At 61.8% G+C, this 57,151-nt stretch carries 51 protein-coding genes and 3 tRNA genes (1 of these 54 cut by a window edge); 21 read left to right on the forward strand and 33 right to left on the reverse strand.

The features are described from left to right. The 3 genes from M2360_RS19915 to M2360_RS19925 all read right to left on the reverse strand — a co-directional run. A partial coding sequence (locus tag M2360_RS19915) for a GTP-binding protein (RefSeq protein ID WP_131922527.1) occupies positions 1-95 on the reverse strand: 95 nt, incomplete at its 3' end. A 239-nt stretch (positions 96-334) separates the two neighbouring features. Continuing rightward, positions 335-408 (reverse strand) — tRNA-Gly (locus M2360_RS19920). Between the two features lie 19 nt (positions 409-427). Continuing rightward, positions 428-512: transfer RNA gene (locus M2360_RS19925), tRNA-Tyr, on the reverse strand. 176 nt (positions 513-688) lie between these two features. On the opposite strand from M2360_RS19925, the gene rlmB reads away from it, so the two are divergent. Continuing rightward, positions 689-1,552 (forward strand): 23S rRNA (guanosine(2251)-2'-O)-methyltransferase RlmB, encoded by an 864-nt coding sequence (gene rlmB / locus M2360_RS19930; RefSeq protein WP_280777064.1) that lies wholly within the window; start codon positions 689-691, stop codon positions 1,550-1,552. Between the two features lie 112 nt (positions 1,553-1,664). On the opposite strand, the gene M2360_RS19935 is transcribed toward rlmB, so the two are convergent. From M2360_RS19935 to M2360_RS19945, 3 genes are all read right to left on the reverse strand, one after another. Continuing rightward, positions 1,665-2,381: an N-acyl homoserine lactonase family protein gene (locus M2360_RS19935; RefSeq protein ID WP_280777065.1), complete on the reverse strand. Its 717-nt coding sequence runs from the start codon at positions 2,379-2,381 to the stop codon at positions 1,665-1,667. A 133-nt stretch (positions 2,382-2,514) separates the two neighbouring features. Continuing rightward, complete coding sequence (locus tag M2360_RS19940; protein WP_280777066.1) at positions 2,515-3,330, reverse strand: helix-turn-helix domain-containing protein; 816 nt, start codon at positions 3,328-3,330, stop codon at positions 2,515-2,517. Between the two features lie 107 nt (positions 3,331-3,437). After that, on the reverse strand, positions 3,438-4,490 hold the full coding sequence (locus tag M2360_RS19945; protein ID WP_280777067.1) for a hypothetical protein: 1,053 nt from the start codon (positions 4,488-4,490) through the stop codon (positions 3,438-3,440). Positions 4,491-4,584: 94 nt separating this feature from the next. On the opposite strand from M2360_RS19945, the gene M2360_RS19950 reads away from it, so the two are divergent. The 4 genes from M2360_RS19950 to M2360_RS19965 all read left to right on the forward strand — a co-directional run bounded on the left by M2360_RS19950 (position 4,585) and on the right by M2360_RS19965 (position 6,396). Beyond that, complete coding sequence (locus M2360_RS19950; protein ID WP_280777068.1) at positions 4,585-5,535, forward strand: alpha/beta hydrolase; 951 nt, start codon at positions 4,585-4,587, stop codon at positions 5,533-5,535. A 72-nt stretch (positions 5,536-5,607) separates the two neighbouring features. Next, a tRNA-Thr gene (locus tag M2360_RS19955) sits at positions 5,608-5,683 on the forward strand. A gap of 217 nt (positions 5,684-5,900) precedes the next feature. Further along, positions 5,901-6,236 carry a hypothetical protein gene (locus M2360_RS19960; RefSeq protein ID WP_280777069.1) on the forward strand — a complete coding sequence of 112 codons (336 nt, stop codon included), beginning with the start codon at positions 5,901-5,903 and terminating at the stop codon, positions 6,234-6,236. Positions 6,237-6,246: 10 nt separating this feature from the next. Further along, complete coding sequence (locus M2360_RS19965) at positions 6,247-6,396, forward strand: hypothetical protein (protein WP_182826356.1); 150 nt, start codon at positions 6,247-6,249, stop codon at positions 6,394-6,396. A gap of 46 nt (positions 6,397-6,442) precedes the next feature. On the opposite strand, the gene cobM is transcribed toward M2360_RS19965, so the two are convergent. After that, positions 6,443-7,207, reverse strand: a complete 765-nt coding sequence (gene cobM / locus M2360_RS19970) for a precorrin-4 C(11)-methyltransferase (RefSeq protein ID WP_280777071.1) — start codon at positions 7,205-7,207, stop codon at positions 6,443-6,445. Beyond that, complete coding sequence (gene cbiE / locus M2360_RS19975; protein ID WP_280777072.1) at positions 7,204-8,472, reverse strand: precorrin-6y C5,15-methyltransferase (decarboxylating) subunit CbiE; 1,269 nt, start codon at positions 8,470-8,472, stop codon at positions 7,204-7,206. The genes cobM and cbiE overlap by 4 nt, the downstream gene beginning before the upstream one ends. Between cbiE and M2360_RS19980 the strand changes: the two genes are divergently transcribed. Next, positions 8,450-9,208 carry a cobalt-precorrin-6A reductase gene (locus tag M2360_RS19980; RefSeq protein WP_280777074.1) on the forward strand — a complete coding sequence of 253 codons (759 nt, stop codon included), beginning with the start codon at positions 8,450-8,452 and terminating at the stop codon, positions 9,206-9,208. The two genes, cbiE and M2360_RS19980, sit on opposite strands and share 23 nt — an antisense overlap. On the opposite strand, the gene M2360_RS19985 is transcribed toward M2360_RS19980, so the two are convergent. The 5 genes from M2360_RS19985 to cobF are packed head-to-tail and all read right to left on the reverse strand — an operon-like array spanning position 9,184 to position 13,542. Next, the gene (locus M2360_RS19985; protein WP_280777075.1) at positions 9,184-9,957 is read right to left on the reverse strand and encodes a precorrin-3B C(17)-methyltransferase; all 774 of its coding nucleotides are present in this window, start codon (positions 9,955-9,957) and stop codon (positions 9,184-9,186) included. The genes M2360_RS19980 and M2360_RS19985 overlap by 25 nt on opposite strands. Further along, positions 9,954-10,685: a precorrin-2 C(20)-methyltransferase gene (locus M2360_RS19990; RefSeq protein WP_280777076.1), complete on the reverse strand. Its 732-nt coding sequence runs from the start codon at positions 10,683-10,685 to the stop codon at positions 9,954-9,956. Before M2360_RS19990 ends, M2360_RS19985 begins: the two co-directional genes overlap by 4 nt. Next, the gene (locus tag M2360_RS19995; RefSeq protein WP_263826021.1) at positions 10,682-11,317 is read right to left on the reverse strand and encodes a precorrin-8X methylmutase; all 636 of its coding nucleotides are present in this window, start codon (positions 11,315-11,317) and stop codon (positions 10,682-10,684) included. The genes M2360_RS19990 and M2360_RS19995 overlap by 4 nt, the downstream gene beginning before the upstream one ends. Next, a complete protein-coding gene (gene cobG / locus M2360_RS20000; RefSeq protein WP_280777088.1) occupies positions 11,314-12,714 on the reverse strand; it encodes a precorrin-3B synthase in 1,401 nt (466 codons plus the stop codon). The genes M2360_RS19995 and cobG overlap by 4 nt, the downstream gene beginning before the upstream one ends. 51 nt (positions 12,715-12,765) lie before the next feature. After that, positions 12,766-13,542 (reverse strand): precorrin-6A synthase (deacetylating), encoded by a 777-nt coding sequence (gene cobF / locus M2360_RS20005; RefSeq protein WP_280777089.1) that lies wholly within the window; start codon positions 13,540-13,542, stop codon positions 12,766-12,768. A 187-nt stretch (positions 13,543-13,729) separates the two neighbouring features. On the opposite strand from cobF, the gene M2360_RS20010 reads away from it, so the two are divergent. Both M2360_RS20010 and M2360_RS20015 read left to right on the forward strand, forming a co-directional pair. Continuing rightward, positions 13,730-14,503: an NAD kinase gene (locus M2360_RS20010; protein WP_280777090.1), complete on the forward strand. Its 774-nt coding sequence runs from the start codon at positions 13,730-13,732 to the stop codon at positions 14,501-14,503. A 150-nt stretch (positions 14,504-14,653) separates the two neighbouring features. Further along, positions 14,654-15,286: a GntR family transcriptional regulator gene (locus tag M2360_RS20015; RefSeq protein ID WP_280777091.1), complete on the forward strand. Its 633-nt coding sequence runs from the start codon at positions 14,654-14,656 to the stop codon at positions 15,284-15,286. A 273-nt stretch (positions 15,287-15,559) separates the two neighbouring features. On the opposite strand, the gene M2360_RS20020 is transcribed toward M2360_RS20015, so the two are convergent. From M2360_RS20020 to M2360_RS20035, 4 genes are read right to left on the reverse strand one after another with little or no spacing between them, the layout of a single operon-like run. Beyond that, positions 15,560-17,164: a hypothetical protein gene (locus M2360_RS20020; protein WP_280777092.1), complete on the reverse strand. Its 1,605-nt coding sequence runs from the start codon at positions 17,162-17,164 to the stop codon at positions 15,560-15,562. Between the two features lie 48 nt (positions 17,165-17,212). Continuing rightward, the gene (locus M2360_RS20025) at positions 17,213-17,563 is read right to left on the reverse strand and encodes a DUF1491 family protein (RefSeq protein ID WP_280777093.1); all 351 of its coding nucleotides are present in this window, start codon (positions 17,561-17,563) and stop codon (positions 17,213-17,215) included. Between the two features lie 58 nt (positions 17,564-17,621). Then, a complete protein-coding gene (locus M2360_RS20030) occupies positions 17,622-18,284 on the reverse strand; it encodes an FAD-dependent oxidoreductase (protein WP_280777213.1) in 663 nt (220 codons plus the stop codon). Beyond that, the gene (locus tag M2360_RS20035; RefSeq protein WP_280777094.1) at positions 18,284-19,096 is read right to left on the reverse strand and encodes a ferredoxin--NADP reductase; all 813 of its coding nucleotides are present in this window, start codon (positions 19,094-19,096) and stop codon (positions 18,284-18,286) included. The genes M2360_RS20030 and M2360_RS20035 overlap by 1 nt, the downstream gene beginning before the upstream one ends. A 289-nt stretch (positions 19,097-19,385) precedes the next feature. On the opposite strand from M2360_RS20035, the gene M2360_RS20040 reads away from it, so the two are divergent. Together M2360_RS20040 and M2360_RS20045 are read left to right on the forward strand one after the other, a co-directional pair. Beyond that, positions 19,386-21,368: a bifunctional 2',3'-cyclic-nucleotide 2'-phosphodiesterase/3'-nucleotidase gene (locus M2360_RS20040; protein WP_280777095.1), complete on the forward strand. Its 1,983-nt coding sequence runs from the start codon at positions 19,386-19,388 to the stop codon at positions 21,366-21,368. A 107-nt stretch (positions 21,369-21,475) separates the two neighbouring features. Beyond that, positions 21,476-22,243, forward strand: a complete 768-nt coding sequence (locus tag M2360_RS20045; protein WP_280777096.1) for a class II aldolase and adducin N-terminal domain-containing protein — start codon at positions 21,476-21,478, stop codon at positions 22,241-22,243. A gap of 101 nt (positions 22,244-22,344) precedes the next feature. On the opposite strand, the gene mfd is transcribed toward M2360_RS20045, so the two are convergent. Beyond that, entirely contained in the window at positions 22,345-25,848 is a 3,504-nt protein-coding gene (mfd, locus tag M2360_RS20050; protein ID WP_280777097.1) for a transcription-repair coupling factor, read from the reverse strand. Positions 25,849-25,947: 99 nt separating this feature from the next. Further along, positions 25,948-26,247 (reverse strand): succinate dehydrogenase assembly factor 2, encoded by a 300-nt coding sequence (locus M2360_RS20055; protein WP_280777098.1) that lies wholly within the window; start codon positions 26,245-26,247, stop codon positions 25,948-25,950. A gap of 97 nt (positions 26,248-26,344) precedes the next feature. Between M2360_RS20055 and recG the strand changes: the two genes are divergently transcribed. Then, on the forward strand, positions 26,345-28,450 hold the full coding sequence (gene recG, locus M2360_RS20060) for an ATP-dependent DNA helicase RecG (RefSeq protein ID WP_280777099.1): 2,106 nt from the start codon (positions 26,345-26,347) through the stop codon (positions 28,448-28,450). Here the strand turns inward: recG and M2360_RS20065 are convergent, their stop codons facing one another. The 4 genes from M2360_RS20065 to glmU form a co-directional block, all read right to left on the reverse strand. Further along, positions 28,451-29,143, reverse strand: a complete 693-nt coding sequence (locus M2360_RS20065) for a DUF502 domain-containing protein (RefSeq protein ID WP_280777100.1) — start codon at positions 29,141-29,143, stop codon at positions 28,451-28,453. Positions 29,144-29,193: 50 nt separating this feature from the next. After that, positions 29,194-31,020, reverse strand: coding sequence for a glutamine--fructose-6-phosphate transaminase (isomerizing) (gene glmS, locus M2360_RS20070; protein ID WP_280777101.1), 1,827 nt, complete (start codon positions 31,018-31,020; stop codon positions 29,194-29,196). Between the two features lie 286 nt (positions 31,021-31,306). Further along, entirely contained in the window at positions 31,307-31,714 is a 408-nt protein-coding gene (locus M2360_RS20075) for a GNAT family N-acetyltransferase (RefSeq protein ID WP_170976478.1), read from the reverse strand. A gap of 431 nt (positions 31,715-32,145) precedes the next feature. After that, on the reverse strand, positions 32,146-33,513 hold the full coding sequence (gene glmU / locus M2360_RS20080; protein WP_280777103.1) for a bifunctional UDP-N-acetylglucosamine diphosphorylase/glucosamine-1-phosphate N-acetyltransferase GlmU: 1,368 nt from the start codon (positions 33,511-33,513) through the stop codon (positions 32,146-32,148). A gap of 199 nt (positions 33,514-33,712) precedes the next feature. Between glmU and M2360_RS20085 the strand changes: the two genes are divergently transcribed. Next, positions 33,713-36,256 carry an autotransporter domain-containing protein gene (locus M2360_RS20085; RefSeq protein ID WP_280777104.1) on the forward strand — a complete coding sequence of 848 codons (2,544 nt, stop codon included), beginning with the start codon at positions 33,713-33,715 and terminating at the stop codon, positions 36,254-36,256. A 157-nt stretch (positions 36,257-36,413) separates the two neighbouring features. Here the strand turns inward: M2360_RS20085 and M2360_RS20090 are convergent, their stop codons facing one another. The 6 genes from M2360_RS20090 to ytfQ all read right to left on the reverse strand — a co-directional run bounded on the left by M2360_RS20090 (position 36,414) and on the right by ytfQ (position 43,093). Further along, positions 36,414-37,715 carry a hemolysin family protein gene (locus M2360_RS20090; RefSeq protein ID WP_280777105.1) on the reverse strand — a complete coding sequence of 434 codons (1,302 nt, stop codon included), beginning with the start codon at positions 37,713-37,715 and terminating at the stop codon, positions 36,414-36,416. Between the two features lie 57 nt (positions 37,716-37,772). Next, the gene (locus M2360_RS20095) at positions 37,773-38,543 is read right to left on the reverse strand and encodes a FadR/GntR family transcriptional regulator (protein WP_280777106.1); all 771 of its coding nucleotides are present in this window, start codon (positions 38,541-38,543) and stop codon (positions 37,773-37,775) included. A 10-nt stretch (positions 38,544-38,553) separates the two neighbouring features. Continuing rightward, entirely contained in the window at positions 38,554-39,519 is a 966-nt protein-coding gene (yjfF, locus tag M2360_RS20100; protein ID WP_280777107.1) for a galactofuranose ABC transporter, permease protein YjfF, read from the reverse strand. Continuing rightward, the gene (locus tag M2360_RS20105) at positions 39,516-40,502 is read right to left on the reverse strand and encodes an ABC transporter permease (protein WP_280777108.1); all 987 of its coding nucleotides are present in this window, start codon (positions 40,500-40,502) and stop codon (positions 39,516-39,518) included. Before M2360_RS20105 ends, yjfF begins: the two co-directional genes overlap by 4 nt. After that, the gene (gene ytfR, locus M2360_RS20110; protein WP_280777109.1) at positions 40,499-42,025 is read right to left on the reverse strand and encodes a galactofuranose ABC transporter, ATP-binding protein YtfR; all 1,527 of its coding nucleotides are present in this window, start codon (positions 42,023-42,025) and stop codon (positions 40,499-40,501) included. The genes M2360_RS20105 and ytfR overlap by 4 nt, the downstream gene beginning before the upstream one ends. Positions 42,026-42,130: 105 nt before the next feature. After that, positions 42,131-43,093: a galactofuranose ABC transporter, galactofuranose-binding protein YtfQ gene (gene ytfQ, locus M2360_RS20115; protein ID WP_280777110.1), complete on the reverse strand. Its 963-nt coding sequence runs from the start codon at positions 43,091-43,093 to the stop codon at positions 42,131-42,133. A gap of 282 nt (positions 43,094-43,375) precedes the next feature. Between ytfQ and M2360_RS20120 the strand changes: the two genes are divergently transcribed. From M2360_RS20120 to glp, 5 genes are read left to right on the forward strand one after another with little or no spacing between them, the layout of a single operon-like run. Further along, positions 43,376-45,262 carry a peptidylprolyl isomerase gene (locus M2360_RS20120; RefSeq protein WP_280777111.1) on the forward strand — a complete coding sequence of 629 codons (1,887 nt, stop codon included), beginning with the start codon at positions 43,376-43,378 and terminating at the stop codon, positions 45,260-45,262. Positions 45,263-45,277: 15 nt separating this feature from the next. After that, complete coding sequence (gene trpD / locus M2360_RS20125) at positions 45,278-46,288, forward strand: anthranilate phosphoribosyltransferase (RefSeq protein ID WP_280777112.1); 1,011 nt, start codon at positions 45,278-45,280, stop codon at positions 46,286-46,288. A gap of 7 nt (positions 46,289-46,295) precedes the next feature. Then, complete coding sequence (gene trpC, locus M2360_RS20130; protein WP_280777113.1) at positions 46,296-47,108, forward strand: indole-3-glycerol phosphate synthase TrpC; 813 nt, start codon at positions 46,296-46,298, stop codon at positions 47,106-47,108. A 1-nt stretch (position 47,109) separates the two neighbouring features. Next, entirely contained in the window at positions 47,110-47,595 is a 486-nt protein-coding gene (gene moaC, locus M2360_RS20135; RefSeq protein WP_280777114.1) for a cyclic pyranopterin monophosphate synthase MoaC, read from the forward strand. A 1-nt stretch (position 47,596) separates the two neighbouring features. Further along, the gene (gene glp / locus M2360_RS20140; protein ID WP_280777116.1) at positions 47,597-48,823 is read left to right on the forward strand and encodes a gephyrin-like molybdotransferase Glp; all 1,227 of its coding nucleotides are present in this window, start codon (positions 47,597-47,599) and stop codon (positions 48,821-48,823) included. Positions 48,824-48,838: 15 nt separating this feature from the next. Here the strand turns inward: glp and M2360_RS20145 are convergent, their stop codons facing one another. After that, positions 48,839-51,103 carry a ComEC/Rec2 family competence protein gene (locus M2360_RS20145; RefSeq protein WP_280777118.1) on the reverse strand — a complete coding sequence of 755 codons (2,265 nt, stop codon included), beginning with the start codon at positions 51,101-51,103 and terminating at the stop codon, positions 48,839-48,841. A gap of 407 nt (positions 51,104-51,510) precedes the next feature. Here M2360_RS20145 and gltA point away from each other — a divergent pair, with 407 nt between their 5' ends. Then, positions 51,511-52,800: a citrate synthase gene (gene gltA, locus M2360_RS20150; protein WP_280777119.1), complete on the forward strand. Its 1,290-nt coding sequence runs from the start codon at positions 51,511-51,513 to the stop codon at positions 52,798-52,800. A 137-nt stretch (positions 52,801-52,937) separates the two neighbouring features. On the opposite strand, the gene M2360_RS20155 is transcribed toward gltA, so the two are convergent. After that, positions 52,938-53,141 carry a DUF3126 family protein gene (locus M2360_RS20155; RefSeq protein ID WP_280777120.1) on the reverse strand — a complete coding sequence of 68 codons (204 nt, stop codon included), beginning with the start codon at positions 53,139-53,141 and terminating at the stop codon, positions 52,938-52,940. 90 nt (positions 53,142-53,231) lie between these two features. After that, the gene (gene cysE, locus M2360_RS20160; RefSeq protein WP_280777121.1) at positions 53,232-54,056 is read right to left on the reverse strand and encodes a serine O-acetyltransferase; all 825 of its coding nucleotides are present in this window, start codon (positions 54,054-54,056) and stop codon (positions 53,232-53,234) included. A 78-nt stretch (positions 54,057-54,134) separates the two neighbouring features. On the opposite strand from cysE, the gene M2360_RS20165 reads away from it, so the two are divergent. Then, positions 54,135-54,929, forward strand: a complete 795-nt coding sequence (locus M2360_RS20165) for an enoyl-CoA hydratase-related protein (protein WP_280777122.1) — start codon at positions 54,135-54,137, stop codon at positions 54,927-54,929. 12 nt (positions 54,930-54,941) lie between these two features. Here the strand turns inward: M2360_RS20165 and M2360_RS20170 are convergent, their stop codons facing one another. After that, positions 54,942-55,724 (reverse strand): alpha/beta fold hydrolase, encoded by a 783-nt coding sequence (locus M2360_RS20170; RefSeq protein ID WP_280777123.1) that lies wholly within the window; start codon positions 55,722-55,724, stop codon positions 54,942-54,944. Positions 55,725-55,848: 124 nt separating this feature from the next. Between M2360_RS20170 and M2360_RS20175 the strand changes: the two genes are divergently transcribed. Both M2360_RS20175 and M2360_RS20180 read left to right on the forward strand, forming a co-directional pair. Further along, entirely contained in the window at positions 55,849-56,094 is a 246-nt protein-coding gene (locus tag M2360_RS20175) for a zinc-finger domain-containing protein (RefSeq protein ID WP_280777124.1), read from the forward strand. 50 nt (positions 56,095-56,144) lie between these two features. Next, positions 56,145-57,151: the 5' portion of an FAD-dependent monooxygenase gene (locus M2360_RS20180; RefSeq protein ID WP_280777125.1), read on the forward strand. Its footprint extends 148 nt past the window's final position; the window shows 1,007 of its 1,155 coding nt (coding positions 1-1,007); the start codon lies at positions 56,145-56,147; the stop codon falls past the right edge of the window.

Below are 57,151 nucleotides of genomic sequence, written 5' to 3' on the forward strand. Positions count from 1 at the left end.
ATCGCAGCCGTCAGCGACGTCTTGCCGTGGTCGACGTGACCGATCGTGCCAATGTTCACGTGCGGCTTATTCCGCTCAAACTTACCTTTTGCCATTCTTGCTTCCTCGAGATCAAAGGACGGGCCTGCCAGCGCATGGGTCCACGCCGGATTGCGCAGCCGTGTAGAGGTTTCGACGCGCAAGCGCAAGCAAAATCGTTGAGAAAGGATGAAGGCCGGCAAACGGTGATTCGGGTCGTATCCACACGCAATCAAGATCGCGACCCGGACCAAAAAAATCCACACGCCGCCAATGCGTTAAATAACGAATTTAAACTTGTTCGTTAAACATGCTTTGGAGCGGGTAGCGGGAATCGAACCCGCGTATTCAGCTTGGAAGGCTGCTGCTCTACCATTGAGCTATACCCGCCTCGCGATCCGATGACGAATGGTGGAGAGAGTTGGATTTGAACCAACGTAGGCTGAGCCAACGGATTTACAGTCCGTCCCCTTTAACCACTCGGGCATCTCTCCAGTTTTTCGTCTTCCGGATCAAGCGACCAAGCATTCTCGAAAGCAGTTGTTCGCTGCGTTCGTGGGGGGTATATGACCGCCCAACCGAAAACTGTCAACATGGCTTTCCAAATTTTTTGTCGGCAATTCACAAAACCGACATCGAACACGGCGCCCTTCAAAAAGACTGTGATTTCATGAGCAAAGACACCAAAACCCCGAAAGACACGCATTACGCAAACCTCCGGCGGGCTGTCCGTGACCAGAAGCGGGAACGGGGCGAACTGCCGCCCGCCCCGGCTTTCAAGCGCAAGGGACCTGTGGATAAAAAGCCGGCGCTGCCCGGCGGCGACGTCGTCTGGCTCTATGGCATTCACACGGTGCGCGCAGCCCTCGACAATCCCGCCCGCAAGATCCTCTCGCTCAAAGCCACAAAGAATGCGCTGGCCAAGCTGGAGATTGCTGACGCCGAAGCGCAGCCCTTCCCCGTCGAAATCGTCAGCCCGCAGGATATCGACAAATTGCTCGGCGAAGACGCCATTCACCAAGGCGTCCTGCTGGAAACCCGGCCTCTGCCGGTGCGCAAGCTCGATTCGCTGAAGGACAAGCCGCTGATTCTGGTGCTGGATCAGGTGACGGATCCGCACAATGTCGGCGCGATTCTGCGTTCCGCCGTCGCCTTCGACGCGGCCGCTGTGGTCACCACCGAGAGACATTCGCCGGCGGAATCGGGCGTGATGGCGAAATCCGCCTCCGGCGCGCTGGAACTCATTCCCTATATCCAGATCACCAATCTCGCCGATGCGCTGGAAGAACTGCATCGCCTGGGTTTCGAGACTATCGGTCTCGATTCGGAAGGCCCGCAGCCGCTCGAACAGACCTTTTCGAAGGACAAAGTGGCGCTGGTGCTGGGTGCGGAAGGCAAGGGCCTGCGTCAGAAGACCCGCAGCACCTGCACGTCGCTTGCCCGCCTCGACATGCCCGGCGCGATCAAGTCGCTGAACGTCTCGAACGCTGCGGCGATTTCGCTCTATGCGGCGCGGACGCATTTGTTGAAATAACGATTTGATCGCGGATCGGAGGCGGCTTCGCGCTCGCCTCCGGCCCGACATTGCCATGCGCCGATGCAGAAGGTGCGATCATGCAGCGCAACTTGCCGGGCAGACTTATTGGCTAATCATAGAACTCTGGAGAGTGACGCAGAGTCGACCATTGCTGTGCGTCATGCCCATAGACCACAAAGGCGGCATTCTCGCTCAAAGCGATGTCGGAGATCTTCTGGGTGCTGCGCCTGATCGAAGCTTCGTCCTGCATATCCGTGACGAACAGGCGCCGCGTTTCAGCGTCGGCCATCGAACTGTGCATGACTGCGTCCGCAGCCAACAACACGGCGCCAGTTACGGGCAAACGAACCAAAACAGACTGATGGCCCGGAACATGTCCGCTGGTTTCCAGCAGCTTTACGCCGGGAGCGAGGTCGAAATCGCCGTCGATCGGACGATAACGAAGCGATGGATGACCCCAAAAGGCCCGATTCGCAGCAAATCGGGGATGGCCGCTTTTGGCTAAGTCGTAATGCCGTCTTTGGATAATGAGTTCGGCGCTTTCAAACATATCGTGATTGCCGGAATGATCGTCGTCAAGGTGGGTGCAAACAAGGTAGTCGATGTCCGATGGATGAAGCCCTATCTCTGCCAGCCGTGACGCAAGAGCGTCTTCCGGTCTCATCTCTATCGTCAGGCCGATTGGATTTATAGGGCAATCAACAAAAGAACGCGGCCAGCCCGTATCGATCAAAATGTTCGCGCCATCGTTTGTCTGAACAAGATAGCTAGGAACTGGTATCTCTCCAGGCTGCATCACGCCCAGATGGATCAGATAAAGACGCATCAACGACTCCCTGTTCTCTCGGGGCGCCGAAGATCCGATCCATATAGGCCATGGTCACCGCTGCCCGCGTTTCAACTCAGCGGACCATGCTTGAGCCGTCGCGCGCGGTATTGAACGATTGGGACAATCGGCTTCAAAGATAGAAAGGAATGTTGGCGACCGTGGCGTCGACGCAGAAATATTCGGCCATGGGCGTGTGAGGTTCGCGCGCATAAGCCCCGGGCGTAAATCCCAGCCGTCGCCGCCAGTTTCGTATCTGGTGAGCCTGGTCGGCAAACCCTCGCACGGGATCGCCGCGGCCCGTTTGAACTCCTTTGAGACTGAATTGCAGTCTTTCAAGATCGGCAATTTCTTTAGGTGAAACTCCAAGATGTCGGTGAAATAGACGGTTCAGTTGTCTTCGGCCAATCCCAGCAGAATTAGCTGCCGAATCCACACTGCCGCCATTGTGCAGTCGGTCATGGGCGAGCGCAATTGTCTCGCTCTCGCGAATGTGTGATCCATTGCCTAGCCTTGAGAAAAGCCATTGATCCAATTGAGAGGCAATCTCCTCAGGCTTCAGTTCAACATCAACGCCGCCGATGAGACATTGCGTGTCCTTTTCTCCAATCACGGCGGCTAGATCGAGCAATGCGCCGGCGCTGTGCGGACCCGTGTGCGGAAACAGGCGGACGAAGCCGGCTATCGTCAGCATCACCATCACAAAATAGGTGTCTGCACATGAGCGCCATGTGCGACACTTTGACTGCAAGCCGAGCAAGGACGTCTTGGGAACCAATTCGCCATTGTCGGCCGTGTTGGCGCGGCCAAGATTCACGGTCATCACAGCTGCAGGAACGGGGCTTGTGCGAATAAGTCGACCGACATGCTCTCCCGGCAGGTCTTCGACAAACCAGTAAGCCTGAACGAAGGGAGCAAGCCTGCTGGCGGCCGGAAGAGCAAGGAACATTTAAAATCTCCCCGGCAGGAATGCTGTGATTGTCCAATACCGCATTTCGCCCAAAATCGGCGATGCATTGACCCCAAATTGCCGAAGGGCTCCCCGTTGCGCCGCTCTCAACTCGCCAGATGGCAGACCGTCGGCCCTGCCTGCGGCGTGATCGTCGCCGCCGCGCCGTCCCAGACCAGTTGGGCCTTATAGGTCACGACGCTCGGAACTTTATCGATCTCGGCGGCGCTTTCTGGGTTGGCCTGTTTTTCCTGGTCATATTCCGCCTTGCAATCGGGAATCGGCGCGATGTCGCCCAGGCCCGTGGCGCGCTTGACCTCGCCCATGCAGGTGGCGTCGCCCGTATAGAGCGAGCAGGAGGCGGAAAAGACCCGATCGAAGATCAGGGTGATCTTGTCGCCGTCAACAGTCATTCCCTCGAAATCCTGGCCGGCGAAGGAATCCTCGAACAGCCGCTTCATCGTCGTCTGATCATAGACCACGAAAGGCAGGCCGCCATTGACGCCGTCCGGCGCCTGGAAAAAGACGAATTTGCCCTTGGAGCCGAGGAAATAGCCGGCGGTCTCGTCTTTCACCAGCTTTTCGTCCTTGCCGGCGGCCTTCTTGCAGGCGGCGGTCTGCGGGGCGATCGACAGGCTTTCGGCCCCCTTTTCGCCGAGATCGACTTCTTTCACCATATAGCCTTGGAATCGGTAGCAATTGACCTGCGGCTGGATGTCCGGATTGGCCGAATCGGCCGGCAGCGGCTCTGTGTCGATGAACAGCGGCGCGTCGAATTTCGACGGCGGACCGTCGTCCTTGATGTCGCAGGCCACCGGCGCCGCCTTGCCCGTCGTGAATGTCAGCGACTCCTCGTCGCCGGCCAGCGTATAGGCGCCATTGGTGAAGGAGAACCCTTCATCGGTTTCGGTTTCCGGCAGGCTGATTTTCTTGCCGTCCGGCAAGCTCAGGTCGACGCCGGCTTCGGTGAACACGCCATGCAACTCTGTTCCGTCCTGGCAGGCGATGGTGACGATGTCGGCGACATCCATCGGCTGCTGCAGGTCGTCACTGGCGGGTTGCTCCTGGGCGCCTGCCGGCGCCGCAGCCAATATCAGGCTGGCGGCCAGCATAGCGCCGCCCTTTCGTCCGATTGTCCCGAAACGATGCAGAAACCTCATGTCTCATCCTCTCCCGAAACCCGATCGCAACCAGTTTCATAGGTCGCGGTTGCGGCGGGCGCGCATCTTCCCTCTACTGCTGATGGGATAGCGCATGACGCGCAGGTTGAACACGGATTATTCGATGATGAACCCACTCCGCTCCGCACGCATTTTCGGCGCTGTGGCCTTTTTGTTGGCCGCGCCGTTCAACTCCTCGGCCCGCGCCGCGTCCACCAATCCGCTTCTCGATTTCCAGTCCGATTCGCTGACGCAGAGTTTCCGCGACAGCTATCAGGATGTTTCCGCCGCTACGGTGAATGTCGACGTGCCCTATGGCCTCGACGAAGACCAGAAATATGACGTCTATCTGCCCGACAGCAGGTCTTCGGCCCCGGTGATCGTCATGGTGCATGGCGGCGACTGGACGAGCGGCGACAAGCAGGACGCCGCCGTGGCCGTTTCCAAGGCCGGCTACTGGGTGGCCAAGGGCTATGTCTTCGTGTCGATCAATTATCGCCTGCTGCCGAAGAAGGATCCGCTGATCCAGGCCGCAGACGTGGCGCTCGCCATCGCCTCCGTGCAGAAAAACGCCGCCAATTGGTCGGCCGATTCTTCGAAAATCGTTCTGATGGGCGCAGGCGCCGGCGGCCATTTGACCGCTCTGCTGTCGTCCAACCCATCGCTCGCCGCCGATCAGGGCGCCAAGCCCTGGACTGCAGCCGTGGTGCTGGAAACGCCGGCGCTCGACATTCCCGAGATCATGCAATCCAGCCATGCGGCGATTTATGACACCGCCTTCGGCTCGAACCTCGAATACTGGGAGGATTCGTCGCCGACAGACCTTCTCGATTCGAGCGGCCTGCCGATGCTGGTTGTCTGCTCCACCGAAAGCGCCAGTGATTCCTGCGGCAAAGCGAACGCCTTCGCCGCGACCGCAGACAATAAGGGTATTTCGGTAACAGTATCGCCGCAGGCCCTGTCGTCTGGCGACGTCAACGCCCAACTCGGCGTCGCGAACACTTATAGCGACAAGGTCGACGACTTCATAAATTCGGTGCTGTGATGGCTCAAGCGTGGATCGCACAGCGATTTTCCGCTTTACACAAAGCCTGAATCTGTTATTTCGAGCACAGATGCCCTTATAGCTCAGTTGGTAGAGCACCTGATTTGTAATCAGGGGGTCGCGAGTTCGAGTCTTGCTGGGGGCACCATAAATTTCAACAGCTTAGGGCGGGTTTCCGGAGAATCGGAGCCCGCCCGTTGTTGTTTTTGGGCGCTGCAGCAGCCCAGATCGCACCGCTCCCATGCTTTGGCGCGCCAGACCGAGGTCGATTCGCTTGAGCAAGCGGAGCGCTGCGAATTTTCCGAATTTTTCTCGGAACCACCGTCCTCGCTCCGCGTTGATCCGGCGAACAGACGAGGTGGATCATGAAAGACGATACTCTATCAAATGGCCGGCAGGCGCTTGAACAGCAGCTTGCCACGCTCCGCGAACAGATTGCCGATATTTCCGAAGCGCTGTCGGGGATGACGTATGAGGCGGCTGACGCGGCTCGGCCGCGGCTGCGTTCTGCATCGAAGCAGGCGCGCCACGCGGCTCACGCATTGCGTCTCCAGGGCGAGGAAGCAATGGAAACCGTGCGCGCCCATCCGGGAACGGCGACGTCCATCGCTGTCACCGCCGGGCTGATCGGCGCGGCGCTCGGCTACCTTGCCGGCGCGGCGAGCGTATCAGAGCCTCAGCGTTCGAAATGGCGTTTCTAAGGAGACGCGGATGAGCCGGAACAATGCGCTTTACCTGATCATCGGCGCGCTCGTCGTCGCGGTGATCGGATTTTCCGTCTATGCCTATCGCGAGGAAAGCAAGCCCGAGGGCGTCGAGCTGAAGCTCAACGAAAACGGCGTGTCCGTGGAAAGCAATTGATCTCGAAGGGCCGGCCTCGCGCCGGCCCTTTCGATTCTACGCTTCGTTAAAATCCGTCACGACCGCGGAAGCGGCGCTGATAATCGGGATCGTAGAGCGAACTCTCGCGAAAGTCTTCCGCCGCCAGGCCTGGACCGACGAAAATCAGCGCCGTGCGGTCGATCGGATCTTCCTGAACCAGGGCCTCGATGGTCGACAATGTTCCCCTGACGATTCGCTGGTCCGGCCAGCTGGCCTTGACGACAATGGCGACAGGGCAATCAGCGCCATAGAGCGGCATCAGTTCCACCACCACCTGCGGCAAAGCGTGAATGGCGAGGTGAATGGCAAGCGTGGCGCCGCTCTGGCCGAAGACCTCCAACCTCTCCTTGCCCGGCATTGACGAAGCGCGGCCTGACACCCGGGTCAGCACCAGGCTTTGCGCCACCGAGGGAATGGTCAGTTCACGGCCGAGCGCGGCGGCTGCGGCGGCGAAGGACGGCACGCCGGGCGTCAGCGTATAGGCGATCCCGTGGCGATCCAGCCGGCGCATCTGTTCGGCGACCGCGCTCCAGACCGAGAGATCGCCGGAATGCAGCCGCGCCACATCCTGTCCAGCGTCCTCGGCCTTGAGATATTCCGCTTCGATCTCGTCGAGCGACATCGGCGCCGTGTCGACGATACGCGCGCCCTCAGGGCAATAGGTTAGAAGCTCCGGCGACACGATCGAGCCGGCATAGAGGCAGACGGGGCATTCGCCGATCAGGCGCGCGCCGCGCAGGGTGATGAGATCGGCTGCGCCGGGGCCGGCGCCGATGAAATGTACCGTCATGTCTCGTCTTTCCAGTTATTCGGCTTCACCCAGCGCCATTGCGTGAGCGGCATCGCCGGTCTCCAGCCGGTCATCGCGCCCACGGGCGAGGCGCGCGACAGTTCGATCCGCGTCAGCGATCCGCCGCGTTTGGCGTGCTCCGCCAGAAGCACCGCATCCATTTCCAAGGTCACCGAATTGGCGACCAAGGTTCCGCCGGCTCTGAGCGCAGCGATCGCCGCATCCATCACGCCCGGCTCCGAGCCGCCGCCGCCGATGAAGATCGCATCCGGCGTGGGCAGGCCCGAAAGCGCCGCTGGGGCCTGTCCTTCCACCGTCACAAGTCCGGGAACGCCGAAAGCTTCGGCATTGCGGCGGATGCGGGCGGCGCGCTCCGAATGTCCTTCGATGGCGATGGCCCGCATGGCCGGATGGCGCAGCATCCATTCGATGCCGATCGAGCCGGAGCCCGCGCCGATATCCCACAGCAATTCGCCCTTGAGCGGCGTCAGCGCCGACAATGTCAAAGCGCGCGCCTCGCGCTTGGTGATCTGCCCGTCATGCTCGAACAGCGAATCGTCGAGGCCGGGCGCGAGCGGCAACACGCGGGCGCCCTCGCCCGCCTCCACTTCGACGGCGCAGATATTCAGCGGGTTTACAGATGTGAGCGCATAGGAGTCGGCGCGCATCGCCGTCACCCGTTCGCGGTCGCCGCCCAATGCTTCGAGCACGAACAGGCGGGAGGCGCCGAAGCCGCTCTCGGTCAGAAGCGACGCCAGCTCCGCCGGTCCCTTCTCGTCCGAGGTCAAAGCGAGAATGCGCGCGCAGGGCTGCAGATGCGGACGGATGAGATCGATCGACCGCCCATGCAGCGACACCAGCGCCAGATCCTGCAGCGGCCAGCCGAGCCGGGAGGCCGCCAGGCTGAAGGCGCTGGGATGCGGGATGACCCGCATCTCGCGGGCGTCGATGCTGCGCGTGAGCGTCGCGCCCATGCCGAAAAAGAACGGATCGCCGGAGGCGAGCACGCAGACGCGGCGACCCCGCAGGCCCTTGATGTCCTGAACCGAGCGGTCGATGGGCGAGGCCCAGCGCCGGCCCTCGCCTGATATCAGCGATGCGGCGAGCTCCAGGTGGCGAGCGCCGCCATAGACGATTTCGGCCGCTGCTATCAGGCGCTTGGCCTCGTCGCCGAGCCCGGCTATACCGTCCTCGCCGAGGCCGATAATATCGAGCCAGGGCGTCGAAAGGATGTTTTCAGACATGGCGGCCTCCAAAATCCTCATTCTCGGCGGCACGACGGAAGCGCGCAAATTGGCTGAAGCGCTGGCGCCGCGCAAGGATCTCGATGTCACCGTGTCGCTGGCCGGCCGCACGCAGGAGCCCAGGCCGCTGCCGGTCAAAACCCGCCATGGCGGCTTCGGCGGCGTCGAAGGCCTCGCAGCCTATCTGAAAGCGGAGGACATCGCTCTGCTTGTTGACGCCACTCATCCCTTTGCCCAACGCATGACGCCCAACGCCATTGCTGCTGCCGAACTGACCTCGACGCCGCTGCTCTGCCTCAATCGCCCCGGCTGGGTGGCCGAACCGGGCGACGACTGGCGCATGGTCACGTCGATCGAAGACGCGGTCGAAAAGCTCGGCGCCGCGTCGCGACGGGTCTTTCTCGCCATCGGCCGGCAGGAGGCGCATCTGTTTTCGCGCGCGCCGCAGCATTTTTATCTCGCCCGCAGCGTCGATCCCATAGATCCGCCGATTAAGGCGCCGGACTGCCGCTACATTCTCGCGACCGGCCCCTTTTCGCTGGATGATGAAATTAGGCTGCTCACCGAACACGCCATCGATGTGGTCGTGTCCAAAAATTCCGGCGGCGCGGCGACCTACGCCAAGATCGAGGCGGCGCGCCGTCTCGGGCTTGCCGTGGTCATGGTCGAGCGCAAGCGCGTGGATGGCGCAGCCTGCGTCGACACGGTCGAGGGCGCGCTGGCCTTCATCGATCACGCTTTGGCCCCGGCGAAATAGCGCGGCGAATAGACGAGATCGGACTTGCCCGGCCTGATGATGACGCGGGTTTCCGGCGATCCGATGATCACGCAGGTCGCCATGTCGGCCATGCCCGCTTCGGCGTCCGACAGCGGCTTGACCACGATCTTCTCATCGGGCCGGCCGGCGGCGCGGCCGAAGATGATCGGCGTGGTCGGCGGCAGGATTTCGGCCAGCAATTTGAAGGCTTCGCCCAGCTGCCAGGGCCGCGCCTTGCTGATCGGATTGTAGAGCGCGATCACGAAGCCGGCTTCGGCGGCGAGCCGCAGCCGCCTGGTGATGACCTCCCAGGGCTTCAGATTGTCCGACAGCGACATGCAGCAGAAATCATGGCCGAGCGGCGCGCCGGAACGGGCGGCCACGGCCAGCATCGCGGTGACGCCGGGCGTTACGACGAGGTCGATCTCGCGCCAGTCGTCCGGCCCTTTTTCGATCGCTTCGCAGACGGCGGCCGCCATGGCGAACACGCCGGGATCGCCGCCCGAGACCACCGCGACATCAACGCCGGCGGCCGCGCGGGTCAGCGCGGCATTGGCGCGGTCGAGCTCCTCGCGATTGTCGGAGGCGACGCGGATCTGGTCCGGACGTAGCGACAGACGGTCGATATAGGGGAAATAGCCGAAGAATTCCGTCGCCTTCTCCACCGCCGCCACAGCCTCGGGCGTCATCTGCTCGGGCGAGCCGGGGCCGGTGCCGATCACATAAAGCGTGCCCTTGGCGCCGGTCATGGCTTGTCCTTCCAGCCGGGCACGAGAACGATCGAGAAATAGGGCGCCGCGTCGTCCTGTTTATGGGCGAGCGGAATCATCTGGGTGTTGGCCATGGTGCCGCGCTCGACATAGACGGCCTGATTGATCCGGCCGGTCTCCGCCAGCGCCCGGCGTATCTTGGGCAGGTTGCGGCCGACTTTCATGATCACCGCCGCCTCGGTATCGTTTAGCCGGCGAACCAATTCCTGCTCGGGCATCGTACCCGGCAAAACAGACAGCACATCGTCGCCCTGAACGATCGGCACGCCCGCCTGCGACCAGCAGCCGGACATGGCGGTGACGCCCGGAATGACCTCGGTCGGATAGCGATGGGCGAGCCGCACATGCAGATGCATATAGGAGCCGTAGAACAAGGGATCGCCCTCGCTCAGCACCGCCACGGTGCGGCCGGCGTCGAGATGCTCGGCCACGCGCACCGCCGACTCCTCGTAGAAATCGGTGATCTGGCTGATATAGCCGTCCTCGTGCTTTTCGATTTCCGTGGTCACGGGATAATAGAGCGGCAATTCGATGATGTCGTCGCGCACGATGCCGTCGACGATGCCGCGGCCATTGCCGCGCCGTCCGGCCTTGGCGAAATAGGCCATGACATCGGCCGACGCCAACGCCTTCACCGCTTTTACGGTCATCAGGTCGGGATCGCCCGGGCCGGTGCCGACGCCGATCAGTCGTCCCGGCGCGCTCACAGGCCCGGCCTCGCGAGCGAGTTCAGCGCCGCCGCCGTCATGGCGCTGCCGCCCAGGCGGCCGCGCACGATGGCGAAGGGCACGCCATAGGAATTGTCCGCCAGCGCATCCTTGGATTCGCGCGCGCCGACAAAGCCCACCGGCATGCCGACAATCGCGGCTGGCTTGGGCACGGCGCCGTCGCGCAGGAGTTCGAGCAAATAGAACAGCGCGGTCGGCGCATTGCCGATCGCCACGACCGATCCCGCCATGCGCTCGCCCCAGAGCTGGATCGCCGCCGCCGAGCGGGTGTTGCCGATCTCCTTGGCGATCTCGGCGGTGCGCGGATCGCGCAGCGTGCAGATCACGTCATTATTGGCCGGCAGCCGGGCGGCGGTCACGCCGCGCGCCACCATTTCCGCATCGCAGAAGATCGGCGCGCCGGATTTCAGCGCGTCGCGGGCCGCATCCACAAAGCCTGGCGAGAAATGAAAATGCTCAACCGCCTCGACCATGCCGGCGGCATGGATCATGCGCACGGCGAGATCGGCCTCGGCTTCGGAGAAACGCGTGAGATCCGCCTCGCGACGGATAATGGCGAAGGACTGCTCGTAAATGGCGTTCCCGTCGCGGATATAGTCGTATTCGGTCATGTCCCGTCCAGTTGCAGAGCAGAGGCGATGCGCCGCGCGCCAAGCCGTGTAAGGCATTGGGCCGCCGATTCGCCATCCTCTCTGCTGTCCCGCACCATGGACGCCAGACGTCCAAATGCGCTCCCAATGTCGTTTTCAGCACTATAGGCGGATGGCGAGGCCGAAGCCGCCCCATTTACGACAAGCCCATAGCCTGTTGACGCACCCACCAGCGTCAATACAGAAGCCGTCGGATGCGCACAACCCTTGGCGCAGCCCGACAAATGCAGGGTGAACGAGCCGTCCAGCAGCTCCGGAGCGATTTGCGCCAGGCGATCGGCAAGCGCCCGCGTGTCGAAATAGGCAGAGGCGCAGCCGGTCGCGCCCGCGCACAGCGCGATCGCCCGGCGCGGATCAGCAGAATCGGTCCAGAATCCCAGTTCGGCGGCGGCCTGTTGCAGCGCGCGCGCAACATCCTGCGAGGGGCACAGCGCAAAGAAACCGTGATCAGGCGCCAGCCGCAGATCGGCAATGCCGAGTGCTTTGGCGCGTTCGGCAAGGGCCTGCAGCGCTGGAGCCTGCGCCTGAACGTAAGCAAACGACAGGCCCAGCGCCACGCCGCCGTCTTCGATAGGATGAAGGCCGAGAAGCGGCGGCGCCTGCGTCGACAGCTCGATCGCCCGAAGATCGATCCGCGTCGTATAATGCGCGGAAAGTGCGTCGTCCGGCAGATCGCGTCCGCGTGCGCCCGGCCCCATTGCATGCAGACGGATGAGAAGATGGAGCGCGGCGTCGACCGCCTGCCCTTCCTCGACGATGGCCAGACGCCGGGCTTTCGCCGCCGTGCCGCCGCAGGACACGACGAAACGAATCTGCCCGCCCGAATCGCGGAACGCCGTCAGCCTGATATCGGCCGTCACCGCGCCCAGATGAAACCGTCCGCCGCCGTCTAAGGTCACCGCAAGCTTGGCCGCCAGCGCAAGCGGCGGTTCAATTGCTGCGACGCGGCCACGGAGTTCGGCGGCGATCGGCCTGACATCGATGAGTTCATCCGGATCGAGCCCTGAAAGCGGCGGCGTCTCGACGCCGAGACCACGGGTGGGGATGACGCCGGAAGCGAGCACCGCCGCCTCGAAATCCCCCACCGTTTCCGGCTTCAGGCCTCTCGCTTGCAGGCTGCCGCGAGCGGTGATCTCGATCAGGCCATTGCCGAAACGTTCTGTCGCCTCCGCAAGCGCAGCCAGTTGCGAAAAGGTCAGCGCCGAATTCACCGGCCGCAGACGCGCCAGCAAGCCGTCGCCTGTCGGCATCGGCTGCGACAGGGTCGGACATTCGCCGCGCCGGATCGGCGGCAGGGGGAAATGTTGTGCGGCGTTCGGCGAGAGCGCGAGGATCATGGCGTCATCCATCATGGGCATGAGTGTAAACGCCTTTTCTAATGATCCGACAAGAGAGCGCCTTGCGCGAGGTCAAGCCTCGTCATCGAAATCCGCGCCCTTGCGCAGCAGATAGATGTCCATGATCCAGCCGTGCTCGGCGCGGGCCCGGGCGCGCGTCTCCAGAATCTCCTGCTTTTTGTCATGGAGATTGCCGGAAATGACGATCTCGTTCTCGGAGCCGAGATAAGCGCCCCAGAAGATTTCGGCCTCGGGATCGTCGATTTTCGCAAAGGCCTGTTCGCCGTCGAGCATCGCTACCGACGTCTGGCTCTTTTCGGGAAAGCTTTCCACGAGCCGCCGTCCCGTGGTGATTTCCACCGGTTTGCCGACGAGATTGAGCGGAATGCGATGCGCGGCGCAGAGCGCCTGGATTGAGGTGATGCCGGCAATCACCTTCACCTCGAAATCGACGCCGCCCGCCGAACTGACGCGCTCGAGAATGCGCAGCGTCGAATCATACAGCATCGGGTCGCCCCAGACGAGGAAAGCGCCGGTTCCGTCCTCGCCGAGTTCGTTCAGGAACAGGTCCTGATAGATGCGGGTGATGGCGGCATGCCAGTCATCGACACCGCGCTGATAGCTGGGATCGGCAGAGTTGCGCACCGGCAGCGCATAGTCGACACTGCGAGTGGCGGGATTGGTCACATAGCGGCGGATGATCTCGCGCCTCGTCTCGGCAAGATCGGCCTTTTTCGCGCCCTTTGTCGGGATGAACAGCACGTCGGCGCTGTTCAGCGCATTGATCGCTTCGATGGTGACATGTTCCGGATTGCCGGTTCCGATGCCGATCACGAGTATTCTGCGCATCCGCGTCTCCTTGTCCCGCCATGATAGGCGGTCGCGTCGCGGTTCTTTTGCTGAAAGCGACGCCGCGCGTCAAACGCCGCAACGAGAAAATTGAGCCGGACGGAATGAATGTCTGGAATTTCAAGACCTTTTGGTCCCCGTCGATTTCATGTAGCAATTTCCTCCCGATCCCGTTTTTGAGCGCGTCATGCCCCGAAACTTCAAGACCATCGCCTTTGCCGCCTCCGCCACCGACGAGGCCGAGGCGGCGCGGGCCGAACTTGCCGCGCTCTACGATCATGTGTCGCTGGAGGAGGCCGATGTCGTGGTCGCGCTCGGCGGCGACGGCTTCATGCTGCAGACGCTGCACGCCATCATGGACACCGGCAAGATGGCCTATGGCATGAACAGGGGCTCGGTCGGCTTTCTCATGAATTCCTACTCGATCGACAATCTCCTTGAACGGGTCGACGCCGCGGTTTGCAACGAGATCCGACCGCTGAAGATGCAGACGATCAATGCCGATGGCGGCAAGTCCCTGTCCTACGCCATCAACGAAGTCTCGCTGTTTCGCCAATCCTATCAGGCTGCGAAATTCAAGGTTATGGTCGACGGCCGCGAACGGCTGGCGGAACTGATCTGCGACGGACTTCTTCTGTCCACGCCCGCAGGCTCCACCGCTTATAATTTTTCCGCTCATGGCCCGATTCTGCCGCTCGAAGCGCCGCTGATCGCCATGACGCCGGTCAGCGCGTTTCGTCCCCGGCGCTGGCGCGGCGCGCTGCTGCCGGAAAAGGTCACGGTCGACATCACGGTGCTGGAGCCTGAAAAGCGGCCCGTCAACGCAGTGGCTGACAATACCGAAGTCAAATCGGTGATCTCCGTGCGCGTCACACAGTCCGAGGGGCGCACGACGCGACTCCTTTCCGATCCCGATCATTCCTGGTCCGACCGGATTCTTGCGGAACAGTTTATCGATTGATCCTTTCGCGGGTCGGGCAATCCCGCGCCCGCCCAAATCAGCGTGGATTCGTCACGTGGAATTTATTCCTATATTTATTGATATATCAGCTAATTTGACATCTACTGCAGGGCGTGGCACTTCCCTGATATATCAACTCGGAACAAAACCATGTCAGACGCGCCTGATTCTTCGACGCCGTCCCAGAGCCGTCTCGCCTATCTCAAGCTCGAAAGCCTGATCGTGACGCTGAGGCTGGCGCCGGGATCGCTGGTGACGGAAAAGCAGTTGATCGCCGAACTCGGCTTTGGCCGCACGCCGGTGCGCGAGGCGATCCAGAAGCTCGAATGGCAGGGGCTGATCGCCATCAAGCCGCGCGCCGGCCTGCAGATCGCCGCGCTCAATGCCGATCATCCGGCGATGGTGCTGCAGACGCGCCGGCAATTGGAGCCTTTGGCGGCGCGGTTGATGGCGAGCGCGATCACAGCCGAGGCGCGTCAGCGACTGATCGATTGCGCCAAGGCCATGACCGAATGCGCGGTCACCGGCGACAAGGAAGGCTTTCTCGCCGCCGACAAATCCTTCGACGAGGTGCTGGAAGACACCTGCCCCAATCCGTTTCTGTCTCAGGCGCTTGGCGCGCTGCAAACCCATTCACGCCGCTATTGGTATCACAGCGCCAACCAGGCCTCGCTCGACCTGTCGGTCAGCCTGCATGTGCGGGTGATCCGGGCCTTGCTGCAAGGAGACGCCGGCGAAGCCGAACGCGCCATGGGCGATCTGATCGATGGGCTGCGAATATAATGTGAGTATACGGTATATCACTGAATTAAAATAAACATCAGATTGTTATAATTTACGGTCCCGGTTTGCTGCAGATCAACAACCTGCCTGCCCAACGCGACTATAACGGTGTCACGGCAGGCAAAAGCAGGCGCCCATCTCGGCGGGGACCGAAAGCGTTGAGCGGACGCCTGCCGACGGCGCGGTTTGTTGGCGGATGAACCGCGCCCTTTCAGATAACGGGGCGATGGTCGGCGCGCGAGGGACCTTTTCGGGCGCGCCGACCATGCATGTTCACAGCAGAAAATCGGATTTGTGAAGCTCGCTGAGCATGGTTGACGCGAGCGTAATCGTATCGCCGCTGTCGGTGGCGATCACCACGTCGTCGCCCTGGGCCGTCATATGGCTCTTGAGATCGGAATAAGACGAGAAGTCACCCTCGCCGCCGAGATCGATCTTGTCGTGGCCGGGATTGAAGTCTGTCACCACGTCATGACCAAGGCCGGTCTCGAACACGAAGATATCATTGCCTCCCTTGCCGGTCATCCAGTTGTCGCCGCTATTGCCGGTGATGCGGTTGGCCAGATTGTTTCCGGTTCCATTGGCGTTGGCCGAGCCGGTCAGTTCCAGATTTTCGACATTGGCGCCGAGCGTGTAGGAATAGGCGATCTGCACCGTGTCGGTTCCCTCGCCCTTACGTTCGACAATGCTCACCGAGCCGCCCAGCGCATAGACGTCATCGCCGTCGCCGCCATAGACCTTGCCCTTGACCTCGCCGGTGACGCTGCTGAACCAGTCACCGCCGCCGCCGAGCTTCACATCCCCATTAATTGTGCCGGTGTTGAGGATTTTTTCGATTCCGGCCCCAGCCTGGATGGCGACGCCAGAGTCTGCGGAAATATTGGCTGTGTTGGTGATGGCGGTGACGCCCGAGGAGGTGATGCGGATGGCGGCGTCGCTGGTTGAACTGCCCTGCAGGATGTTTTGATTGGTGATGACCGCGCCCTCGCCCGCGACCAGCAACGCCACCTTGCCTGTGAGCGTGGCGGAGGTGGTGAGAACGGCGCCATCGCCTATCAGCGCCACGCCGACGGCTGCGCCGTGAATCGTCTTCTGATTGGTGATGGTGACATCGTCGCCGGAAGAATAGACGCCATAGGTCGCGCCGGAGACTTTCTCGGTATTGGTGATCGTCGCGTGGTCGCCCGTCGACCTTATAGCGGCGCCCGCGCTGCTGACGATCACGCTGTCATTCGAGATCAACGCCTTGGCGCCGGATGACGACACGGCATCGCGCTCAGCGGAGATCCTGCCATGATTGACGATCTCTGCGCCTGTTCCGGATGAGACCACGCCGCGGCCTTGGGTGGATTTCAACGTTCCGGAATTGATGAGATCGGCGTCGACGCCTGACGAGGCGATCGCGTCACTATCAGCTTTGATAGACCCGTTGTTGTTGATCGACACCTCTGCGGCGCGGCTGACGATGGCGCGCGCGCCGGTCGAGATCAAGGTCGCGTCATTGGTCGCCACCGTGTCAATGCCGCCAAGATCGAGCGCGATGCCTTTGGTGGTGATGGAGCCCGCATTGTCGAAGGTCAGGCCGCCGCTCAGGGCGCGCAATCCCGCGCCGCCGCTGGTCAACACGCCCGTGCTTTCGATCTTGATGTCGTCGCCGGCATCTTTGTTCGCCTGGGACGCGGCGCCCAGGGTCCAGAGCGGTCCATTGGTGGAGGTCACGCTTCCCTGGATCTTGAACACGCGTCCGCCGACAGCCGAGGATGCGTCGATCGCCAGGCCTGATGTCGCCAGCGTGACGCCGGTCGAGATGATCCACTCTTCGCCTTTAACATTGGCGATCAGAGTGGTGTTCTTATTCTTTGTGATGGCAATCGTCATGATCGTCCCCCAATGGAACGACAATAGCGGCGCGCCGCTTACGGGAGGTTAATGCCCCTGGTCGTCATCCACCGTCAACAGCCCCTCGACGCTTTCCGTCTCCAGTTCGACCAGCCAGAGATCGGGATCGAACTTCGCCTCGCGGAGGATCACCGCCTCGACAGCGGAGCCGTCGCCATGACGCACGCGGATCTCGAAACGGCGATCGCCCGAATTCTCCTCATCAAACACGCTTTGCGGCGCGGGACCGTAGAGGGTTTCAAAGCCATCGCGGGCGCGGGTACGGATGAAGATCGCGCCGGCTTCCGCCGCGCCCTTGCGCTCCACAGCGGCAAAACCGCCGGATGAAAAGACACGGCGGATGAGAGCTGAGACGAAAAATTCGGATGTGACGCGCATGGCTATTCCTTAGGAGCAATCCCGGCGCCTGTCAAAACGCCCGGCCGCAACACCGATATCACCGCTCGGTGAACAGCGATTTTAACCGTGAGGATGTCGAGGAAAATTCAGGTGCCACCCTGCGATCGCCGGCGCGCTTCTTCTTGATGTCGAAGGCCATCAGCGCCGCTTCATGAAAAGCGGAGGCAAGAAGCGGCAGTTTTCCCGGATAGGCGGCGCAATCTCCGATTGCATAAAGACCCGGGTACTGAGTCTCAAAGGTCGCTGTGGACACAGCCAGAGCGCCTTGAACATTGCGCGCTGCCTGCGGCAGAGCGAGCGGCGATATGTTCTGCATTGCCAAAGCGCCGAGGCCCGTGGCGAGCACGACGCGCGTTGCGCGCAGGCTGTCTCCGCTGGTCAGGCCTAGCCGGAAGCCTTCGCTTTCTGCTGCCACGGCGGTGATCTGGCAGTCAAACCGGAAAATGGGGGAAAAGGCGTCGAGCTGCCGCAGCAGCCGGTCAATAATCTCGCCGGCCTCGACGACGGCATGGCCCGGCATGTCATAGACCGGCTTGTCGGCGTAGAATTCAGCGCATTGGCCGCCGGCGGTCGCACGGCTATCGATCAACAATGGCGAGACGCCATGCAGGCCGAGCTGAAAGGCGGCCCACAGGCCGGCCGGGCCGGCGCCGACAATGACGACCTCATGGATCGCGTCATCGGCGCCGGAATTCTCCATCAATCGACGAAGGCGCGTTCGATGACGAACTCGCCCGGCTTGTTGTTGGCGCCTTCATTGAGGCCCGCATCGATCAGCAGCTGCTTGGTTTCCTTGAGCATGGCGGCGGAACCGCAGATCATGCCGCGATCCACGGCGGGATCGAGCGGCGGCACGCCGAGATCGGTAAACATCTTGCCCGAACGGATATTGTCGGTGATGCGGCCCTTAAACGGATAGTCTTCCCGCGTCACGGTGGCGTAATGCTTGAGCTTATCGCCCACTACTTCGCTCAGGAATTCGTGGTTCTTGATTTCCTCGATCAGGTCGAAGCCATATTTCAGCTCGGCCACGTCGCGCGTCGTGTGGCAAAGAATGACTTCCTCGAACTTTTCATAGGTCTCGGGGTCGCGGATCAGGCTGGCAAACGGCGCGATGCCGGTGCCGGTCGAAAACATGTAAAGCCGCTTGCCGGGAAGCAGCGCGTCATTCACCAGCGTGCCCGTCGACTTTTTGCGCATCAGCACCGTGTCGCCGACCTGGACATTCTGCAGATGCTGGGTCAGCGGACCATCCGGCACCTTGATCGAGAAGAATTCCAGTTCCTCATCCCAGGCGGGGCTGGCGATCGAATAGGCGCGATAAACAGGCTTGCCTTCGACCATCAGGCCAATCATCGCAAACTCGCCGGAGCGGAAGCGGAAATCCTGCGGTCGCGTCATGCGGAAGCGAAACAGCCTGTCCGTATAATGCTGTACGGCGGTCACGGTTTCGGCATAGACGCCCGCCGGAATGGCGGAGACGATTTCTGGATTGGTGGCGGGCGCGTTCATGGAGCTTGGATCCTCGGACATTCTTTCTATCTCTGGCGGCGCTGATAGACCATTCAAAGCGGAACTTGAAGGTAGGGATTTCCACCGCAACCGGCTCCCATGGAATAGGCTTTCAAACTCGCGGTTTCCACACTCTTTCAGGCCATATATCTCGTTCTCCTGTGTCGCGCCAGCGTCCGGGCCCTGCGGCCTTTGGCAGCGGTCGAGATAAAACGGTCATATTCAAGGCGTAGCTGGTTGCGCCTCGTCTTTCAAACAGTGTCCATTCGAACCAACAGAGGATGCGTCCATGTTTTTCAATCCGTCGATTTGCCCGACCCGTCGCGCCGTGCTCAAGAGCCTGGCCGCCGGAACGACTTTGATCATGCTGCATCCCTTCGCGGCCCGCGCCGCCGCCAATCAGGCGCATCTCCGCCTGATGGAGACGACCGACATCCATGTCGCGCTTTACCCCTACGATTATTACGCCGATGGCCCCGACGACAAGCAGGGCCTCGCCCGCACCGCCTCTATCATCGACACTATCCGCGCGGAAGCCGGCAATTCCATGCTGATCGACAATGGCGACTTCCTGCAGGGCAATCCGCTCGGCGATTACATCGCCTATGAGCGCGGCATGCAGAATGGCGAGATCCATCCGGTCGTCAAGGCCATGAACCTGCTCGGCTATGATTGCGGCACGCTCGGCAATCACGAATTCAATTACGGCCTCGATTATATGTTCAACGTGGTCAGAGGCGCGACTTTCCCTTACGTCTGCGCCAATCTGACCAAGGGCCAGCTGGCGTCAGATCCTCTCAAGGACGAGTTATTCTTCCCGCCCTACAAGATCGTTGAAAAGAACATCAAGGACGGCGCCGGCAAGGACGCGGTGATCAAGATCGGCTTCATCGGCTTCGTGCCGCCGCAGATCATGGTCTGGGATTCCAAGAATCTCGAGGGCAAAGCCAATACCCGCGACATCGTCGAGGCGGCGCGCGCCTGGGTGCCCCGGATAAAGGAAGACGGCGCCGACATCGTCGTGGCGCTGTCCCATTCCGGCATCGACGCCACCGGCCAGAAAGAGCGGATGGAAAACGCCTCGCTTTATCTCGCCGGCGTCGAAGGCGTCGACGCCATATTCACCGGCCATCAGCATCTCGTCTTTCCCGGCCCGAAAACCTGGGACGGCATGGCGGGCGTCGATCCCGTCAAGGGCGCGTTGCAGGGCAAGCCGGCGGTGATGGGCGGCTTCTGGGGCTCGCATCTCGGGCTGATCGACCTGCTCATCGAACAGGACGGCGGCCGATGGAAGATCGTCGATTTCACCTGCGAAGCCCGGCCGATCTATCATCGCGAGGACAAGAAGGTCGTCGCCGACGTCAAGGACAAGCCGGAAATCATCGCCGCCGTCAAGCCGGAGCACGAGGCGACGCTGGCCTATGTCCGTCGCCCGGTCGGCAAGACGTCGGCGCCGCTCTTCTCCTATTTCGCGCTGGTCGCCGACGATCCCTCGGTGCAGATCGTCAACAACGCCCAGACCTGGTATGTGGCGGATCTCTTCAAGGACGGCGAGTTCAAGGATCTGCCGCTTCTGTCGGCGGCGGCGCCGTTTAAATCAGGCGGACGCGGCGGCCCTGACTATTACACCAATGTCGCGACCGGCGACATCGCCATCAAGAATGTCGCCGATCTCTACCTTTATCCCAACACGCTGCGGGTGGTGGCGATCACCGGCGCCGAGGTGAAGAACTGGCTGGAAATGTCGGCCGGTATCTTCAACCGCGTCGAACCGGGCGCTAGGGATGTCGATCTCATCAATCCGGACTTCCCGTCCTACAATTTCGACGTTATCGACGGCGTCACCTATGAGATCGATCTCAGCCAGCCGGCGAAATATGACAAGGACGGCAATCTCGTCCAGGCCGAAGCCAGCCGCATCAGAAACCTCTCCTTTGCGGGCAAACCGATCGATCCGACGCAGAAATTCGCCGTCGCCACCAACAATTACCGCGCCGGCGGCGGCGGCAATTTCCCTGACATCAAGGACGACAAGGTGATCCTCGCCGCGCCCGACACCAACCGGGACGTTTTGGTGCGCTACATCATGCGCGAGGGAACCATCAACCCGACTGCGGACGGAAACTGGCGCTTCACACCCGTTGCGGGCGCGACCGCCATTTTCGAAACCGGCCCCAAAGCGCGTGATTTCCTGACGAGCATCAAGGATGTCAAAATCCAAGACGCGGGCGACGGTAAGGACGGTTACGCAAAATTCCGACTGGTGCTCTGACCCAGAATTCTTTGCGCGTGAGCCGGCGGTTTCGACCGCCGGCTTCGTTGACGTGGACGCGGCTTGGGTTCATTCTTTTTGTCGAGAAAATACAAAGGGAACTCGCCATGTCCGCCACTCTCGCGACCGTTCATCGCCACGACAACCTGCCCTTCTATGAAGAGCGCGTCGACCTCGCCTGCGCCTTCCGCTGGACCGCCCGGCTCAACATGCACGAAGCCGTGGCCAATCACTTCTCGCTCGCCGTCAACGATGACGGCAGCCAGTTTCTGATGAATCCCAACCAGAAACATTTCTCGCTGATCTCCGCCTCCAGCATGCTTCTGCTCGACGCCAATGATCCCTCGACCATGGACCGTCCCGACGCGCCGGATCCGACAGCCTGGGGCCTGCATGGCTCGATCCACCGGCTGTTGCCGCATGCGCGCTGCGTCATGCATGTGCATTCGATCTATTCCACCGTGCTCGCCTCGCTCGCCGACAGCCGGCTGCTGCCGATCGACCAGAACTGCGCCACCTTCTTCAACCGCTATGTGATCGACAATGATTACGGCGGACTGGCTTTCGAAGACGAAGGCGCGCGCTGCGCCCGGCTGATGCAGAACCCCAAGCATCGCGTGATGATCATGGGCAATCATGGCGTGCTGGTCATCGGCGACAGCGTCGCCGACACGTTCAATCGCATGTATTATTTCGAACGCGCCGCCGAGACCTATATCAAGGCGCTGCAGACCGGCCAGAAATTGCGCGTGCTCTCCGACGAAGTCGCCGAGAAGGTCGCTGAGGAAATCGAGGATTATCCCGGCCAGTCCGAACGGCATTTCGAGGATCTCAAGATCCTGCTGTCGCGCCAGGAACCCGACTTCCTGAATTGAGCCCCGACTCTCTGAATTGAGCGCATCTTGCCGCGCTCATGAGAACAGCCGCCGGATCGGCCGATCCGGCGGCTGTTTTCGTTCGCGAATTTCGGGGCGGTTTACTTGCCTTGCCCGGCGATCTCTGCGAGCTGCGTCATCAACATGGCGGCCGCCGCCATGCGCTTTTCGGGCTTGGGCAGATCGCGCGCCAGGAACAGCGAATGATCGGGGCGGATCTTGGCGATCGTGCCCTGCCGGGAGATGAACTGCACAAGCCCGGCCGGATTGGGGAAGATCCTGTCGCGGAACACCACGACGAGACCCTTGGGACCCGCCTCCACCTTTTCGACATTGGCCGTGCGGCACAGCGTCTTGATATAGACGATCTTGAGCAAATGTTCGGTTTCCGCCGGCATCGGGCCGAAGCGGTCGATCATCTCGGCGCCGAAGCCGTCGATTTCCTGGAGATCGCTGAGTTCGCCGAGACGGCGATAAAGCTGCATGCGCAGATGCAGATCCGGCACATAGGCTTCGGGGATCATCACCGAGACGCCGGTGATGATCTGCGGCGACCAGCCGCTGTCGGTCACCTGTTCCTCGCCCTTGATCTCCAGCACCGCCTCTTCGAGCATCTGCTGATAGAGTTCGAAACCGACTTCCTTGATATGGCCGGACTGCTCCTCGCCGAGCAGATTGCCAGCGCCGCGCAGATCGAGATCGTGGCTGGCAAGCTGGAAGCCGGCGCCGAGCGTGTCGAGCGATTGCAGCACTTTCAGGCGCTTGTCGGCCATGGTCGTCAGCGTCTTGTTGACCGGCAGCGTGAACAGCGCGAAGGCGCGGACCTTGGACCGGCCGACGCGGCCGCGGATCTGGTAAAGCTGGGCAAGACCGAACATGTCGGCGCGATGCACGATCAGCGTATTGGCCGTGGGAACGTCCAGTCCTGATTCGACGATCGTGGTCGACAGCAGAACATCATATTTGCCGTCATAGAAGGCGTTCATGATGTCGTCGAGTTCGCCCGCCGGCATCTGGCCATGCGCCACCGCCAGCTTCAGTTCCGGCACCGCCTCGCGCAGGAAAGTCTGGATCTCCTCGAGATCTGCGATGCGCGGGCAGACATAGAAGCTCTGGCCGCCGCGAAAATGTTCGCGCATCAGCGTCTCGCGGATCACCAGCGGATCAAACGGCGAGATAAAGGTGCGCACCGCCATGCGGTCGACTGGCGGCGTGGTGATCAGCGACAATTCGCGCACGCCGGTCAGCGCCAGCTGCAAGGTGCGCGGAATAGGCGTCGCAGACAGCGTCAGCACATGCACGTCGGATTTCAGATCCTTCAGCCGCTCCTTGTGTTTGACGCCGAAATGCTGCTCTTCATCGACGATCAGCAGGCCGAGATTGGCGAATTTGACGCCAGAACCGAGCAGCGCATGCGTGCCGACCACGACGTCGATCTTGCCTTCGGCCAGTTCCTTCTTGGTCTCGTTCAGCTCCTTGGCCGTCACCAGACGCGAAGCCTGCCGCACCTTGAGCGGAAAACCCTTGAGACGTTCGGAGAAGGTCTTGAAATGCTGGCGCGCCAAAAGCGTCGTCGGCACGACGACGGCGACCTGTGCGCCGTTCATGGCGGCGATGAAGGCGGCGCGCAGCGCCACCTCGGTCTTGCCGAAGCCGACGTCGCCGCAGACCAACCGGTCCATCGGACGGCCGGCGCCAAGATCGTCGCGCACGCTGTCGATCGCGCCTGCCTGATCCTCGGTCTCGTCATAGGGGAAGCGGGCGGCGAATTCGTCATAGATACCGTCGGGCGCGATCAGCGGCGGCGCCTGGCGCATCTGCCGTTCGGCGGCGATACGGATCAGCCCGCCGGCCATGTCGAGCAGCCGCTTCTTGAGCTTGGCCTTGCGCGCCTGCCAGGCGACGCCGCCCAGTTTGTCGAGTTGCGCCTCGGTCTGCTCAGACCCGTAACGCGACAGGAGTTCGATGTTTTCCACCGGCAGGAACAGCTTGTCGCCGCCGGCATATTCGAGCTGCAGGCATTCATGCGGCGCGCCCGCCGCTTCGATGGTCACCAGCCCGACGAACCGGCCGATGCCATGCTCGGCATGCACCACGATCGAACCTTCGTCGATCGACGAGGCTTCGGTGATGAAATCGGCATTGCGCTTGCGGCGCTTGCCGCGTCGCACAAGGCGATCGCCGAGAATGTCCTGCTCACCGATGATGATCAGTTTGCCGCATTCAAAGCCGCTTTCGAGCGACAGCACCGTCGCGCCCGCTTCGCCCGGCTTCAGTTTCATCGCCGCATCGAGGTTCGCGACCGGAACCACGCGCTCCAGCCCATGCTCCTGCAGCACCTGCAACAGACGGTCGAGCGAACCTTCGGTCCAGGCAGAGACCACCACCTTGTCGCCCTTGGCGCGGTGATCGGCGATATGACGCACGGCGGCGTCAAACACATTGATGCGGTCTTCGCCCTCCTGCTCGCCGGCGCGCGCCCAGCGCATGCCGGGACGGGCTGAGAGCGCAACGACCTTGCGCGCCTCGCCCTCATGCTCGTTGAACGGCGTGATGCGGATTGCGCCGCGACCGCGCAGCTCCAGCATCACCTGTTCGCCGGAGAGATAGAGCTGGTCCGGCGGCACGGGCTTGTAGGGCGCGCCTTGGCTCAGGCCCTTTTTGCCGGAGCCGGCGTCGCGCCGCGCCTCATAATAGTCTGAGATCAGCGTGAAGCGCTCATTGACCGATTCCTGCAGCGTGTGATCCACGGTCAGGCGGAAGCAGGCGAGATAGTCGAACAGCGTCTCCAGCTTCTCATAGAACAGCGGCAGCCAATGCTCCATGCCGGCAAACCGCCGCCCCTCGGAGATCGCCTGATAGAGCGCATCGTCGCGGGTTGCGGCGCCGAACAGGGTCAGATAGGCCTTACGGAACCGGCTGATCAGATCAGGCGTCAGCGACACTTCGCTCATCGGGTTCAGCGAAATCTGCTTCACCTGGCCCGTGGTGCGCTGGCTGGCGGGATCGAAGCTGCGGATTGTCTCCAGCGTGTCGCCGAAGAAATCCAGCCGCATCGGCTCGGCCTCGCCGGGCATGAAGAGATCGAGAATGCCGCCGCGCACAGCGAATTCGCCGACTTCGCGCACCGTCGCAACCCGTTCGAAGCCGTTCTTCTCAAGCCGGATGGCGATCTCGTCCATCTTCAGCATCTGGCCCGGCTTGGCGGAAAAGCCCATGGCCGAGATCGCGTCGCGCGGCGGCAATTTCTGCACCAGCGCATTGGCCGTCGTCAGCACGATGGCCGGATGCGGCTTGGCCTGATGCTGGATCAGCCCACTGAGCGCCGCCAGTCTCCGGGCGGAGACATCCGTGCCAGGCGACACGCGGTCATAGGGCAGACAGTCCCAGCCCGGCAGCACCAGCACCGGAATTTCCGGCGCATGGAAAGCGATCATCTGTTCGAGATCGGCGATCTTCTGGCCATCGGACAAGACATAAGCGATCGATCCGCCGGCGCGGGCGAGCTCGGCCAGCACCAGCGCCTCCAGGCCCGGCGGCACATGGCCGATGGAAAAGCTCTTCTCATCGGCGAGAATTTTCCGGGGATCGAAATCCGGGATCATGCGGATGTCCTTGAGAGTGCCGGGGCGAACGCAGTCGCTGTCGGACGGGAGAGATGGCAGAGCGGCGCAGAAATCGGGACAACAGGCCCCAAGGTGGCGTCACACCACAGGCTTGAAGGCTTCCTCGGGACGGAAGGCCAGAATGCGCTCAAACAGCGGCGTCTTCAGATGCTCCGGCAACGGTTTTTCTCCCGACACCCACTTGAACAAATCATTGTCGTCTTCGCCGAGAACGCGTTCGAACTCGGCGAGTTCCTCGCCTTCCAGCGTCTTCAGCTCGGTGTCGGCGAATTGGCCGAGGATCAGGTCCATCTCCCGGATGCCGCGATGCCAGGCGCGAAACAGGATGCGGCGGCGATGGGGATCGAGATCAGCGGTGGTCAAGGTCGTGCCAGTCATCGGCGTGGTGATCCTCTCATGATATGGGCCGTCTATATCCCTTGGAAACTTGCTTGTCAGCCTTGCAAATCCACCTTCGACAGCCGAAATTGTGTCCATGCGTCCCTCCATTCTCGATCCCTTGTTCGCCCCCCTCGCCTCACTGCCCGGCATCGGGGCAAAGACCGGCGAACTCTATGCCCGGCTGCTCGGCCGCGACAGCCTGGAGGACTGCCGGATCATCGATCTCTTGTTCCATGTGCCGCACAGCCTGATCGACCGTCGCAAACAGCCCGGCATCGCGCTCGCGCCGCAAGGCGCCATCGTCACCGTCACCGCCCGCGTCGACCGCCACCAGCCGCCGCCCAAGGGACAGTCGAACCAGCCCTATCGGGTGTTCCTGCAGGATGATACGGGGGAACTCGCGCTGGTGTTCTTTCGCGCCAAGGGAAACTGGCTGGAAAAATCGCTGCCAGTCGATGAAACCGTGATGGTCAGCGGCAAGGTCGACTGGTTCAACGGCCGCCCCTCCATGGTCCATCCCGATCACATGGCGCGATTGTCCGAGGGCGAGAAGCTGCCGCTGGTCGAGCCCGTTTATGGCCTCACCGCGGGCCTGTCGCCCAAGATGTTGCGCAAGACAATCGAGGCCGCCATCTCCCGCGTGCCGGCGCTACCCGAATGGCTCGACGATGCATTGATCCAGAAACAGAGCTTCCTGCCGACCGCAGAAGCGCTCCGTTTGATCCATCATCCGCGCGACGAGCACGACATCGATCCACAGGCGCCAGTGCGGCGCAGGCTCGCCTATGACGAGTTCCTCGCCGGCCAGGTGTCGCTCGCGCTGGTGCGCTCGAAGCTGAGAAAAGCGCCGGGCGTTCCGGTCAAGCCGACGGGCCTGTTGTCGAGCCAGGTGCTGGCGGCCCTGCCTTTTTCGCTGACCGGCAGCCAGACCTCGGCGATCGCCGATGTGCTCCGGGACATGGCCGGCGAAGACCGCATGCTCCGGCTGTTGCAGGGCGATGTCGGCTCGGGCAAGACCGTGGTGGCGCTGATGTCGATGCTGGCGGCGGTCGAGGCCGGCGGCCAGGCCGTGCTGATGGCGCCAACGGAAATTCTCGCCCGCCAGCATCACGCCACGATCAGCCAGATGGCGCGCATGACCGGCCTCACCATCGAAATTCTCACCGGCCGCACCAAGGGCCGAGAACGTGAAGAGATCCTCGCTCGCATCGCCTCGGGCGAGGCAAACATCGTCATCGGCACGCATGCGCTGTTTCAGGATACGGTCAATTACGCCAATCTGCTGCTGGCCGTGGTCGATGAGCAGCACCGTTTCGGCGTCCATCAGCGCCTCCGGCTCACCGCCAAGGGCGTGTCGCCGCATATGCTGGTGATGACCGCGACGCCCATTCCACGAACCCTGGTGCTCGCCGCCTTCGGCGACATGGACGTCTCCAAGCTGACCGACAAGCCGGCCGGTCGCAAGCCGATCCAGACGGTGATCGTGCCGGGCGAACGCATCGGCGATATCATCGCCCGCATGCGCGCCGCCGTCGCCGAGGGCAAGAAGATCTACTGGATCTGCCCGCTCGTCGAGGAAGACGAGGAAAGCGAGCTGATGAGCGTCGAGGAGCGCCACGCCGTGCTCGCGAAAAGCTTCGGCGCGCAGGCGGCGCTGATCCATGGCCGCATGAGCGGGCCGGAAAAAGACGCGGTGATGATGGGCTTCAAGAATGGCGAGACCCGGCTTCTGGTGGCGACCACCGTCATCGAAGTCGGCGTCGACGTGCCGGACGCCACGATCATGGTGATCGAGCATGCCGAACGCTTCGGTCTGGCTCAGTTGCACCAGCTGCGCGGCCGCGTCGGGCGCGGATCGGAAGCCTCGAGCTGCATTCTGGTCTACAAAGGAAAGCTCAGCCAGAATGGCGAAGCGCGGCTGAAAATCATGCGCGAGACCGAAGACGGCTTCGTGATCGCCGAGGAGGATCTGCGCCTGCGCGGCGAAGGCGAATTGCTGGGCACCCGCCAATCGGGAACGCCGGGCTTCGCCATCGCCAGCCTGGAGGCGCATGGCGATCTGCTCGAAATCGCCCGCAAGGACGCGCATTATCTCTTGGACCGAGATCCGGATTTGTCGTCACCGCGTGGCGAGGCCGTGAGGACGCTGCTCTATCTCTTCCGGCGCGATGAAGCGATCCGCTTCCTGCATGCCGGCTGATCAGCCGTCGAGGGCTGCGCCTTTCGGCTTCCAGTCCGGCGGGATCAGGCCGGCTGAAATCAACAGCTTGGCGGCGTCTTCGGGGCTCATGTCGAGTTCGATGACTTTGGAGCGTTCGACATAGATGAGAAAACCGGCCGTCGGCACCGGCGTCGGCGGCAGGAACACCGCCACCATGTCCTTCAACCCTTTTTCCGCAAAACGATGGCCGAGCTCGCCGCGCACATCGGCGGCGATGAACACCATCGACCAGCTTCCCGGCCCCGGAAATTCGATCATGCCGACTTTCTTGAACGAGGTGCTGCGCTCGGCGAACACCGTCTCGAACAACTGCTTCAGCGCCTTGTAGAGCGAGCGCACCAGCGGCGTCCTGTCCATGATCGATTCGCCGAATTCGACGATCGAACGGCCGATCAGGTTCTTGGCGAAGGTGCCGATCAGCATGATCATGATCACCGCGATCAGCAGGCCGAAACCGGGAATGGCGAATTTGATATAGTTTTCGGGATTGTACCGATAGGGAATATAGGGCTTGACCCAGCTGTCGGCCCAATGGATCAGCGTCCAGGTCAGCCAGATCGTAATCGCGATCGGCGCGCAGATGATCAGGCCCGTCAGAAAATTGTTGCGGAGCCGCACGCCGAAAGTCGGCTTATGCGGCGCGGGGTCTGGCGTGTGGGGATCCTGGGTCATCAGGTCCCCTGTTTAACGCGACTTTTCCGCGCTGCACAAGATTTTTATGATCACTCGACCGTGACCGACTTGGCGAGGTTTCTCGGCTGGTCGACATCCGTGCCCATGAACACGGCGGTGTGATAGGCGAGCAACTGGATCGGCAGCGAAAAGATCATCGGATGGATCGCCTCATCCATATCCGGCAGCACGATCGTCGCCATGGTCTTGAGGTCGCTGGCTTTTGCGCCCTTCTCGTCGGTGACGAAGATGATCTTGCCGCCGCGGGCGGCCACTTCCTGCATGTTGGACACGGTCTTCTCGAAGAAGCGGTCATGCGGGGCGATCACGATCACCGGCATGGTTTCGTCGATCAGCGCGATCGGTCCATGCTTGAGTTCGCCGGCCGCATAGCCTTCGGCATGGATATAGGAGATTTCCTTGAGCTTCAGCGCGCCTTCGAGCGCAATCGGATAGCTGGTGCCGCGACCGAGATAAAGCACATGCTTAAATTTCGTGAGATCACGGGCGAGCACCTCTATCTGGGGCTGAATACGGTTGAGGACCGCGCTCATGATGCGCGGCATTTCGGCGAGATGGCCGACCAGCGCCCGTTCCTCGGTCTCCGTGAGCGTTCCGCGCTGACGACCGGCGCGGATGGCGAGCGCGGCCAGCGCCGTCAACTGGCAGGTGAAGGCCTTGGTCGAGGCGACGCCGATCTCGGGGCCGGCAAGGATCGGAAACACCGCATCCGCTTCACGGGCGATGGTCGATTCCTTGACATTGACCACCGCGCCGATCGACAATCCCTGCTCCCGGCAATAGCGCAGCGACGCCAGCGTATCCGCCGTCTCGCCCGATTGCGAAATGAACAGCGCCGCCGATCCCTTGGTGAGCGGCGCGTCGCGATAGCGGAATTCGGAGGCGACGTCGATTTCCACCGGCAACCGCGCATAGCGCTCGAACCAGTATTTCGACGTCAGGCCCGCGAGATAGGCGGTGCCGCAAGCGGTGATCGCGAGACTGGTAAGCTTGGCGAAGTCGATGCCGTCATTCAGCTCGCGCACGCCGCCTTCGGTGAAATCGATATAGTGGCCGAGCGCATGCGACACGGCTTCCGGCTGCTCATAGATTTCCTTTTCCATGAAGTGACGGTGATTGCCCTTGTCGATCAGATAGGCGCTCGCCGAGGAGATGCGGATCGGCCGCGACACCGGATTGCCGTCGAGATCGAAAATATGCGCGCCGCCGGCGCCCAGCACCGCCCAGTCGCCGTCTTCGAGATAGGCGATGCGATTGGTGAAGGGCGACAGCGCGATGGCGTCCGAGCCGAGGAACATTTCCGTGTCGCCATAGCCGATGGCGAGCGGCGGCCCAGAACGCGCCGCCATGATGGTGGAGGGATCGTCCTGAAAGATCACCGCCAGCGCATAGGCGCCGGTCACGCGGCGGAGCATGGCGTGCATCGCTTCACGGCGGCCCATCCCATCACGACGGAATTTCGCCAGCAATTGCGCGGCGACCTCAGTGTCGGTCTGGGTCTGGAAGACTACGCCTTCGGCAGCAAGCTCCTTCTTGATCTCGGAAAAATTCTCGATGATGCCGTTGTGAACCACGGCGACGCCGTCGACGAAATGCGGATGCGCATTGGTTTCCGTCGGCGCGCCATGGGTGGCCCATCGGGTATGCGCGATGCCGATCTTGCCCGGCAACGGCTCGGCCGCCAGCTTCTGTTCGAGATTGACGAGTTTGCCTTCGGCGCGGCGGCGTTCCAGTCTGTTGTCATGGATCGTGGCGACGCCAGCGGAATCATAGCCGCGATATTCCAGCCGCTTCAGCGCATCCACCAGCCGCGCCGCCACCGGCTCCACGCCCACGATCCCGACAATCCCGCACATATTCCGCTCCTGCCTGCAGTCACTCTGAAATTGGTCTCTACCAATTTCCGATTTCATGCTGCGACTTGTGGCCGGATTTTCGGCGCGCGGCAACGCCCCGCGCATCAAATTCGGTTTCGTGCGTTAACGAGCGAGCGAAATTACGTTGCAACCGAAACGATTACGGGGGTGGGTTGGTAGCGACGTATCAGAAGCGTTTCGCAGATATCCTGCACGTGCAAGCTCGACCTTGTTGAGTCACATCAAAACGGTGTGTTAGAATGGCTATGCAGCAGCCAAACAAAAGCTATAGGGTTTTACGCATGAATATGCAGGCCATGGCTAGACCTGAGTCAAGCACATGCTCCCCCCATTCCAGGGTCTCATAGCCCATAGCCGTGTAAAAGGGATGCGCCGTGACCGATGAATGCAGGCGCAGTTCCTTAATTCCTCTCTCTTTTGCAGCGTGTTCAAGCTGCGTGACCAGGGCTTTTCCGACACCTTGGCGAGCCGCGTTCGGGGCAACGTAACATGCCCGCAACTCTTCATTCGCGATGACAATTGCGGCAAAGCCTACGAGTTCCCTTTGGTAAAACGCCACGAAACGCAACTCACCTTCGGGATTGGCGTTAAACTTAGCCACCGACTTTTCTGTTACTGGCAACGGTGCCCAATGCGCCACAATCTCGGCAGAGTAGTCGCGCGCGGCTGTCATGCGCACGGCTGAATGGTGAGCTTCTAGCGCATCGCGCGCATCGTCTGGCCTGATGGGTCGAATTACCAAAGTCATACAATAAAGGTAGCACGTCCTGCGGGGCTGGTCATATGTAGGTTTTCTGTTCTGTTACTATTCAGCCCCTTGTTCGGTTGAACGGTGAATGTTTGCGACGGAGAAAGCAGCAGCGCCTGGACCAGGGGCGTGACCGGGGGAGTCGGGCTCCCCCGGCTGTGGCGACAGCCTCGCCGTCCAACAGGAGGTTATGCGATGAGGCAATTGCCATACAGCATAACGCTTACTCTTAGAAGAAGCCGGAGCGGCTGGTCCTTGTCTCTCCGGATCTCATATAGGAAGTGAGTCCCGGCAGGCGGAGTTCGCGCTCCGCCTGCCACTCCTGAAAATACGCGACTTCAGGCATGGTTGCAAGGTCAGCCCTTGCTCGCCGCCTTCTTCGCCTTCTTGATCGCCTCGTTGCGCGCCATGATCTCGCGGCCATAGCCTTCCTTGGTCACCTGCCGGGCGCGGCCGAAGGCGGCGGCGCCGTCGGGGACATTTTCAGTGATGACGCTGCCTGACGCCGTCAGCGCACCCTCGCCTATGCTGACGGGAGCGACCAGCGAACTGTTGGAGCCGATGAAGGCGTCGGCGCCGATGCGGGTCTCGTATTTGTTGAAGCCGTCATAGTTGCAGGTGATCGTGCCTGCGCCGATATTGGCGCGCGCGCCGACCACGGCGTCGCCGATATAGCTGAGATGGTTGACCTTGGCGCCCTCGCCGATCTCAGCTTTCTTCACCTCGCAGAAATTGCCGACCTTGGCGTTGGCGAGCAGCTTCGCCTCCGGCCGCAGCCGCGCGAAGGGTCCAACGGACGCGCCGGAGGAAATATAAGCGCCTTCGATATGCGAGAAGGCGTGGATGACCACATTGGCCTCCACCGTCACGCCCGGCCCGAAGATCACATTTGGCTCGATGGTCACATCCTGGCCGATCACCGTGTCAAAGGAGAGGAACACCGTTTCGGGCGCAATCATCGTCACCCCCGACACCATCAGCTCCCGCCGCTTGCGCTTCTGCCAGATGGCTTCGAGGTCTGCGAGTTCGGCGCGATTGTTGCAGCCCGCAGCCATCTCAAAGGAGGCTTCGACGGTGGCCGACCGGCCGCCTTCGGCGCGGACGATTTCGACGAGGTCGGTGAGGTAATATTCACCCTTCACATTGGCGTTGCCGATCTTGCGCAGCAGCGACGCCGCCTTTGCGCCATTGATCGCCATCAGGCCCGAATTGCAGAAATCGATCCGCCGCTCATTGTCGTTGGCGTCTTTCTCCTCGCGGATGGCGACGAGTTCGCCGTCCTTTTCGAGCAATCGCCCATACCCGGTCGGAGACGGCGTCCGGAAGCCGATGACGGCGAGGTCATATCCCTCATCCAGTTTGGCGCGGGCGGCGGCAAGCGGGCCCGCCTCGATCAGCGGCGCGTCGCCATACGCGACGAGCACTGCGTCATAGCCGGTCTCGATTTCACTCGCCGCCATCAGCACGGCGTGTCCCGTGCCGAGACGCTCAGTCTGTTGAAACACCGTCACCGGCAGCTTGCCGGTCGAAGCCGCCGCTGCAACTGCGTCGCCGTCACGGCCGACAATGAGGGCGATCTTGTCGGCGCCGCTTTCATCCAGCGCCGCCACCACATGCGAAATCATCGGTCGGTTGCCGATCGTGTGCAACACCTTTGACTTGGACGATTTCATCCGCGTGCTGTCGCCGGCGGCCAGAACCACGGCCAGAACTTTTCCCGACATGCCGAATCTCCCTCTTCTGTTTGGTCATTGAGATAGCAAGACCGAGGTTTCCCTCCAAGCATTGCGCGCATGTCGATCGAATTCCGCCGCAATGATGGCAGGACCGGCAATTTGCTATTCGATTCAAGGCGCCGTTATTGAGGGTGCGAATTCCACAGGCTACCGACACCCTGATCCTTCATTTCGCCTGTGGACCACAATGTTCAAGATTTTATCGATATCGTCTCGCATCGCCGCAACATTCGCGGCTGCGCTGTTCTGCCTGTTCGGCCCCGCATTGACTGGCGGCCAGCAGGCGTGGGCAGGCAGCACTTACTGTTTCCTGTATGTCGAATTGTCTTCTGAAAATCTGGCCTATGGCGGCGCCTTCGCCGCAACCGTAACCGTCAGGCCCAATTCGACGGCGGACTGGTCCGGAAACATCGGATCGGGCACGGTCACGTTCCGTATCGAAGACGGCGCCGATCTGGGAACGACGACGCTGACGCAAGACGGGACCGAGTTCAAGGGATCCTTCAGCTTCAACACGCCGTCACCGGGCGCCTATGGTCTTGAAGCCCTCTATAGCGGCGACGATGAACTGATCGATTGCAGCACCATGCAATCGGAAACCTTTCAGGACATCAAGATCACCAAGGCCACGCCATCGCCGGTCGTCAGCCAGTCGGCAACCGAAAGCAGCCTCGGTTCAGCCGTGACGTTCACAGTCGAGGCGGCGTCTGTCGGGTCCTCTTTCTCGGCGCCGACCGGAAAGGTGACTTTTTATGCCGATGGCACCCGCCTGGGCTCTGCAAGCGTGACCGACGGAAAGGCTTCGATCTCAACCAAGAAACTCGCAAAGGGCGACCATACAATCTCGGCGCGGATCGCAAGCGACACCAATTACAAAGCCGCCGACAGCAATGTGATCACCCATTCCGTCACCGATGCTGAAGAATACCAGATACAGGCGCTGCCGGAGACAGCGCCGAAGGGCAAGATCGGAAGCAGCTATTCGCTGCAGTTCCGGGGCGCGGGCGGCGTAGCCCCCTACACCATCTCCAAAACCAGCGGTTCGCTTCCGAAAGGTCTGTCATTCTCTGGCGCGGGCCTGGTTTCTGGAACGCCGCAACAGACCGGTGATTATCCCATCACGGTGAATGTCGTAGACGCAAACGGCGTTGCCGATGACGTCAGCGTGACGATTTCCATCAATGAGGACGTGATCACGGCGCTGCCGGAAACGGCTCCCTCCGGCAAAGTCGGCGAGGCGTATAAGCTGCAGTTTCGCGCCAAGGGCGGCGTTGCGCCATATAGCTTCAAATTGACCGGGGGACAGCTCCCGAAGGGACTGATTTTTTCATCGTCCGGCCTGGTTTCGGGCGCGCCTGAAAAACAGGGTGATTTCCCGATCACCGTCCGCGCACGCGACGTCAACGGCGTGACGGATGATGTCAGCGTCGTGATTGCCATCTCGAACGGCAAGATCGTCGTCAATCCGTCGGTCGCGCCAGCGGGCGACGTTGGAACGCCCTATGTGCTGCAATTCTATGGAACCGGCGGCCAGGCGCCCTATCGCTTTGAGCTGGTGGGCGGCGCCTTGCCGAAGGGCCTTTCCATGAACAAGTCGGGCAAAGTCAGCGGATCACCGCTTGAGACCGGCAGTTTCCCGATCGAAGTCCGTGGCGCGGACAAGAATGGCCTCAAGGACCGCACCAAAGTCACCATCGTGATCGATCGGACAGCGAACACCGACGATATGGCGGGCGTTCTCGAAGCTGAGCGGCGCGCGGCCCGCAGGCTTGGTGAAAATCAGATCGACGCGGTGCTCGGCCGGCTGTCCGCCCTGCATGGATCGGAATGCATGACATCGTCGCTATCCATGAACATGAATGGCGGCGCCATCTCCAAATCCAATGCGGATACGGTCTGCGCCGAGGATTATGCGGTCTGGTTCAATGGCAATTACAGCATCGGCGAACGCGATGAGCATGGACGCCAGCCAGAACTCGACTATGGGACGGCCGGCTTGACCGCCGGCATCGACCGTCGGCTGAGCGATGCGCTGATCGTCGGCGCATCGATCGGCATGGGTTTGGATGAAACCGACATCGGCGACAGGGGCTCGCGCTCAGAAGGAAAGGCGCTGTCGATTGCCGGCTACGGGTCCTACATGTTCGCTGAACAGTCGTTCCTGGACGCCGTCGTCGGATACAACAAGCTGGATTTCAGCGCCCGCCGTTTTGTCTCTGATGATGTCTACGCCCGCTACGATCGTGACGGCGACCAACTGTTTGCGGCAGCCTCGATCAGCACGATTGCGGATATCGGCGCAATCAAGGCGACGCCCTATGGCCGTCTCAAGATCACGGCGACGAATCTGGACCAAACCCAGGAATATGGCGCAGGAGCCGACAATCTCACCTATCAGTCGTCCAGCGACTTCACGTCCGCAGCGTCAATAGGCATGACGCTGGAAAAAACCTATCTCGTCGACTTCGGGGCGGTCACACCTTTCGTCACCTTGGAGTATCAGCGCGAATTGTCCGGCGATGCGAGCCAGGACGCCTATTACACATCAGATGCAGACAGCGCCCTTTCCGCAGACCTGGACACCGTTGCGAATAATCTGGCGACCGCCCAGATCGGAGCAAGATTTGCCTTCGGCGATCAGTCCAGCCTGAACCTGTCCTATCGCGGCTCGAGCGATTTCTCGAACAACTGGATGCAATCCGTCTTCGGCCAGCTCAGCGTCAGGTTCTGATCGGGTCACGACCTCAGCGCCTGACAAAGGCTCAGCGGGCTGCGGCGATTTCGCCGCAGCCCGCATCTTTTTGGGGCGTCCAGCAGTCCGTCATCTTCTATGGAAATGGGTGATGGTCTTGCAGCGCCGCCTTAGGCAACGCGATCTGGACGCCGGTTCAGCCGACCGACGGATCGGCCTTCCGGCTCATCAGGATCTTGTCGATCCGGCGACCGTCCATGTCGATCACTTCGAATCGATAACCAAAGGCTTCGAAATGGTCGCCTTCAGCTGGACTCTTGCGCAGGCCCTGCACCACGAAGCCGGCAATGGTCTCATAGCCGTCTTCGGTGGAAAGATTATCCAGCCCGAATGTGAGCTGCATTTCGTGGATCGGCGTCCGGCCGTCGATCAACCAGGATCCGTCCTCGCGCTCGCGCACCAGGATATCGTCGATGTCGTCATAATTCGACGGCAGAATGCCGATGATGGCCTCCAGCAGGTCCGACGAGGTGATGATGCCTTCGGTGGAGCCATATTCGTCGACGATGATCGCCATATGGATATTGGCCGCCTTGAAGATCTCGAAAGCCTTCAGGCAAGTGGTCATTTCCGGAATCGTCGGAATTTCCTGCACATAGCCCTGCATCTGAAAGGCCTTCGGATTTTGCGCGGCCGCCAGCACGTCCTTGGTGCGAACGGCGCCGATGATGATGCCGTCATTGTCCTCGTCGATCACCGGATAGCGCGAATGGCCGGAATCCCGCACCAGCGCCACGACATCCTCGAAACTCGCCTTGAGATCGATGCCGACAATCTCGGTGCGATGCGTCATGATCGATTTCACAGACCGGTCGGCCAGACTGATGATCCGGCGCAGCATTTCGTGTTCGGACTTTTCGAACACGCCGCTTTCGGCGCCTTCAGCCAGCACCGCCTGCACCTCGGCTTCCGTGACCTCGTCGCTGTCCTTGGCCGCCATGCCCATCACCTTGAGCATAAACCGGGCCGAGGCTTCGAACAGATAGACGATCGGCGCAGCGATCCGCGACAGCACCGTCATCGGACCGGCGACGAAGATCGCGATAGACTCGGCGTGTCGCAGAGCGAATTGTTTGGGGATCAGTTCTCCGATGATCACGGAAAAATAGGTGATCAAAGCCACCACGATAAGCCCGGCGACAAGATGGCCATAGGGGGCAATCGCCGGAATGACGTCGAGTTCGGGGCCTAGCTTTTCGGTGATCGAAGCGCCGCCATAGGTGCCGGCCAGGATGCCCACCAGGGTGATGCCGACCTGGACCGTGGACAGGAAAGTTCCGGAATTTTCGGCGAGACCTAGAGCGCGCGCCGCGCCTGGATGTCCTTGTTTCGCCTTCTGACGGAGCAATGGCTTGCTGGCGGAAACGATCGCCATCTCGGACATGGCGAAAAACGCGTTGATCACGAGAAGGAGAAGAATGATGAAAATTTCAGTCACATGAGGCGCCAGCGCAATTTCAATTGCGGCCCAACCTAAAGCGTCGCCCTGTCATCTTCAAGATGCGGGTGCAAATTCTACCGCCTGCTTGCCGCCGGTCACCTTGTGATTGATCCGTTCGCGACCGGTGATGATCACGCGTCGCATGGCTTCTGCGGCGGCGGCGGGGTCGCGGGCGGCGATGGCGTCGACGATCAACGTGTGGGACGCCGACACTTCCGCGCCGCGTTCGTCGCCCGGCGCGGGCGACGACAATTTAAAAATCCCCACCAGCGCTGCTTCAATCAGGCTGCCGACCGTGCGCATGAACGGATTCTTCGAGGCTTCCGACACGGCGAGGTGAAAGTGCAGATCCGCAAGCGCCAGCGTCTCCGGCGTCAGTCCCTCCGCACCCATGGCGCGGGCCAGCTGGTAAAGCGCCTTGATATCGGCCTCGGTAGCGTTTTCGGCCGCCAGCGCCGCGCCATGCGGCTCAAAGGCCATGCGGATCTCGCTGAGATGGGTCAGGAAATCACCGTCGACTCCCATCTGGAAATGCCAGGTCAGCACGTCTGAATCAAACAGGTTCCACTGGTTTCTCGGCGTCACCTTGGTGCCGATGCGCGCCCTGGGCACGATCAGCCCCTTGGCGGCCAGCGTCTTCATCGCCTCTCGCAGCACAGTGCGCGAAACTTTGAAACGCTGGGCGAGTTCAGGATCGCCGGGCAATGTGGCGCCGACCGGATAATCTCCAGAAATAATCGACCGACCGAGTTCATCCACCACCTGGGCATGGCTGGTTCTCGTTTTCTTGCCGCTCAAGACGGCCTCCAGCACTCCCCTGCGCACGACGGACTCCTCACCTTTTGTTGTCGACCTTCGAGACCAGCAATATGCCTTTTTGCATAAGTATGAAGCCGAATAGCAAGAGCCCGATCACGATTTTCGTCCACCAGCTCGACAGAGTCCCGTCGAAAGTGATGTAGGTCTGGATCAGCCCTTGAATCAGCACGCCGACCAGCGTGCCCGCGACGAAACCCGCCCCGCCGGTGAGCAGCGTGCCGCCGATCACCACCGCAGCGATCGCGTCGAGTTCGACGCCCACCGTGGCGAGCGAATAGCCCGCCGATGTATAAAGAGAGTAGACCACGCCCGACAGCCCCGCGAGGAAGCCCGACAGCGCATAAATGCCGATGGTGGTCGACGCGACGGGCGCGCCCATCAGCCGCGCCGTCGCCACGCCGCCGCCCAACGCATAGACATTGGCGCCAAAGCGCGTCTTGTGGGCAATCACGATGCCGGCGAGGAACACCAGCAGCATGAGCCCGCCAATGACCGTGAAGCGTCCGCCGCCCGGCATCTTCCAATAGAAATTCTTGAGCGCCTTGTAGAATGGGTGATCAATCGGAATGGAATCGATCGACAGGACAAAGGACATGCCGCGCGCCAGAAACATGCCCGCGAGCGTGACGATGAAAGGCGGCATCTCCAGATAATGGATGATCGACCCCATCGCGGCGCCGAAAGCGGTGCTGACGCCGAGCGCGATGGCGAAAACCAGCAACGGATGCAGGCCGGTGTTCTCAAGCAGAACGGCGATCAACACGCCCGTGAAGGCGATCACCGATCCGATCGATAGGTCGATGCCGCCCGACAGGATCACGAAGGTCATGCCGACGGCGGCTATGCCGAGAAAGGCATTGTCGGTGAAAAGGTTGCCGATCACCCGCGTCGACAGGATGTTCGGGAATTGCAGCGCGCAAACCGCATAGGCAGCCAGAAAAATCAGTGTCGTCGCCGCCAGCGGCAGATATTTCGCTCTCATCCGCGGGTCTCCGTGTTGCGGGATCCGAACAGCGCGGCGACATCGGACAACCGCGGCGATTGAACGATCAGGATGATCACGATCAGGCCAGCCTTGATGATGAGGTTATATTCCGGGGGGAACCCAGAGGTGAGAATGCCGGTGTTGATCGCCTGGATGATCATCGCGCCGAGCAGTGAGCCGAGAATGGAGAAGCGGCCGCCGAGCAGCGAATTGCCGCCCACCACCACCGCCAGGATGGCGTCGAGCTCCAGCCAGAGGCCGGCATTGTTGGCGTCGGCGCCCTTGATGTCGGCGGCGACGATCAGACCGGCGATCGCCGCGCAAAGGCCCGACAGCGCATAGACCAGCACGATGAGGGCCGTGGTCTTGACGCCCGAAAGACGGCTGGCGCGCAGGTTGACGCCGATCGCCTCGATGAGCAGGCCGAGTGCTGAGCGCCGCGCGAGCAACGCCGCCGCCGCCCCGAACAGGACCCAGATCACCACCGGCATCGGCATTCCGAATGCCGATCCGCTGCCGATGAAAATCAGGCCAGGTTCATTGAAGGTGAGGATTGCGCCTTCGGTGATCAATTGCGCCACGCCCCGTCCCGCGACCATCAGCACCAGCGTCGCAATGATCGGCTGGATGTTGAGCACAGAGACGAGAATTCCGTTCCAGACGCCGCAGACCAGCCCGACTGAAAGCGCCAGCGCCAGGGTGACGACGAGCGACTGGCTGCTGGTGATGGCGGCGGCGGCCACCGCGCCGCAGATGGCCACGACCGCGCCGACCGAGAGATCGATGCCCTTGGTGGCGATGACCAGCGTCATGCCGACCGCGACCAGCGCCACCGGCGCGCCGCGATTGAGCACGTCGATGATGCTGCCATAGAGACGGCCGTTCTGGAATGTCACGTTGAAGAAATCGGGAAACAGGATGACATTAAGCAGAAGCACGATGCCAAGCGTGATGATTTGGGGAAGAATGCGGCGGATCATGACGTCAGACCCTTTTCGTTATGCGTCCCGGCGATGGCGTCGACGATGCCGGTCGCAGTCATCTGCTCGCCGGTCAATTCGGCGACATGCTCATGATCGCGCAGCACGCGGATGCGCTGGCTATAGGCGATGAGTTCATCGATCTCCGAGGAGATCACGGCAAGCGCCATGCCCCTCTCGCAGAGATCGCGGATGAGCTTGATGATTTCGGCATGCGCGCCGACATCGATGCCGCGGGTGGGCTCGTCCAGGATCAGCAATGTGGGATTGGTCGCCAGCCAACGGGCCAGGATCGCCTTTTGCTGATTGCCGCCCGACAGCAGCTTGATGGGCTTTTCGCGCCCGTCGGTGCGGATATCGAGCGCCTGTATATAATGATCGGCCAGTTCGTTCTGCTCGGATCGCGAAAGCGGCTTGGCCCAGCCGCGTCGCGCCTGCAGCGCCAGAATGATATTCTCGCGCACCGAGAGATCGCCGATAATGCCGTCGGTCTTGCGGTCCTCCGGGCAGAAGCCGAAGCCATGGGAAATTGCGTCTTGCGGCGAGACGATGGCGGCAGCCTTGCCGTCGATCTCCACCGCGCCCTGGTCGGCGCGGCGCACGCCGAACATCACTTCAGCGGTTTCTGTCCGCCCGGAGCCAAGAAGGCCCGCAAGACCGACCACTTCGCCTCGTCCGATATCGAGATCGAACGGCTTGATGTCGCCGCGGCGGCCAAGCCCTTTGAAGCGGAACCGCGCTTCGACGTCCGCCTTGCGCGCGGGAGCGTGATGGCTGGTTTCCTCGGTCAGTTCGCGGCCAAGCATCATCGCTACGAGGTCCTTGCGCGGCAGATCCGCCAGGCGCCGCGCGCCGACGAGCTTGCCGTTGCGCAGCACCGTCACGCGGTCGCTCAGCGCATAGACCTGTTCGAGAAAATGGGTGATGAACACGATGCCCAGACCCTTGCGGCGGAGATCGTCGACGATGCCGAACAGCACCTCGACTTCCTGCGCGTCGAGACTGGCGGTCGGCTCGTCGAGGATCAGCACCTTGCCCGAGAGATCGACGGCGCGGGCGATGGCGACGATCTGCTGCACCGCGACCGAAAAGCTGGACAACGGTTGGCGCACGTCGATATCGAGGCCGTAACCGGCGAGAAGCGCGCTGGATCGATCGTTCATTTCGCTGCTGCGGACCAGTCCGAAACGCCGCGGTTGCCGGTTGAGGAACATGTTTTCGGCGACCGTCAGGTTCGGCAGGAGGTTGACCTCCTGATAGACGGTGCCGACGCCCAGCCTCTGGGCTTCGAATGTATCGCGGGGATCGATAGAAGCCCCGTCGAGCACGATGTCGCCTGCGTCGCGTCTGTACGCGCCGGTCAGGCATTTGACGAGGGTGGATTTTCCGGCGCCATTTTCGCCGAGCAGCGCCATCACCTCGCCTGCCATCAGGGAGAAATCAACGGCGTCGAGCGCCTTGGCGCCCAGGAATGTCTTCGTCACGCCGCGCGCTGAAAGCAGCGGCTTTGTTTCAGCAGTCATGCGATACGCTCCGGCCGGCAACGCCATCCGCCGTGAAAGGCGGATGGCGAGCGTGCTCGATTGAGACCGCGCCGCCGGACAAAAATCCGGCGGCGCGGCGGCAGATCAATAGCCGAGGTCTTTCTTGGATTCGTAGACCTTCTGCGGATCGTCAGCCTGGGTGTAGAGCTTGGATTCCGTCTGGATCCACTTCGGCGGCTCTTTCTTGTCCTTGAGATAGGCGTCGAGAGCGTCGAAGGCCGGGCCGGCCATGTTCGGGGTCAGTTCGACGGTGGCGTTGGCTTCACCGGCCGCCATGGCCTTGAAGATATCCGGAACCGCGTCGATCGACACGACGAGAATATCGGTGCCCGGCTTCAGGCCGGCTTCCTTGATGGCTTCGATGGCGCCGACGGCCATATCGTCATTGTGGGCATAGAGCGCGCAGATGTTCTTGCCGCCGTTTTCAGCCTTCAGGAAGCTTTCCATGACTTCCTTGCCCTTGGTGCGGGTGAAGTCGCCGGTCTGAGAGCGGATGATCTTCAGGTTGTCATGGCCGGCAATGGCCTGTTCGAAGCCATTTTTGCGGTCGATGGCCGGGGACGAACCGGTCGTGCCCTGGAGTTCGACGATGTTGCAGGGCTTGTCCTTGGCGGTGTCGACCAGCCACTTGCCCGCGACCGAGCCTTCATGCACGAGGTCAGACGTCACCGCAGTCAGGTAAAGGCCCTTGTCGCTGTCGACGGTGCGGTCGAGCAGGATCACAGGAATATTGGCGTCCTTGGCTTCGGACAGCACGTCGTCCCATCCCGTCGCGACCACCGGAGCCACGAAGATGGCGTCGACGCCCTGGGCGATGAAGGAACGGATCGCCTTGATCTGGTTTTCCTGCTTCTGCTGCGCATCGGCGAATTTGAGATCGATGCCGCGCTTCTCGGCTTCCTGCTTGGTCACCGTCGTTTCGGCCGCGCGCCAACCGGATTCCGATCCGATCTGCGAGAACCCCACGGTCAGAGCCATGGCCTGACCGGCGGCGAAAAACGAGACAGCAAGAGCCGTGGCGCTCGCGAGCGCTTTGAACTTATTCATGATTTCCTCCCAAATGATGGCTGCTCCACCAGCCGCGCTCAAAAAATCATACAATAATATTTTTGTAAAGCAGCCATTTTCCCAAATGGGCTTTGCAAGCTCCAGATGTATAAAAACGCTCGGCTTTTTTTGCTTGCGTTCATTTTGGCCGCTTCTAGGAAAGGCCATTTTAACGCTTGCCACGCCGCCCGGCGCATGAGTAAAAGCCTAGACCCTCGTCCGGCCACCGCGTCCGGGCGCGCTCTTTGGTGAGGGCGGACAAGACAACAATTTGGGAAGCCAATGCTCGAACTTCTGCGCAAAGCCGCGAAAACCTGGGTCGCGAAGGCCCTGCTCATCCTTCTCGTCGCCTCCTTCGGCATATGGGGCGTCCACAGTTCGATGTTTGCGGGCGCCAATGACGCCGTCGTGACCGTTGGCGACCAGCGAGTCTCCAATTCGGAATTCCAGTTTACCTTCAATAGCGTCTACAACCAGATGCAGAGGAGCATTCCTGGACTGACGCTGGAGCAGGCGAAGATGTTCGGTCTTGAAAACACGGTTTACGGCCAGCTGGCCTCGGCCGCGTCCCTCGATCAACTCGCTTCCGACATGAAGCTCGGCATGTCCGAAGGACGTCTCTTGCAGCTCATTCAGGAAGAGCCGGCCTTCAAGGATGAATCCGGCGGCTTCAGCCGTCAGTTGATGGAGCGCCGTCTTTACGACGCGCGGATCCGCGTCGAAGACTATATCAAGAACAAGGAGCGCGAGGCCGTGCGCGTCCAGATCGCCGATGCGGTGGGCAATGGCTTCACGCCGCCCGCAACGCTCACCAAGGCGCTCGAGGATTTCAGCAATGAACGCCGCACGATCGATTACCTGATCCTGACCAACGCCAATATCGACCCTGTCGGCGCGCCGACGGATGCGTCGCTGGCAAAGTGGTTCGAAGACAACAAGGGCAAATATCGCGCGCCGGAATATCGCAAGATCACTTTCGTCAAGCTAGAGCCCTCCGACATTGCCGATCTCACGGCCGTCAGCGACGAAGACGTGAAGGCCGACTACGACCAGCATCTCGACGCCTATCGCACCCCCGAAACCCGCACCATCGAGCAGTTGACCTTTGCCGACAAGGCGCTGGCCGACGCCGCGGCCGCCAAGCTTGCGTCCGGCTCGACCTTCGACCAGTTGGTGACCGAACAAGGCAAGACCGCGACCGACGTGCTGCTCGGCGATTTCGCCCGCGACAAGATGCCGACGCCAGCCATGGCGGAGGCTGCGTTCGCGGTGAAGACCGAAGGCGGCGTCACGCCGGTGACCGAGGGCCTGCTCGGCCCCGTCATCCTGCGCATCACCAATATCAAGCCTGAGGTCGTCAAGCCGCTCGATGCGGTGAAGGACGATATCCGCAAGCAATTGGCGCTTGTGCGGGCCAATGACGAGATCCAGAGCGTGCATGACCGTTTCGAAGACGCGCGCGCGTCCGGTTCGACCCTGGCGGAGGCCGCGGGTCAGCTGCAGCTGAAGCCGGTGACGATCAATGCCGTTGATGCGAGCGGTCGCGATGCGTCGGAAAAGGACGTCGCCAACCTGCCTGAAGCGTCCCGCCTGCTGACGGAAGCCTTCAAGACCGACGAAGGCGTCGAACCGTTGCCGCTCGATTTGCCCAATGGCGGCTATGTGTGGTTCGAAATCAACGGTGTCACGCCCGAGCGCGACCGCAAGGTCGAAGAAGTCCGCGCCAAGGTCGTCGACGACTGGACGCGGGAGCAACAGCAGCTGGCGCTCGCCAAGAAGGCCGAGGAGATTTCCAAGCAGGTTCGCGACGGCGCCAAGATGGCCGATGTCGCCGCTCAGCTGAAGATCGCCGTCGAGTCTAAGGCCGACATCAAGCGCGGCATGGATGACGCTGTGCTCGGCGCCGCCGCGATCAATGCCGCCTTCGGTGGTCCGGAGGGTTTTGTGACCGCCGCAGCCGGCGCTGACGGACAGAGCCAGATTGTCCTGAAGGTCACCGACGTGCAGAACACGCCGCCGGCGGATGCCCTGTCGAACAATGCCGAGCAAATCAAGCAGGCCGCCGCGCGCGCTGGCGATGATTTTCTCGATCAGCTTGTCGGCGAATTGCAGGCCGAATATGGCGTGTCGGTCAACCGCACGCTCGCAAACCAGTTGATGGTCCGCTAATCCGGGGGAACAGCCATGGCCGATCTGAAGCCCTATCTCGCCAAGGTGGCGGCTGGTCAGCCGCTCGCGGCGGACGACTCCCGGGCCGCCTTCGACATCATCATGTCGGGCGGCGCGACGCCCAGCCAGATCGGCGCTTTCCTGATGGGCCTGCGCGTTCGCGGCGAAACGGTGGAGGAAATCCAGGGCGCCGTCAGCACCATGCGCGACAAGATGCTGACGGTCGAAGCGCCTGACAACGCCATCGACATCGTCGGCACCGGCGGCGATGGCGCGCATACCTACAATATCTCGACGCTGGCCTCGATCATCACGGCCGGCGCAGGCGTACCGGTGGCCAAGCATGGCAACCGCGCCCAGAGCTCGAAATCCGGCACGGCCGACGCTTTGTCGGCGCTCGGCGTCAAGCTCGACATCACGCCCGACATCACGGCGCGGTGCATCGCGGAAGCCGGTATCGGCTTCATGTTCGCCCAGCAGCATCATTCCGCCATGCGCTTCGTGGGTCCCACCCGCGTGGAGCTCGGCACGCGCACCATCTTTAACCTGCTCGGCCCGCTGTCCAATCCCGCCGGCGTCAAGCGTCAATTGCTCGGCGTTTATGCGCCGCAATGGCTGCGCCCGGTCGCCGAAGCGCTGAAGGGCCTAGGCTCGACCGATGTCTGGGTTGTGCATGGCGACGGTCTCGACGAGATCACCTTGACGGGCGAAACGCAGGTCGTCGCGCTCAAGGACGGCGAGATCCGCGAATTCACGCTGACGCCATCCGATTTCGGCATGCAGCCGATCACGCTCGACGAGATTCGCGGCGGCGACGGCGAACACAATGCCGGCGCGCTGCGCGCGATTCTCGATGGCGCGACCAACGCCTATCGCAATATTTCCGTCGCCAACGCCGCCGCCGCTCTTGTCGTCGCCGGCAAGGCGAAGGATATCGCCGAGGGTGTGACGCTCGCCGAACAGTCGCTGTCATCAGGCTCGGCCCGGGCCGCGCTCGACCGGCTGATCGCTGTTTCCAATTCGTGAGGCTGACATGGCCGATATTCTGAAGAAGATCGAACTCTACAAGCGCCAGGAAATTGACGCGGCCATGGCCTCGGTGTCGCTTGATGATCTCAAGGCGAAGATCAACGGCGTCAACTCCCCTCGCGGCTTTCTCGCAGCACTTGAGAAAAAGCGCGACGCAGGCCTTTACGGCCTGATCGCCGAAATCAAGAAAGCCAGCCCGTCCAAGGGCCTGATCCGCGCCGATTTCGATCCGCCGGCGCTGGCCAAGGCCTATGAGCAGGGCGGCGCCGCCTGCCTGTCGGTGCTGACGGATGGACCGAGTTTCCAGGGCGCGCCGGAATTTCTCACCGCCGCCCGCGCGGCCTGCGCCCTGCCCGCTTTGCGCAAGGATTTCCTCTTCGTTCCCTATCAGGTCTATGAAGCGCGCGCCTGGGGCGCCGATTGCATCCTGATCATCATGGCGTCGCTCACCGACGACGAGGCGAAGGCGCTCGAAGACGCCGCTTTTGAGCTCGGCATGGACGTGCTGATCGAAGTGCATGACGAAGCCGAGATGGAGCGGGCTCTCAGGCTCACGTCGCGAATGATCGGCGTCAACAACCGCAATCTCCGCAGTTTCGAGGTCGACCTCGCCACCTCTGAGCGGCTTGCAGGCATGGTCCCAAGCGATCGGCTGCTGGTCGGCGAAAGCGGCATCTTCACGCTTGACGATTGCGACCGGCTCAAGGCCTCGGGCATCTCGACCTTCCTGGTCGGCGAAAGCCTGATGCGAAAAGCCGATGTGACCGCCGCAACCCGCGAGCTCCTCGGCCTCGCCTCGCCTTCGGAAGCCGCCTGACATGAGCGAGAGCCTCACCCATATCGGCGCGTCCGGCGAGGCTCATATGGTCGATGTCGGCGACAAGACGGAAACGTCCCGTATCGCCGTGGCCGAGGGCGCGGTGCGCATGCGCGCCGACACGCTCACACTCATTCTCTCCGGCGACGCCAAGAAAGGCGACGTGCTGGGCACAGCCCGGCTCGCCGGAATCATGGCGGCCAAGAAGACGTCGGATCTCATTCCGCTCTGCCATCCGCTGATGATCAGCAAGGTGACGGTCGACATCACGCCGGACGCCGATCTGCCAGGCCTGCGCGTCGAGGCCATGGTCAAGCTGACCGGCAAGACCGGCGTGGAGATGGAAGCGTTGACCGCCGTGTCTATCGCCTGCCTCACCATCTATGACATGGCCAAAGCCGCCGACAAGGCGATGGAAATCATCGACATCAGGCTGAAGAGCAAGTCCGGCGGCAAATCCGGCGACTTCATTCGAGACGCAGGCTAAGATGGCCGGGCCGCTGATCCCGGTCGAAGAGGCGCAAGCCCGCCTGCTCGCTGCAGCCAGGCCCATCGAGATATGTGAGACGCTGCCGATCTGGGACGCCGATCAGCGCGTGCTGGCCGAGCCCGTGATCTCACGCCTGACACAGCCGCCTTTCGACGCCTCCGCCATGGATGGCTACGCCTTCAGGCGCGGCGACGTCTCGGAGATCGGCGATACGCTCACTGTCATAGGCGAATCGGCGGCAGGCCGCTCCTTTGCAGGAATGGTCGGGGCCGGCCAGGTCGTGCGCATCTTCACCGGCGCGCCCGTGCCGAAAGGCGCTGACACCGTGCTGTTGCAGGAAGACGCGATCCGGCGCGACGATGGGCGAATAGAACTGACCTTCCTGCCGGATCTCGGCCGTCATATCCGCCCGCGCGGGCAGGATTTCGCTGAAGGCGAAGTCGTGCTGGCGGAAGGACTGCTGCTCGATCCCGGTCGGCTGATGCTGGCTGCGGCATCGAACCATGCCGACGTCAGCGTCTACAAGCGCCCGCTCGTGGGCGTCATCGCCACGGGCGATGAGTTGCGCGAGCCCGGCAGCGAGCTTGGCCCAGACCAGATCGTCGCATCAAGCGTCTTCGCCATCGCGGCGCTGGCGCGCCGAGCCGGGGCGGATGTCGAGACATTTGGAATCGTCGCCGATGATCCCAAGGCGATCACTGCCGCGGTCGAACGCGCCAAGGCGCGCGGTGTTGACGTCATCGTTACGCTCGGCGGCGCCTCTGTCGGTGATCATGATCTCGTCCAGTCGACGCTGATCGATCTCGGCATGCGGCTCGATTTCTGGCGCATCGCCATGCGGCCGGGCAAGCCGCTGATGGTCGGCGCGCTCGGCGAGATCCAGGTGCTCGGCCTGCCGGGCAATCCCGTCTCCAGCATGGTCTGCGGTCTGTTGTTCCTCGAGCCGCTGCTGGCGAAGCTCGCGCGGCGCTCGCCGCCGGATCGGCTGGCGACGGCGATCACCGACACCGATCTCGCCGCCAATGACCATCGACAGGATTATTTGCGCGCAAGGCTGCATCACAGTGACGACGGCCGGCTGGTTGTTCGCTCCTACGGCAAGCAGGATTCCTCGCAGATGAAGATCTTCGCCAATTCCGAGGCGCTGATCATCCGCGCGCCGAACGCTCCTGCCCTTGCCGCGGGCAGCCTGTGCCCGATCCTGATGCTGCGCGCCGGCGATTAATGCTGTTACACCATCTCAATCAATAAACTTGTCCTCACGCCAGTCATAGGCGCGGTGCCGCTGCCAGGGGCGGCTGATCGTGTCGAGCGCCGGCAGGTCCTTCAACGTCTCGTCCTCAACATGGATTTCCAGTGTGCCCGTGCGGCGGAGGCTCGCGAGTGTGATCAACCGGGCGCCAGACCGGCAGTCCTTGAAACCGAGCCGAACCGGGGCGACCACGATCTCGAAAGCGTCACAGGCCGGACCGGCGAAGGCTGCGCGCGTGATGACGACGACGGCAATGTCGTCGGTGACGCGGCCGGCGCAAAAGCCGTTTTTCTCGCATAGGAACCGGCTCGGCGGCAGCGCGGCCTTCATCGCGCCCATCCGCTCCAGGATCGCGGCAGGATCGACCGGCGGCGCATCCCGGTTCGGTCGTGGCAGCGCCAGAATGTCCGACATCTCGGGCTTGTCGATCCTGTCCAGCCCGAGCGCCCGCCGCCATTGATCGATGATGAAGGCTTCCGGCTTTGGTTCGCTGACCGCGATCCCATCACCGGTGGTCAAGCCAAGCAGCCGGCCGTTTTCATGGATGATGAGACGAGGGGCCGATTGCCCGGGCGCCGCCGCCAGCGCCGCTCCGGCAGCAAGGCATATTCCAACGCCGGCGAGGCGAAGCCGGCTTTTGAAAAGCGCCGCGACACAAAGACCGGCGGTCATGCTTAGAAAAAACCAGCCAGGCAGACGTCCCGTCACCCAGTCGCCGCCAAGCGACGCAGCCCAATGCGCCACGCCGATCACCCAGCCGAGCCCTAGCCCCATGATCTCGAGCGGCAGCCAGTCGAGACCCAGTGGCATCAGCAGCAACGCGATCAGTCCGCAGGGCATCACGACGAAGGAGATCACCGGCATGGCCAGCAGATTGGCCAGAAGCCCCCAGGCGGCAAGGCGATGGAAATGCTCGGCTGAGAACAGCGCGGTCGAGAGGCCGCCGATCAGCGACGTCGCGAAGACGCCGAGAAAGAAGCGCCACATCGGCGCAACCGGGCGCAGAAGCGGCATAACGTCCACCAAAGACGGGCCTGCGTCGCGCCGCAACCAGGCGGAATAGCCGACCACCAAGGCGATGGTGGCGGCGTAGGACATCTGAAAGCCCGGCCCGAGCAAGGCCGATGGCGTGATCGCGAGAATGATCATCGCCGACATCGCCACATTGCGCAGATTGATGGCGCGCCGGCCGGATATCGCCGCGATCAGCATGATCGCCATCATTACATAGGCGCGCTCCGCCGACACCGCGAAGCCTGAAATCATGAAATAACCGGTGACGGTGACGAGCGCGCCAAACGCGGCGATGCGCTTGACCGGCCATGTATGAGCAATGCGTTGCGACAGACTGAGCGCCATGCGCAGGCCGACGAAAAACAGACCGGCGGCAAGCGCCATGTTGAGTCCCGAGATCGCCACGATATGGGCGAGCCCCGACAGGCGCAGCGCCTCTGTCGTCTCCTTGGATATCGCCCGCCGGTCATCTGTCACCATCGAGGCGGCGAAGGCGCCGACGTCTCCAGCCAATACAGAGCGAATCCGGGCGCTGATCGCCAGCCGAAGAGGCTCGATCCAGCCGAACATGCGCTCGAACGGGCCGTCTTCAACCGCATAAGACGGTGCGGACCAAGGCTGGGGCGCGCCAAAAAAATACCCTTGCGCGCCAACGCCCGAGAAATAGGCGTCGAAGGCGAAATCATTGAGGCCGTAAAGCGCAGGCCCCGACGGGGGCGCAAGACGCGCCCTGCCCTCAATCCCGGCTCCGAGCGCGATCGCCGCGCCGCGCCCGCCGGTGATCGTCACGATATCTGGAGGGCGCTTTAGCCTGGGCTCAACGGTCTCCAGGACGCGGATGCGATAACGCCAGCGGCCCCTCCCATCTGCTTCCCGCGTTTCCACGCGCCCGCGGATCGTGGTGGTCACAGGACTGTCGAGAAGCACCGAATCGACGCGCCGGCACTCCCAGTCTGCTGCGCATGCGCCTGCGGCCATCAGGAACAGCGCGGTCGCGAAAGAGCGCGCGCCATGACGATCGCGGCTTATCAGCGCGGTGGAGATCCCGGTGACGATGAGAACGATCGCCAGAGCCAGGAGTGACGGGGTCTCCGGGCGTGAAAACCACAGCGCCGCGCCTGTCCCGAACAGGACCGGCGCCCAGAGGAAACCATGGCCGAAATCCGCCTCCATGCGAGCGCCGGCGCGGAACGCCTCGACAAGTGGGGCGGTCGAAAGCCAGCCTGAGCGGGCCGCCATGGGTGTTTCCGCAAACAATTCCCCCGGCTGCGACAGCGCGCGGGGCAAGAACCGCGAGTCGAGATCTGGATCGCCCTGATCAATCCATCGCGTCGCTTGTTTTTCCGTCTCGCCTGCCTCAGTCATCTCGCCGGCCCCCGGCAGAGACTGCAACCGATGTTTGCAAATTTCAACGTAAAAACGCCGACTCGGATATTTGATCAATGTTGAACGAAGTGCGAACCGATTTAATCCATTCTCACAAAAATTTTCTTTGATTTCCGGGTTTTGCAGTGCCAAAACCTCAACTGCATCGCAGCAATACCTCTTTGGTATGGTTGGCTTTGTTCAAGAAATCAGATAGCAAAAGCGCGCAATGAAATTGTGGCGGCTTTGTGGCTGCATCCCTATCCTGAACGGAGGATATTATGGCTGATAAGAAAGCGGTTATTTCGCTCGACGGCAAACAAGTTGAGCTCAACGTCCGATCGGGATCGATCGGGCCTGACGTCGTCGACATCGCGCCGCTCTACAAAGCTGCAAACGCCTTCACCTATGACCCGGGCTTCACCTCCACGGCGTCCTGCGAATCCAAGATCACCTATATCGATGGCGACGAAGGCGTGCTGCTGCATCGCGGCTATCCGATCGACCAGCTCGCCGAACAGGGCGATTTCCTCGAAGTCTGCTACCTGCTTCTTTATGGCGAATTGCCGACGGCGATCCAGAAGAAGGATTTCGACAATCGCGTCACGCGCCACACCATGGTGCATGAACAGATGAGCCGCTTCTTCACCGGCTATCGTCGCGACGCCCACCCGATGGCCGTCATGTGCGGCACGGTCGGCGCGCTCTCGGCCTTCTACCACGACTCGACCGACATCACCGATCCGCATCAGCGCATGGTCGCTTCGCTGCGCATGATCGCCAAGATGCCGACGATCGCGGCCATGGCCTACAAATACCATATCGGCCAGCCCTTCGTGTATCCGAAGAACGATCTCGATTACGCCGCCAACTTCCTCAACATGTGCTTCGCTGTGCCTTGCGAAGAGTACAAGGTGAACCCGGTTCTGGCCCGCGCCATGGACCGTATTTTCATCCTGCACGCCGACCATGAGCAGAACGCCTCGACCTCGACCGTGCGTCTCGCCGGCTCTTCGGGCGCCAATCCCTTCGCCTGCATCGCCGCCGGCATCGCCTGCCTCTGGGGTCCCGCCCATGGCGGCGCCAACGAAGCCGCGCTCAACATGCTGGCCGAGATCGGTTCGGTCGACCGCATTCCTGAATATGTCGCCAAGGCCAAGGACAAGAACGACCCGTTCCGTCTGATGGGCTTCGGCCACCGCGTCTATAAAAACTACGATCCGCGCGCCAAGATCATGCAGAAGACCTGCCATGAAGTGCTCGGCGAACTCGGCGTCAAGGACGATCCGTTGCTCGAAGTGGCGATGGAGCTTGAGCGCATTGCTCTCTCCGACGAATATTTCATCGAGAAGAAGCTCTACCCGAACATCGACTTCTATTCCGGCATCACGCTGAAGGCGATGGGCTTCCCCACCGAGATGTTCACCGTTCTGTTCGCGCTCGCCCGCACCGTCGGCTGGGTCGCCCAGTGGAACGAAATGATCGAGGATCCGCAGCAGCGCATCGGCCGTCCGCGCCAGCTCTATGTCGGCGCCCCGCCCCGGGATTACGTGCCGGTTTCCAAACGCTGAACCGCGCTAATTTCATCATGATCGAGCCGGGCCTTTCGGGGCCCGGTTTTTTTATGCCGTCTTTTCCATGGGCGCAAAAAAGCCCGCGCCAGCCAGATCGGCGGCGCGGGCTTTTGAAATACTAGACTGAGGCCAGATCAGAGATCGACGTCGAGGATCGCCATGGAGAAATTGTAGGACAGGTCACCGTCCTCGTCGTCCTTGTAGATCACGCCCAGGAATTCATCGCCCAGATAAACTTCGGCCGAGTCGTCCTTGCGCGGGCGCGCCTTGACCGAGATTTCCGGGTTCAGCGTCTTCTTGAAATAGGCTTCGAGTTTCTTGAGTTCTTCGGCTTTCAAAGCTCTTGCTCCATATTCGCGATCGGATGGCGGCGCTTGTGCCATGCCGGGGCGTGCGCCGCAAGCGAGACCTCCGCCTTTGCCACGGCTTTATTCGAAGCTCGTCAACAAATGATCCATGGAGCGCGAAGGTTCCGAGCAACCGGCCTCTCCGATCACCCGCGCCGGCACACCCGCCACCGTTGTCTTGGGCGGCACGGGTTTCAGCACCACCGATCCGGCGGCCACGCGCGAGCATTTGCCGATCTGGATATTTCCGAGCACTTTTGCGCCCGCGCCGATCAGAACGCCATCGGCCACCTTGGGATGGCGGTCGCCGCTTTCCTTGCCGGTGCCGCCCAGCGTTACGCCCTGCAGGATCGAGACATTGTCTCCGATCACCGCCGTTTCACCGACGACGAGGCCGGTGGCGTGATCGAGGAAGAAGCCTTTGCCGATGCGGGCAGCGGGGTTGATGTCGGTCTGGAACACGCTCGACGACCGGCTCTGCAGATACAGAGCGAAATCCTTGCGTCCCTGCTTCAGCAGCCAATTCGCCAGGCGATGGGTCTGGATGGCGTGAAAGCCCTTGAAATACAGAACCGGCTCTATGTAGCGGGTGCAGACAGGATCGCGGTCGTAATAGGCCTGAATGTCGACCCGAATGATGCGCGCCCATTCCGGCCAATCCGTCAGCATTTCCTCGAATGCGGCGCGCAGCAGCACCGAGGGGATATCGGCGTGATCGAGACGCTCGCTGATGCGATAGATCACGCAGTCTTCGAGTGTCTTGTGATTGATGATCGTCGAATAGAGAAAAGTTCCGAGAACAGGATCCTTTTCGGCCGCATGCCGCGCTTCCAAGCGCAGTTCATCCCAAATCGGGTCCATCGTCTTGACCGACTCGTTTGCGCGGATTTCGAATGTGGCAGCCATTTCAGGCTCTCCTTGAGCTTCCTCGAGACCGGCAATATAGGTCATCTCGGCGTCCATTGAAATGGGGGGAGCGAGGGAATGGAATTGGAGTTTGCAGAGGGTAAAATCCGCCTGGCGCTCGACATGGATGTGGCGCGTCTGCGCATCTGCCAGCCGGCGCGTCTCAACGCGCTCAACCTCGCAATGTGGCGGGCGCTGCCAGAGGCGATCGGCTCTGCGATCGATCAGCAGGCTCGCGTCATTCTCCTGTCCGGCGACGGCGCACATTTCTCGGCCGGCGCCGATATTTCGGAATTCTCGGAGGTCAGAAAGGACGCTGAAAGCGCCCGTCTATATGAAAGCGTCAATGTCGACGCTTTCGCGGCGGTCCGCCGATCACCCATCCCGGTGATCGCGCTGATTTCCGGATCCTGCCATGGCGGCGGCTTCGGGCTGGTTGCGGCGGCCGATCTTCGGCTCGCAACCGAAGATGCGCGCTTCTCCGTGCCGCCTGCCGGGCTTGGTCTGGCGTATCCGGCGTCCGCCATGCGCGACATCGCGCTGGCCCTCGGCCAGCAGCAGGCGCGCCAGATGCTGTATACGGGAGAGACGAGGAGCGCGAGCGACATGCTGGCCTCGGGCTTTCTTCTCTCGACGCATCCTGACCTGCAGGCTCTGCACGCCGCCGCAGCAGCGCTCACTGAGCGTATCGCCGGCAACGCGCCCTTGTCGATCCGCGCCGCCAAACTGGCTCTGCGCGCTGCGGCCGAGGACGACGCCGGTCTCGAGCGGGACGCCGATCACCTGGGCGCCGCCACGTTCGAGAGCGAAGATTACGCCGAAGGACGGCGCGCCTTCGCCGAAAAGCGCCGGCCAAACTTCATCGGCCGGTGACAAGGACTGGCGTCAGCCGTCGAGGTCCTGATAGAAATCGAGCGCCGCCTGTTTGAACACGCGATCTCCGACCGCGAGCATATGATCACGCCCCGGAATGTCCACGGCGCGTCCATCGGGCAGAAGCGCCGCCAGCCGATGCGGATCGCCGGCGATGTCGTCTTTGGTCCCCACCGCAATCAACACCGGCTGCAGGATCCGGGCGACTTCGGCCTCCGTGACCAGCACGCGGTTGGAGGAGATGCAGGCCGCCAGAGCCAGGCGGTCGCTGCCCGTCTTGTCGGCGAAGGCGCGAAACATCCGTCCGCGTTCATGCGTGACGTCGTCGAGCGAGGGCGCGAGGAGCGCATCGGCGATCGGGTCCCAGTCGCCTACCCCTTCGATGAGACCGAAGCCCAGACCGCCCCAGATCAGCGAACGCACCCGTTCTGGATGGTTGAGCGCCAGGAAGCTCGAAATCCGCGCGCCCATGGAATAGCCCATCACATCCGCCTTCCCGATGCCGAGATGATCGAGCAACGCGGCCGAATCGCCCGCCATCAGCGCCGGGTGATAGGCGGCCGGATCATGCGGCTTGCCGCTGTCGCCATGGCCGCGATTATCGAGGGCGATCACCCGCCTGCCCGCTTTCAGAAGCGTCTGCACCCAGCCGGGATGAACCCAGTTGACCAGCGCCGAAGAGGCGAATCCATGGATCAGCAGCACGGGCGCTACGTCGCGCGGACCGACGTCGAAATAGGCGAAGTCCAGATCGGAATGGTGAAAACGGGAGAATTCGGGAAGGGTCTGATGCATGGCGGAATCGGTCTCGGCTAGATTTTTATGCCCATTGAGGCGGCTTGCGGCTTTTTGACCCTACACATTTATCGTCCGAGAGATTATGTTGCGGCACGAAATAGAATTGCCTTCGGAGACATGCATGGCTGGGCACAGCATTCCGCACTTCCAGAATGACGGCGGATACAAGACGATCAATATCGGGGTCAAGGAATTCATGTGCACCGGCGCGTCTGCGCCGTATGATCACCCGCATATTTTCATCGATATGGGCGACGAGAACGAAAAGATCTGTTCCTATTGCTCGACCTTGTATCGCTACGATCCGTCGCTCAAGGCCAACCAGTCCAATCCGGCCGGTTGCGTCTTTATCGAGCGCGCCGCGTAACGCATTGTTGCGTCCCGCATGAGGGCGCGAAGACAGGATTTCAATCGAACATGAAAACCGTCGCTATCGTCGGCGCCGGCATTGCTGGACTCGTGAGCGCCCTCGCCTTCGCCCGCAAGGGCGTGTCCTGCTTGGTCGTGGAAAAGGCGTCGCGGCTCCAGGAAGTCGGCGCTGGCCTCCAGCTCTCTCCCAACGCCACTTATATCCTCAGCCAGCTTGGCCTCGAAGAGAAATTGCGCCCGGTCTGGCGCGAGCCCGACAATATCTGCCTTGTGTCCGGCTCCACGCTCGCGCCGCTCGCCTCGATTTCGGCCAAGCAACTGGCGGCCACGCGGTGGGGCTCTCCCTACGCCGCGATTCATCGCGCCACGCTGCAGAAAGCCCTGCTCGAAGCCGTCTCCGATCATCCGTTAATCGATCTGCGCCTGTCGGCCGGCTACGAAGCCTCGGACGCGCTGGCCTCGGCGCTCGGCGCGGCGCCGGACCTTACGATCGGCGCCGATGGCGTCTGGTCGCGTTTCCGCGCGTCTATTCCTTCTGCCGGCAAGCCGGAATTTTCCGGCATGGTCGCCTGGCGGTTCATCATTCCGCAAAAGGACGCGCCGTCGTTCCTCAATCCGCGCAATGTGACCGCCTTTGTCGGCCCCCGCGCCCATATCGTCGCTTATCCCCTGCAGGACGCGGGCGCCTTCAATGTCGTGGCGCTGTCGAGCGGGGCCAATCCCGGCGAAACCTGGGCGGCCGATTGCAATCCCACCCATCGCAACGAGATGACGACGCAATTCGCCGGCTGGCATCGCGATATCAGGACGCTTTTGTCTTATGCGCCGAAACCGACCTGGTGGCCGCTGTTTGGCGTCTCCGAAGGCCGCTGGACCGATGGCCGCGACAGGGTGCTGATCGGCGACGCCGCGCATGCCATGACGCCGTTCGCGGCCCAGGGCGCCGCCATGGCGATCGAAGACGCCTATGAACTGGCGGGCATCGCCACCGCTCGGGTCGATCTCGCCGACGCGCTGGCCTTTTTCGAGCGCAACCGTCAGGCGCGCATCGCCCG

It is taken from the genome of Rhizobium sp. SG_E_25_P2 (assembly GCF_029892285.1).
In the GTDB taxonomy this organism is placed as follows: Bacteria; Pseudomonadota; Alphaproteobacteria; order Rhizobiales; family Rhizobiaceae; genus Rhizobium_E.

Bases quoted from the DNA above. Each gene is read 5' to 3' on its own strand.
- trpC (WP_280777113.1), top strand. From the start codon at position 46,296: ATGGCCGATATTCTGAAGAAGATCGAACTCTACAAGCGCCAGGAAATT.
- M2360_RS20010 (WP_280777090.1), top strand. From the start codon at position 13,730: ATGCCCCGAAACTTCAAGACCATCGCCTTTGCCGCCTCCGCCACCGAC.
- trpD (WP_280777112.1), top strand. From the start codon at position 45,278: ATGGCCGATCTGAAGCCCTATCTCGCCAAGGTGGCGGCTGGTCAGCCG.
- M2360_RS19945 (WP_280777067.1), bottom strand. From the start codon at position 4,490: ATGAGGTTTCTGCATCGTTTCGGGACAATCGGACGAAAGGGCGGCGCT.
- mfd (WP_280777097.1), bottom strand. From the start codon at position 25,848: ATGATCCCGGATTTCGATCCCCGGAAAATTCTCGCCGATGAGAAGAGC.
- M2360_RS20170 (WP_280777123.1), bottom strand. From the start codon at position 55,724: ATGCATCAGACCCTTCCCGAATTCTCCCGTTTTCACCATTCCGATCTG.
- M2360_RS20120 (WP_280777111.1), top strand. From the start codon at position 43,376: ATGCTCGAACTTCTGCGCAAAGCCGCGAAAACCTGGGTCGCGAAGGCC.
- M2360_RS19965 (WP_182826356.1), top strand. From the start codon at position 6,247: ATGAGCCGGAACAATGCGCTTTACCTGATCATCGGCGCGCTCGTCGTC.
- M2360_RS20030 (WP_280777213.1), bottom strand. From the start codon at position 18,284: ATGGAGAATTCCGGCGCCGATGACGCGATCCATGAGGTCGTCATTGTC.
- M2360_RS20025 (WP_280777093.1), bottom strand. From the start codon at position 17,563: ATGCGCGTCACATCCGAATTTTTCGTCTCAGCTCTCATCCGCCGTGTC.
- rlmB (WP_280777064.1), top strand. From the start codon at position 689: ATGAGCAAAGACACCAAAACCCCGAAAGACACGCATTACGCAAACCTC.
- M2360_RS19985 (WP_280777075.1), bottom strand. From the start codon at position 9,957: ATGACCGGCGCCAAGGGCACGCTTTATGTGATCGGCACCGGCCCCGGC.
- cysE (WP_280777121.1), bottom strand. From the start codon at position 54,056: ATGGCTGCCACATTCGAAATCCGCGCAAACGAGTCGGTCAAGACGATG.
- cbiE (WP_280777072.1), bottom strand. From the start codon at position 8,472: ATGAGGATTTTGGAGGCCGCCATGTCTGAAAACATCCTTTCGACGCCC.
- M2360_RS20065 (WP_280777100.1), bottom strand. From the start codon at position 29,143: ATGACCCAGGATCCCCACACGCCAGACCCCGCGCCGCATAAGCCGACT.
- glp (WP_280777116.1), top strand. From the start codon at position 47,597: ATGGCCGGGCCGCTGATCCCGGTCGAAGAGGCGCAAGCCCGCCTGCTC.
- M2360_RS20045 (WP_280777096.1), top strand. From the start codon at position 21,476: ATGTCCGCCACTCTCGCGACCGTTCATCGCCACGACAACCTGCCCTTC.
- cobF (WP_280777089.1), bottom strand. From the start codon at position 13,542: ATGCGCAGAATACTCGTGATCGGCATCGGAACCGGCAATCCGGAACAT.
- M2360_RS20165 (WP_280777122.1), top strand. From the start codon at position 54,135: ATGGAATTGGAGTTTGCAGAGGGTAAAATCCGCCTGGCGCTCGACATG.
- M2360_RS19950 (WP_280777068.1), top strand. From the start codon at position 4,585: ATGACGCGCAGGTTGAACACGGATTATTCGATGATGAACCCACTCCGC.
- M2360_RS19980 (WP_280777074.1), top strand. From the start codon at position 8,450: ATGGCGGCCTCCAAAATCCTCATTCTCGGCGGCACGACGGAAGCGCGC.
- glmS (WP_280777101.1), bottom strand. From the start codon at position 31,020: ATGTGCGGGATTGTCGGGATCGTGGGCGTGGAGCCGGTGGCGGCGCGG.
- M2360_RS20145 (WP_280777118.1), bottom strand. From the start codon at position 51,103: ATGGCGGCCCGCTCAGGCTGGCTTTCGACCGCCCCACTTGTCGAGGCG.
- M2360_RS19995 (WP_263826021.1), bottom strand. From the start codon at position 11,317: ATGACCGAATACGACTATATCCGCGACGGGAACGCCATTTACGAGCAG.
- M2360_RS20015 (WP_280777091.1), top strand. From the start codon at position 14,654: ATGTCAGACGCGCCTGATTCTTCGACGCCGTCCCAGAGCCGTCTCGCC.
- M2360_RS20175 (WP_280777124.1), top strand. From the start codon at position 55,849: ATGGCTGGGCACAGCATTCCGCACTTCCAGAATGACGGCGGATACAAG.
- M2360_RS20075 (WP_170976478.1), bottom strand. From the start codon at position 31,714: ATGACAGCCGCGCGCGACTACTCTGCCGAGATTGTGGCGCATTGGGCA.
- recG (WP_280777099.1), top strand. From the start codon at position 26,345: ATGCGTCCCTCCATTCTCGATCCCTTGTTCGCCCCCCTCGCCTCACTG.
- M2360_RS20105 (WP_280777108.1), bottom strand. From the start codon at position 40,502: ATGATCCGCCGCATTCTTCCCCAAATCATCACGCTTGGCATCGTGCTT.
- cobG (WP_280777088.1), bottom strand. From the start codon at position 12,714: ATGCCCATGATGGATGACGCCATGATCCTCGCGCTCTCGCCGAACGCC.
- cobM (WP_280777071.1), bottom strand. From the start codon at position 7,207: ATGACGGTACATTTCATCGGCGCCGGCCCCGGCGCAGCCGATCTCATC.
- M2360_RS20055 (WP_280777098.1), bottom strand. From the start codon at position 26,247: ATGACTGGCACGACCTTGACCACCGCTGATCTCGATCCCCATCGCCGC.
- M2360_RS19940 (WP_280777066.1), bottom strand. From the start codon at position 3,330: ATGTTCCTTGCTCTTCCGGCCGCCAGCAGGCTTGCTCCCTTCGTTCAG.
- moaC (WP_280777114.1), top strand. From the start codon at position 47,110: ATGAGCGAGAGCCTCACCCATATCGGCGCGTCCGGCGAGGCTCATATG.
- ytfR (WP_280777109.1), bottom strand. From the start codon at position 42,025: ATGACTGCTGAAACAAAGCCGCTGCTTTCAGCGCGCGGCGTGACGAAG.
- M2360_RS19935 (WP_280777065.1), bottom strand. From the start codon at position 2,381: ATGCGTCTTTATCTGATCCATCTGGGCGTGATGCAGCCTGGAGAGATA.
- gltA (WP_280777119.1), top strand. From the start codon at position 51,511: ATGGCTGATAAGAAAGCGGTTATTTCGCTCGACGGCAAACAAGTTGAG.
- yjfF (WP_280777107.1), bottom strand. From the start codon at position 39,519: ATGAGAGCGAAATATCTGCCGCTGGCGGCGACGACACTGATTTTTCTG.
- glmU (WP_280777103.1), bottom strand. From the start codon at position 33,513: ATGTCGGGAAAAGTTCTGGCCGTGGTTCTGGCCGCCGGCGACAGCACG.
- M2360_RS19960 (WP_280777069.1), top strand. From the start codon at position 5,901: ATGAAAGACGATACTCTATCAAATGGCCGGCAGGCGCTTGAACAGCAG.
- M2360_RS20020 (WP_280777092.1), bottom strand. From the start codon at position 17,164: ATGACGATTGCCATCACAAAGAATAAGAACACCACTCTGATCGCCAAT.
- M2360_RS20085 (WP_280777104.1), top strand. From the start codon at position 33,713: ATGTTCAAGATTTTATCGATATCGTCTCGCATCGCCGCAACATTCGCG.
- ytfQ (WP_280777110.1), bottom strand. From the start codon at position 43,093: ATGAATAAGTTCAAAGCGCTCGCGAGCGCCACGGCTCTTGCTGTCTCG.
- M2360_RS20035 (WP_280777094.1), bottom strand. From the start codon at position 19,096: ATGAACGCGCCCGCCACCAATCCAGAAATCGTCTCCGCCATTCCGGCG.
- M2360_RS20040 (WP_280777095.1), top strand. From the start codon at position 19,386: ATGTTTTTCAATCCGTCGATTTGCCCGACCCGTCGCGCCGTGCTCAAG.